51 protein-coding genes and 4 pseudogenes (1 of these 55 running past the window's edge) are annotated in these 55961 nt (G+C 70.9%); 32 read left to right on the top strand and 23 right to left on the bottom strand.

The window, feature by feature from the left end; all coding sequences use genetic code 11:
- Both ACZ5VQ_RS31080 and ACZ5VQ_RS31075 read left to right on the top strand, forming a co-directional pair.
- Positions 1 to 1275, top strand: the 3' portion of a protein-coding gene (locus tag ACZ5VQ_RS31080) for a PucR family transcriptional regulator (protein ID WP_469107797.1). Its footprint begins 327 nt before the window's first position; 1275 of the gene's 1602 nt are visible here — the last part of the coding sequence; its start codon lies beyond the left edge, outside the window; the stop codon is at positions 1273 to 1275.
- A gap of 29 nt (positions 1276 to 1304) precedes the next feature.
- Positions 1305 to 1475 carry a hypothetical protein gene (locus ACZ5VQ_RS31075; RefSeq protein ID WP_362069390.1) on the top strand — a complete coding sequence of 57 codons (171 nt, stop codon included), beginning with the start codon at positions 1305 to 1307 and terminating at the stop codon, positions 1473 to 1475.
- Here ACZ5VQ_RS31075 and ACZ5VQ_RS31070 read toward each other — a convergent pair.
- Positions 1443 to 2309 (bottom strand): UbiA family prenyltransferase, encoded by an 867-nt coding sequence (locus ACZ5VQ_RS31070; protein WP_469107796.1) that lies wholly within the window; start codon positions 2307 to 2309, stop codon positions 1443 to 1445. The genes ACZ5VQ_RS31075 and ACZ5VQ_RS31070 overlap by 33 nt on opposite strands.
- A gap of 171 nt (positions 2310 to 2480) precedes the next feature.
- On the opposite strand from ACZ5VQ_RS31070, the gene ACZ5VQ_RS31065 reads away from it, so the two are divergent.
- The 3 genes from ACZ5VQ_RS31065 to ACZ5VQ_RS31055 are packed head-to-tail and all read left to right on the top strand — an operon-like array spanning position 2481 to position 5170.
- Positions 2481 to 3566: a type III polyketide synthase gene (locus ACZ5VQ_RS31065; RefSeq protein WP_469107795.1), complete on the top strand. Its 1086-nt coding sequence runs from the start codon at positions 2481 to 2483 to the stop codon at positions 3564 to 3566.
- Between the two features lie 54 nt (positions 3567 to 3620).
- Entirely contained in the window at positions 3621 to 4160 is a 540-nt protein-coding gene (locus ACZ5VQ_RS31060; RefSeq protein ID WP_469107794.1) for an isoprenylcysteine carboxyl methyltransferase family protein, read from the top strand.
- On the top strand, positions 4157 to 5170 hold the full coding sequence (locus tag ACZ5VQ_RS31055) for an NAD(P)/FAD-dependent oxidoreductase (protein ID WP_469107793.1): 1014 nt from the start codon (positions 4157 to 4159) through the stop codon (positions 5168 to 5170). Before ACZ5VQ_RS31060 ends, ACZ5VQ_RS31055 begins: the two co-directional genes overlap by 4 nt.
- 24 nt (positions 5171 to 5194) lie before the next feature.
- On the opposite strand, the gene ACZ5VQ_RS31050 is transcribed toward ACZ5VQ_RS31055, so the two are convergent.
- The 3 genes from ACZ5VQ_RS31050 to ACZ5VQ_RS31040 are packed head-to-tail and all read right to left on the bottom strand — an operon-like array spanning position 5195 to position 8292.
- The gene (locus tag ACZ5VQ_RS31050) at positions 5195 to 6409 is read right to left on the bottom strand and encodes an MFS transporter (RefSeq protein WP_469107792.1); all 1215 of its coding nucleotides are present in this window, start codon (positions 6407 to 6409) and stop codon (positions 5195 to 5197) included.
- 7 nt (positions 6410 to 6416) lie between these two features.
- Positions 6417 to 6884, bottom strand: coding sequence for an ArsI/CadI family heavy metal resistance metalloenzyme (locus ACZ5VQ_RS31045; RefSeq protein WP_469107791.1), 468 nt, complete (start codon positions 6882 to 6884; stop codon positions 6417 to 6419).
- Positions 6885 to 6921: 37 nt separating this feature from the next.
- Positions 6922 to 8292 carry an NAD(P)-binding domain-containing protein gene (locus ACZ5VQ_RS31040; protein WP_469107790.1) on the bottom strand — a complete coding sequence of 457 codons (1371 nt, stop codon included), beginning with the start codon at positions 8290 to 8292 and terminating at the stop codon, positions 6922 to 6924.
- A 222-nt stretch (positions 8293 to 8514) separates the two neighbouring features.
- Between ACZ5VQ_RS31040 and ACZ5VQ_RS31035 the strand changes: the two genes are divergently transcribed.
- Both ACZ5VQ_RS31035 and ACZ5VQ_RS31030 read left to right on the top strand, forming a co-directional pair.
- A complete protein-coding gene (locus ACZ5VQ_RS31035) occupies positions 8515 to 9498 on the top strand; it encodes a BtrH N-terminal domain-containing protein (RefSeq protein WP_469107789.1) in 984 nt (327 codons plus the stop codon).
- A gap of 163 nt (positions 9499 to 9661) precedes the next feature.
- The gene (locus ACZ5VQ_RS31030; RefSeq protein ID WP_469107788.1) at positions 9662 to 10030 is read left to right on the top strand and encodes an ArsR/SmtB family transcription factor; all 369 of its coding nucleotides are present in this window, start codon (positions 9662 to 9664) and stop codon (positions 10028 to 10030) included.
- A 54-nt stretch (positions 10031 to 10084) separates the two neighbouring features.
- On the opposite strand, the gene ACZ5VQ_RS31025 is transcribed toward ACZ5VQ_RS31030, so the two are convergent.
- The 3 genes from ACZ5VQ_RS31025 to ACZ5VQ_RS31015 all read right to left on the bottom strand — a co-directional run bounded on the left by ACZ5VQ_RS31025 (position 10085) and on the right by ACZ5VQ_RS31015 (position 12813).
- Positions 10085 to 11404, bottom strand: coding sequence for a phytase (locus ACZ5VQ_RS31025; RefSeq protein ID WP_469107787.1), 1320 nt, complete (start codon positions 11402 to 11404; stop codon positions 10085 to 10087).
- A gap of 279 nt (positions 11405 to 11683) precedes the next feature.
- The gene (locus tag ACZ5VQ_RS31020; RefSeq protein ID WP_469108014.1) at positions 11684 to 12430 is read right to left on the bottom strand and encodes an aquaporin; all 747 of its coding nucleotides are present in this window, start codon (positions 12428 to 12430) and stop codon (positions 11684 to 11686) included.
- A 74-nt stretch (positions 12431 to 12504) separates the two neighbouring features.
- Positions 12505 to 12813 carry an ArsR/SmtB family transcription factor gene (locus tag ACZ5VQ_RS31015; protein ID WP_362069358.1) on the bottom strand — a complete coding sequence of 103 codons (309 nt, stop codon included), beginning with the start codon at positions 12811 to 12813 and terminating at the stop codon, positions 12505 to 12507.
- Positions 12814 to 12967: 154 nt separating this feature from the next.
- Between ACZ5VQ_RS31015 and ACZ5VQ_RS31010 the strand changes: the two genes are divergently transcribed.
- The 3 genes and pseudogenes from ACZ5VQ_RS31010 to ACZ5VQ_RS31000 all read left to right on the top strand — a co-directional run bounded on the left by ACZ5VQ_RS31010 (position 12968) and on the right by ACZ5VQ_RS31000 (position 15629).
- Complete coding sequence (locus ACZ5VQ_RS31010; protein WP_469107786.1) at positions 12968 to 13387, top strand: arsenate reductase ArsC; 420 nt, start codon at positions 12968 to 12970, stop codon at positions 13385 to 13387.
- Positions 13384 to 13719: pseudogene (locus ACZ5VQ_RS31005) on the top strand (thioredoxin-disulfide reductase); the annotation flags it as partial. The gene ACZ5VQ_RS31010 and the pseudogene ACZ5VQ_RS31005, both read left to right, overlap by 4 nt.
- Positions 13720 to 13865: 146 nt before the next feature.
- Positions 13866 to 15629, top strand: a complete 1764-nt coding sequence (locus tag ACZ5VQ_RS31000; RefSeq protein ID WP_469107785.1) for a hydroxysqualene dehydroxylase — start codon at positions 13866 to 13868, stop codon at positions 15627 to 15629.
- Positions 15630 to 15687: 58 nt separating this feature from the next.
- On the opposite strand, the pseudogene ACZ5VQ_RS30995 reads toward ACZ5VQ_RS31000, so the two are convergent.
- A pseudogene (locus ACZ5VQ_RS30995) lies at positions 15688 to 16479 on the bottom strand (LacI family DNA-binding transcriptional regulator); the annotation flags it as partial.
- Here ACZ5VQ_RS30995 and ACZ5VQ_RS30990 point away from each other — a divergent pair.
- A pseudogene (locus tag ACZ5VQ_RS30990) lies at positions 16476 to 17162 on the top strand (Gfo/Idh/MocA family protein); the annotation flags it as partial. The pseudogenes ACZ5VQ_RS30995 and ACZ5VQ_RS30990 sit on opposite strands and share 4 nt — an antisense overlap.
- A pseudogene (locus ACZ5VQ_RS30985) lies at positions 17159 to 17780 on the top strand (TIM barrel protein). The pseudogenes ACZ5VQ_RS30990 and ACZ5VQ_RS30985, both read left to right, overlap by 4 nt.
- 167 nt (positions 17781 to 17947) lie before the next feature.
- Here the strand turns inward: ACZ5VQ_RS30985 and ACZ5VQ_RS30980 are convergent.
- Entirely contained in the window at positions 17948 to 18730 is a 783-nt protein-coding gene (locus tag ACZ5VQ_RS30980) for a pectate lyase (protein WP_469107784.1), read from the bottom strand.
- A gap of 75 nt (positions 18731 to 18805) precedes the next feature.
- A complete protein-coding gene (locus ACZ5VQ_RS30975; protein ID WP_469107783.1) occupies positions 18806 to 19795 on the bottom strand; it encodes a pectate lyase family protein in 990 nt (329 codons plus the stop codon).
- Between the two features lie 414 nt (positions 19796 to 20209).
- Here ACZ5VQ_RS30975 and ACZ5VQ_RS30970 point away from each other — a divergent pair, with 414 nt between their 5' ends.
- Positions 20210 to 20725 carry a DUF6174 domain-containing protein gene (locus ACZ5VQ_RS30970; protein ID WP_469107782.1) on the top strand — a complete coding sequence of 172 codons (516 nt, stop codon included), beginning with the start codon at positions 20210 to 20212 and terminating at the stop codon, positions 20723 to 20725.
- Here the strand turns inward: ACZ5VQ_RS30970 and ACZ5VQ_RS30965 are convergent.
- The 5 genes from ACZ5VQ_RS30965 to ACZ5VQ_RS30945 all read right to left on the bottom strand — a co-directional run bounded on the left by ACZ5VQ_RS30965 (position 20697) and on the right by ACZ5VQ_RS30945 (position 24537).
- Positions 20697 to 21074 (bottom strand): hypothetical protein, encoded by a 378-nt coding sequence (locus ACZ5VQ_RS30965; protein ID WP_469107781.1) that lies wholly within the window; start codon positions 21072 to 21074, stop codon positions 20697 to 20699. The genes ACZ5VQ_RS30970 and ACZ5VQ_RS30965 overlap by 29 nt on opposite strands.
- 53 nt (positions 21075 to 21127) lie before the next feature.
- Positions 21128 to 21658, bottom strand: a complete 531-nt coding sequence (locus tag ACZ5VQ_RS30960) for a hypothetical protein (RefSeq protein ID WP_469107780.1) — start codon at positions 21656 to 21658, stop codon at positions 21128 to 21130.
- Between the two features lie 218 nt (positions 21659 to 21876).
- Complete coding sequence (locus ACZ5VQ_RS30955; RefSeq protein ID WP_469107779.1) at positions 21877 to 22518, bottom strand: DUF305 domain-containing protein; 642 nt, start codon at positions 22516 to 22518, stop codon at positions 21877 to 21879.
- A gap of 85 nt (positions 22519 to 22603) precedes the next feature.
- Positions 22604 to 23032 (bottom strand): DUF6153 family protein, encoded by a 429-nt coding sequence (locus ACZ5VQ_RS30950; RefSeq protein ID WP_469107778.1) that lies wholly within the window; start codon positions 23030 to 23032, stop codon positions 22604 to 22606.
- 260 nt (positions 23033 to 23292) lie between these two features.
- Positions 23293 to 24537: a DUF418 domain-containing protein gene (locus tag ACZ5VQ_RS30945; protein ID WP_469107777.1), complete on the bottom strand. Its 1245-nt coding sequence runs from the start codon at positions 24535 to 24537 to the stop codon at positions 23293 to 23295.
- Positions 24538 to 24711: 174 nt separating this feature from the next.
- Between ACZ5VQ_RS30945 and ACZ5VQ_RS30940 the strand changes: the two genes are divergently transcribed.
- Together ACZ5VQ_RS30940 and ACZ5VQ_RS30935 are read left to right on the top strand one after the other, a co-directional pair.
- On the top strand, positions 24712 to 25377 hold the full coding sequence (locus ACZ5VQ_RS30940) for a response regulator (RefSeq protein ID WP_469107776.1): 666 nt from the start codon (positions 24712 to 24714) through the stop codon (positions 25375 to 25377).
- 71 nt (positions 25378 to 25448) lie between these two features.
- Positions 25449 to 26567, top strand: coding sequence for a sensor histidine kinase (locus ACZ5VQ_RS30935; protein ID WP_469107775.1), 1119 nt, complete (start codon positions 25449 to 25451; stop codon positions 26565 to 26567).
- Between the two features lie 42 nt (positions 26568 to 26609).
- On the opposite strand, the gene ACZ5VQ_RS30930 is transcribed toward ACZ5VQ_RS30935, so the two are convergent.
- Together ACZ5VQ_RS30930 and ACZ5VQ_RS30925 are read right to left on the bottom strand one after the other, a co-directional pair.
- Complete coding sequence (locus ACZ5VQ_RS30930) at positions 26610 to 27329, bottom strand: DUF5134 domain-containing protein (protein ID WP_469107774.1); 720 nt, start codon at positions 27327 to 27329, stop codon at positions 26610 to 26612.
- A gap of 113 nt (positions 27330 to 27442) precedes the next feature.
- Positions 27443 to 28441 (bottom strand): hypothetical protein, encoded by a 999-nt coding sequence (locus ACZ5VQ_RS30925; protein ID WP_469107773.1) that lies wholly within the window; start codon positions 28439 to 28441, stop codon positions 27443 to 27445.
- Between the two features lie 191 nt (positions 28442 to 28632).
- Here ACZ5VQ_RS30925 and ACZ5VQ_RS30920 point away from each other — a divergent pair, with 191 nt between their 5' ends.
- From ACZ5VQ_RS30920 to ACZ5VQ_RS30875, 10 genes are all read left to right on the top strand, one after another.
- Positions 28633 to 28929, top strand: coding sequence for a heavy-metal-associated domain-containing protein (locus tag ACZ5VQ_RS30920; protein WP_469107772.1), 297 nt, complete (start codon positions 28633 to 28635; stop codon positions 28927 to 28929).
- Between the two features lie 75 nt (positions 28930 to 29004).
- Positions 29005 to 31263 (top strand): heavy metal translocating P-type ATPase, encoded by a 2259-nt coding sequence (locus tag ACZ5VQ_RS30915; RefSeq protein WP_469107771.1) that lies wholly within the window; start codon positions 29005 to 29007, stop codon positions 31261 to 31263.
- Between the two features lie 96 nt (positions 31264 to 31359).
- Positions 31360 to 31716: an NADH-quinone oxidoreductase subunit A gene (locus ACZ5VQ_RS30910; RefSeq protein WP_055612491.1), complete on the top strand. Its 357-nt coding sequence runs from the start codon at positions 31360 to 31362 to the stop codon at positions 31714 to 31716.
- Positions 31707 to 33020: a hypothetical protein gene (locus tag ACZ5VQ_RS30905; RefSeq protein WP_469107770.1), complete on the top strand. Its 1314-nt coding sequence runs from the start codon at positions 31707 to 31709 to the stop codon at positions 33018 to 33020. Before ACZ5VQ_RS30910 ends, ACZ5VQ_RS30905 begins: the two co-directional genes overlap by 10 nt.
- Positions 33013 to 33957 (top strand): NADH-quinone oxidoreductase subunit H, encoded by a 945-nt coding sequence (locus tag ACZ5VQ_RS30900; protein WP_469107769.1) that lies wholly within the window; start codon positions 33013 to 33015, stop codon positions 33955 to 33957. The genes ACZ5VQ_RS30905 and ACZ5VQ_RS30900 overlap by 8 nt, the downstream gene beginning before the upstream one ends.
- 32 nt (positions 33958 to 33989) lie before the next feature.
- Positions 33990 to 34550, top strand: coding sequence for an NADH-quinone oxidoreductase subunit J (locus tag ACZ5VQ_RS30895; protein WP_469107768.1), 561 nt, complete (start codon positions 33990 to 33992; stop codon positions 34548 to 34550).
- Positions 34547 to 34852 carry an NADH-quinone oxidoreductase subunit K gene (locus ACZ5VQ_RS30890; protein WP_469107767.1) on the top strand — a complete coding sequence of 102 codons (306 nt, stop codon included), beginning with the start codon at positions 34547 to 34549 and terminating at the stop codon, positions 34850 to 34852. The genes ACZ5VQ_RS30895 and ACZ5VQ_RS30890 overlap by 4 nt, the downstream gene beginning before the upstream one ends.
- Positions 34849 to 36726 (top strand): proton-conducting transporter transmembrane domain-containing protein, encoded by a 1878-nt coding sequence (locus ACZ5VQ_RS30885; RefSeq protein WP_469107766.1) that lies wholly within the window; start codon positions 34849 to 34851, stop codon positions 36724 to 36726. The genes ACZ5VQ_RS30890 and ACZ5VQ_RS30885 overlap by 4 nt, the downstream gene beginning before the upstream one ends.
- A gap of 5 nt (positions 36727 to 36731) precedes the next feature.
- Complete coding sequence (locus ACZ5VQ_RS30880) at positions 36732 to 38237, top strand: complex I subunit 4 family protein (RefSeq protein WP_469107765.1); 1506 nt, start codon at positions 36732 to 36734, stop codon at positions 38235 to 38237.
- A complete protein-coding gene (locus ACZ5VQ_RS30875) occupies positions 38234 to 39652 on the top strand; it encodes an NADH-quinone oxidoreductase subunit N (RefSeq protein ID WP_469107764.1) in 1419 nt (472 codons plus the stop codon). The genes ACZ5VQ_RS30880 and ACZ5VQ_RS30875 overlap by 4 nt, the downstream gene beginning before the upstream one ends.
- 211 nt (positions 39653 to 39863) lie before the next feature.
- On the opposite strand, the gene ACZ5VQ_RS30870 is transcribed toward ACZ5VQ_RS30875, so the two are convergent.
- From ACZ5VQ_RS30870 to ACZ5VQ_RS30860, 3 genes are all read right to left on the bottom strand, one after another.
- Complete coding sequence (locus ACZ5VQ_RS30870; protein WP_469107763.1) at positions 39864 to 43097, bottom strand: glycosyl hydrolase family 95 catalytic domain-containing protein; 3234 nt, start codon at positions 43095 to 43097, stop codon at positions 39864 to 39866.
- Between the two features lie 190 nt (positions 43098 to 43287).
- Positions 43288 to 44184, bottom strand: a complete 897-nt coding sequence (locus ACZ5VQ_RS30865) for a S1 family peptidase (protein WP_469107762.1) — start codon at positions 44182 to 44184, stop codon at positions 43288 to 43290.
- Between the two features lie 772 nt (positions 44185 to 44956).
- The gene (locus tag ACZ5VQ_RS30860) at positions 44957 to 45856 is read right to left on the bottom strand and encodes a LysR substrate-binding domain-containing protein (protein WP_469107761.1); all 900 of its coding nucleotides are present in this window, start codon (positions 45854 to 45856) and stop codon (positions 44957 to 44959) included.
- Between the two features lie 153 nt (positions 45857 to 46009).
- Between ACZ5VQ_RS30860 and ACZ5VQ_RS30855 the strand changes: the two genes are divergently transcribed.
- Together ACZ5VQ_RS30855 and ACZ5VQ_RS30850 are read left to right on the top strand one after the other, a co-directional pair.
- Positions 46010 to 47023, top strand: a complete 1014-nt coding sequence (locus ACZ5VQ_RS30855; protein ID WP_469107760.1) for an aldo/keto reductase — start codon at positions 46010 to 46012, stop codon at positions 47021 to 47023.
- A gap of 91 nt (positions 47024 to 47114) precedes the next feature.
- Positions 47115 to 47546: an SRPBCC family protein gene (locus ACZ5VQ_RS30850; protein ID WP_469107759.1), complete on the top strand. Its 432-nt coding sequence runs from the start codon at positions 47115 to 47117 to the stop codon at positions 47544 to 47546.
- 41 nt (positions 47547 to 47587) lie between these two features.
- On the opposite strand, the gene ACZ5VQ_RS30845 is transcribed toward ACZ5VQ_RS30850, so the two are convergent.
- Positions 47588 to 48124 carry a P-loop NTPase family protein gene (locus ACZ5VQ_RS30845; RefSeq protein ID WP_469107758.1) on the bottom strand — a complete coding sequence of 179 codons (537 nt, stop codon included), beginning with the start codon at positions 48122 to 48124 and terminating at the stop codon, positions 47588 to 47590.
- Between the two features lie 237 nt (positions 48125 to 48361).
- Positions 48362 to 49894, bottom strand: a complete 1533-nt coding sequence (locus ACZ5VQ_RS30840; RefSeq protein ID WP_469108013.1) for an MFS transporter — start codon at positions 49892 to 49894, stop codon at positions 48362 to 48364.
- A 367-nt stretch (positions 49895 to 50261) separates the two neighbouring features.
- On the opposite strand from ACZ5VQ_RS30840, the gene ACZ5VQ_RS30835 reads away from it, so the two are divergent.
- From ACZ5VQ_RS30835 to ACZ5VQ_RS30815, 5 genes are all read left to right on the top strand, one after another.
- On the top strand, positions 50262 to 50633 hold the full coding sequence (locus ACZ5VQ_RS30835) for a hypothetical protein (protein WP_469107757.1): 372 nt from the start codon (positions 50262 to 50264) through the stop codon (positions 50631 to 50633).
- A gap of 95 nt (positions 50634 to 50728) precedes the next feature.
- Complete coding sequence (locus tag ACZ5VQ_RS30830; RefSeq protein WP_469107756.1) at positions 50729 to 52699, top strand: potassium transporter Kup; 1971 nt, start codon at positions 50729 to 50731, stop codon at positions 52697 to 52699.
- 162 nt (positions 52700 to 52861) lie between these two features.
- Complete coding sequence (gene dhaK / locus ACZ5VQ_RS30825) at positions 52862 to 53854, top strand: dihydroxyacetone kinase subunit DhaK (RefSeq protein WP_469107755.1); 993 nt, start codon at positions 52862 to 52864, stop codon at positions 53852 to 53854.
- A gap of 81 nt (positions 53855 to 53935) precedes the next feature.
- Positions 53936 to 54535: a dihydroxyacetone kinase subunit DhaL gene (gene dhaL / locus ACZ5VQ_RS30820; RefSeq protein WP_469107754.1), complete on the top strand. Its 600-nt coding sequence runs from the start codon at positions 53936 to 53938 to the stop codon at positions 54533 to 54535.
- A 1-nt stretch (position 54536) separates the two neighbouring features.
- Positions 54537 to 54962: a PTS-dependent dihydroxyacetone kinase phosphotransferase subunit DhaM gene (locus ACZ5VQ_RS30815; RefSeq protein ID WP_469108012.1), complete on the top strand. Its 426-nt coding sequence runs from the start codon at positions 54537 to 54539 to the stop codon at positions 54960 to 54962.
- Between the two features lie 11 nt (positions 54963 to 54973).
- Here ACZ5VQ_RS30815 and ACZ5VQ_RS30810 read toward each other — a convergent pair whose 3' ends face one another.
- Positions 54974 to 55708 (bottom strand): glycoside hydrolase family 75 protein, encoded by a 735-nt coding sequence (locus ACZ5VQ_RS30810; protein WP_469107753.1) that lies wholly within the window; start codon positions 55706 to 55708, stop codon positions 54974 to 54976.
- Positions 55709 to 55961: the final 253 nt, after the last annotated feature.

Here is a 55961-nt window from a genome sequence, read left to right as displayed (position 1 = left end):
CTCCCGCTCCTGCGACTGCCGCCGGCCACCCCGTTCGTGGCCGTCGGGCAGGCCGCGTACGCAGCGATCGCCGAGGCCCGCAACCGTGAGCTGCGCGAGATCTCGCGAGCGCAGTCGGCGCTGGCCACGGCCGCCGCCCGGCCGGATGCGCTCCGGGCCGTGCTTGCCCAGCTCAGCGCGCACACGGGCGCCTGGGCGGTGCTCCACGACGCCCAGGGCACCGAACTGTTCGGCGCCGGCACCCGACCCGCGTCCCCCACGCCGGGACGCGTACGTGACCTCGCCGTGCGTACCATCGCCCGCGTCCGCACCCGTACAGGCCCAGCCGGACGCTCCGCACCGGCCGCGGCAGCCGATCACCGGGGCGGAGCCCACCTGACCGTCCACACGCTGCCCGGAGCCGACGGCACCACCACGACGCTCGCCCTCGGCCAGGCCGCCACCACGGCCCCGACCCTGGTCCACCGCCAGGTCACCAGCACGGCGACCGTGCTGCTGGCCCTGCTCACCAGCCCCCGGCACGCCCTGGGCACCGACACCCACAGCGCGGGCGCACTGGTACGCCTCATGCTCGGAGCCACCCCGGCGGAGGTCGCACCCGCCCTCGCGCCCGCCGACGCGACGGGAACCGAACAGTCCTGGGTCGTGGTCCGCGGCCGCCACACGCCGCCACGCTCCACGCAGGCACCGCACCCGGGTGACGACCCGGCGCACCTGGCCGCCTTGGCCACCGCCCTGAGAACCCCCTACCTGCACGTCGACGGCGCCGAACTGAAAGCACTGGTCCCCAGTGCACCGGACACCCGCCCCGAGGCTCCCGCGCAAGCGGCCGGCCTGGGCTGGGTGCTCGGTTTCAGCACACCCGCGTCGGCATCGGACCTGCCGCATGCCGATCGTCGGGCCGAACGCGCCCTCCAACGCGCGATCGCCGCCGAAGTGCCCGCCGCCGTCCACACCGAGGACCCGCTCACCGTGCACGGGCTCGTCCCCGCTGCCGACGCCCGGGATCTGGCCCGCACCCGCTTCACCCCGCTCGACCGGGCCGGCACACCGGGCAGCTCGGTCCTCCTCGGCACCCTGCGAACTTGGCTGAGCCTGCACGGCAGTTGGGACCGCACCGCCGCGACCCTCCACGTCCACCGCAACACCGTGCGCCACCGCCTGACACGGGTCGGCGAACTCCTCGACGTCGACCTTCAGGACCCGGGCGTACGCATGGAACTCTGGTTCGCCCTGCACTGGTTGCCCGACGAGGCGGCCGAGGCCGACGAGTGAGGCGCCCGGCGCCGACCAGGGTGCGGCCCATGCTCGATGACGGAGTCCTTCGTCAGGTCACGGCCGCCCTGCTCGCCACGCCGCGAGCTCTCGACGCCGCGACCACCGCGCTGCCCAGGACCGCGGGCTTGTACGCCTGGTGGGAGCCTGTCGGCGAGGCCGCGCTGTCAGGCGATTCCGGTGCCGCGCAGCAGCAGTAGCGCCACGTCCACCACCGCCACGGCGACCGCTGCCGCGAACGCCGCCCGCTCCCAATGGCGTCCCAGTACCGTCCCCGCCACCGCGACCAGGACGGCCACCGCCAGCGCCGCCACCCCCCACCGGCCGGGTGGTCCGGCGGGCCCCAGCGCCAGCACCGCGGACGCGGCCACCAGCGGCACCGGCAGCAGCAGCCGCGCGCCGTCCGGGCCCAGCCGGTGCGGCCATCCCCGTACGCCCGTCGCCAGATCCCCGCGGATGTCCGGCAGTACGTCTCCGAGGTGGGCGCCGACCCCCAGTAGGGCCCCGGCGGTGACGACCCACCAGGCCGGCCACGGCTGCCCCGGCAGGCCCAGCGCCACGAACGCCGGGAGCGCCGCGAAGCCCACCGCGTACGGCGCCCAGGACCATGCTGTCGCCTTGAGCCGCAGGTCGTACGCCCACGCCGCCGCCACCCCGGTCAGGTGAACGGCGCCCGCCCACAGGCCACAGGCGAGCGAGAGCGGCACGCACAGCGCCAGCGCGGCATACGCGGCCACCCACACCTCCGTCACACCGACCGTGCCGTCGGCGACGGGCTTGCCACGGCGTCCTGCCGCGATGTCCCGGCGGGCGTCGAACGCGTCGTTGCACCAGCCGACGGACAGCTGCCCGGTCAGCACGGCAGTGGCGGTCAGGACGCAACTCGCGGCACTCTGGCCGGCAGTGACGGCCAGAGCGGCCATCAGGGCGGTGACCGCCACGACAGGCCCGGGGTGGCACGATCCGGCCAGGCCGCCCACCCGGCCCGCCCAACTCGCGGCCGGACCGCCCGTCGACTGCTCGGCAGTGCCCACCCGGCCGATCGTAGGCGCCCGGGCCTCACCCCGGCCGGAGCACACGCCCCCCGGGAGGAACGGCCGGACGGGCGATTCATGGTGTCGACGTCCCGGGCCGGGGAACACGTGGGGAGCAACTCACCAGAGTGGATGGCAACTCACCAGAGCCGGGAACCGGACGGGAGCCATATGACGCGGATCGCCGCCGTTCACGGTGCCCTCGCACCGCACCGTCGCACCCAGTCCGAGATCACCGACATGGTGGCCCGCACCTGCCTGCCCGAGGGCACCGACCGCCGGGTCCTGGACCGGCTGCACCACAGTGCGAAGGTCCGTTCGCGCCACATGACGCTGCCGCTCGAACGCTACGGGGAACTGGACGGATTCGGCGCCGCCAACGACGTCTTCATCACCGCCGCCACCGACCTGGGCGCCAGGGCCGTCCGGGACGCACTGGACCTGGCCGGTCTGTCCGCAGCCGACGTGGACCTGCTGATCTTCACGTCCGTCACCGGCATCGCGACCCCCTCGATCGACGCACGGCTGGCCGGCCGCCTCGGACTGCGGCCGGACGTCAAACGGCTGCCCCTGTTCGGCCTGGGCTGTGCCGGCGGCGCCGCCGGCCTGGCCCGTATGCACGACTACCTGCTCGGCCGGCCCGACCACGTCGCGGTGCTGCTGTCGGTCGAGCTGTGCTCGCTCACCTTCCAGCGCAACGACGCCTCCATGGCCAACCTGGTCGCCACCGGGCTGTTCGGCGACGGCGCCGCCGCGGTCGTCGCCTGCGGCGCGAACCGCCGGGGCATCCCGGTCCGTCAGGGCCATCGGGACGAGCGCGCCGGCCCGACGATCGTGGACACCCGCAGCCACCTGTATCCGGACACCGGGCGCGTCATGGGCTGGGACATCAAGGACTCCGGCTTCCGGGTCGTCCTCGACCCGCAGGTCCCAGATGTGGTGCGCCGCTACCTCGCCGATGACGTCGAGGGGTTCCTCGGCGACCACGGGATCAAACGGAAGGACGTGACCGCCTGGGTGTGCCACCCGGGAGGCCCCAAGGTCCTTGAGGCCGTCACCGAGGCCCTCGACCTGCCGGAGGAGGCGCTCGATGTGACGTGGCGTCACCTGGCCGACGTGGGCAACCTGTCCTCGTCGTCGGTGCTCCACGTACTGCGCGACACCCTGGCCGAACGCCGCCCGCCGCCGGGCACGCCGGGTGTACTGCTGGCGATGGGGCCCGGCTTCGCCAGTGAACTCGTCCTGCTGCGCTGGTAGTTCGCCCCGGAGAAAGACACGAAGTACGCGAAGGACACGAAGGACGGTGGACACATGATCTGGTACGGACTGCTCGTGGCGGCCGTCGCCGGCGAGCGCGTCGCCGAACTCGTCGTCGCCCGCCGCAACGAGCGGTGGAGCACCGCCCGCGGCGCGACCGTGACCGGGCAGGGCCACTACCCCGCGATGGTCGCCCTCCACACCGGCCTGCTGATCGCCTGCCCGGCCGAGGTGTGGCTGGCCGACCGCCCCTTCGTACCCGCCCTGGCCTGGCCGATGCTGGCCGTGCTGGCGGCCTCCCAGGCGCTGCGGTGGTGGTGCATCCACACCCTGGGACCCCGCTGGAACACCCGGGTGATCGTCGTACCCGGCCTGCCACTGGTGACCGGCGGCCCCTACCGCCGGCGGTGGCTGCGACACCCGAACTACGTGGCCGTCGTCGCCGAGGGCCTGGCCCTGCCACTCGTCCACACCGCGTGGGTCACCGCAGCCGCGTTCACGGTGCTCAACGCCGCTCTGCTCACCGTGCGCATCCGCTGCGAGAACCGGGCGCTCGCCGCCGCGACCACCTCGACCACGCCCGCTCCGGCGTGATCGACGTACTGGTGGCCGGCGGCGGACCGGCCGGTCTGGCCGCCGCCATCCACGCCGCGCTCGCCGGCCTGGAGGCCGTCGTCGTCGAACCCCGGACCTCGCCCGTGGACAAGGCCTGCGGAGAAGGTGTCATGCCAGGCGGAGTCGCCGCGCTGCGAGCGCTGGGCGTCGAAGCCAGTGGGCGCGAACTGCGCGGCATCCGCTACGTGGACGGCACCGCCCGCGCCGAAGCTCCCTTCCGCGGCCGCGGCGGGCTGGGCATCCGCCGTACGACGCTGCACTCCGCACTGCACCAGCGCGCCCTCGACCTCGGCGTGCGCATGGTGCCGGGCAAGGTCGGCGCGGTACACCAGAGCACGGACACGGTCACCGCCGCCGGGACCACGGCCCGTTGGCTGATCGCAGCCGACGGCCTGCACTCCCCGGTGCGCCGCGGCCTGGGGCTGGACCTGCCGAACCGCCCCCACGGCCGCTACGGACTGCGCCGGCACTACCGCGTCGAACCGTGGACGGACTTCGTGGAGGTCCACTGGTCCCGGCACGGTGAGGCCTATGTGACACCGGTCGGCGACGACCTGGTGGGCGTCGCGGTCCTCAGCCGCAGCCGTCGCGGGTACGACGAGCATCTGGCCGCCTTCCCCGCCCTCGCCGCGTCGCTGCGCGGAACGACCGCGACGGAGGTACGCGGCGCCGGACCGCTGCGGCAGCGGGTGCGGCGCAGAAGAGCCGGCCGGGTCCTGCTCGTCGGCGACGCCGCGGGCTACCTGGACGCCCTCACCGGCGAGGGCATCGCCCTCGCGCTGGCGACGGCCGGGGCCGCCGTCCGCTGCCTGGCCGCCGGGCGACCGGATGCGTACGAGCGCGCCTGGACCCGGCTGACCCGGCGTCACCGACTGCTGACCGGAGCCTTGCTGGCCGCGAGCGGCCGACCCGGCACCGCCCGCCTCATCGTCCCCGCAGCTTCCCGGATGCCTCCGGTGTTCTCGGCCGCGGTCCACGCATTGCAGTAACGGCAGGCCGGGAACGAGGTGGGATCAGCGACGCGATCGCGTGCCGAGCGCAAGGAGGGCAGCGGTTCCCGACACGGCGGCGAGCAGGGCGAACAGGTGGGGGTATCCGCCGAGGGGCCCGGCGAGGGCGGCTCCGGCGAACGGGGCGAGCGCGCCCGCGATGGTGGCCGGGGCCGCGAGCAGTGCGGAAAGGGTGCCGTAGTGCGTCACGCCCCAGCGGTCGGTGACGGCGGTGGCCTGGAGCAGGGTGAGGTTGCCGCGGACCATTCCCGCGAGGAGGGACAGCAGCACCAGTAGGGAGAAGGGGCCGGGAACTGCGGCGAGGGCCGCGGTGGTGGCCCCGCCCGCGGCGATCAGCGTGACCGTCCGCGTGGTGACGCCCGTACGGCGGGCGAGCGTCGCGTAGAGGGTTCGGCCGAGCGTCTGGCCCGCGCCGCCGAGGCCGAGGGCCCAGGCGGCCGCGGTCGGGCCGGCGCCGCGCTCGGTCAGCAGTGGGACCAGGGCGATGACGACGGCGTACATCGCGAAACCGTTGAGAGTGAATGCGGCGGCGAGCATCAGGAAGGGGCGGCTGCGGGTAACCGACCTGTTGCCGTCCATCTGTTGGGTGGGATGCGGAGGTGCCGGCGGTGGCCATGGGGCGCGCAACGCGAACGCGTGGGCCGGGAGTGTGACGGCCGCGAGGATCAGGGCAAGGACTGCGTATGTGCTGCGCCAGCTGAGGTGTTCGGCCAGGACGGCTGTCAGCGGGGCGAATGCGGTGGAGGCCAGGCCGCCCGCGAGTGTGACGATCGTGAGAGCGCGGACTCTGTCCTCTCCCCACCAGCGGGTGAGTGCGGCGAAGGCGGGTTGGTAGAAGGTTGCCGCCATCGCGACTCCTGCGGCCAGCCAAGCGGTGCTGAAGAGCGCGAGGTTGGGTGCGTATGCGATGGCCAGTATCGCGGCGACACCGAGCAGCGAGCCGGCGGTCATCACGGCGCGCGGCCCTCGGCGGTCGAGGATGCGGCCGAGGGGTATGCCGGCGAGTGCGGAGACGACCAGGGCGCCCGAGAAGGCCCCGGTCGTGGCGGTGGTGGACCAGCCTGTGTCGGCGGTGATGCGGGCGTTGAGCACCGGGAAGGCGTAGTAGATGATGCCCCAGCTGGTGATCTGCGTGGCGCACAGGGCCGGCAGGGCCGCGCGAGGCCGCGACCGGTCCCCCGTTCCGGTCGCGGCCCGGCTGGTGTGAAGGTCGCTCATCGGGCTGTCAGCAACAGCCGCCGCCCGCGGTGACGGGCTCCGGCCCGCCGGTGTCGGCGGCCGCCGGGTCGGTGCAGCAGGTGCTGCCCTGCCGCTTGGCGAGGGTGTCGGCGTCGGACTTGACGACGTACACCTCCCAGGGTTCCCGGCCGGGGCCGTGGACCCACACCTTGTCCTGCAGGGCGTAGCAGCAGGTGGTGTCGTTCTCCACGTCGGTGTGCAGGCCTTCGTCCCTCAGCCGGGTGGTGGCGGCGTGGACGGCGTCGGTGGTCCCGACCTCGACGCCCAGGTGGTCAAGGCGGGTTGCCTCGTCCGGGGTGCCTTCGACGAGCACGAGTTTGAGCGGCGGCTCGGCGATGGCGAAGTTGGCGTAACCGTCGCGGAGTTTGGCCGGTTCGGTGCCGAAGAGCTTGCTGTAGAAGGCGATGGACGCGGTGAGGTCGGGGACGCGGAGGGCGAGCTGTACGCGGGACATGGCGAGCCTCCTGATGGGTGAGCGGTGGGGTGGCCGGTCAGCAGCCTCCGCCGGTCGGGGCCGGGGCGCCGGTCCCGATCTGAAGGGCCGTGGGGGCCGCGCAGCATCCGCCGCCTTCGCCGCTCTGCGCGGCGTCGGGGTCGTCGAACAGGCCCGCACCACCGCAGACTCCGGTCTCGGGCAGGGTCAGCTCGACGCGCTCGGCGGCTTCCTGGTCACCGGCGAGTGAGGCGGCGATGGAGCGGACCTGCTCGTAGCCGGTCATCGCGAGGAAGGTCGGGGCGCGGCCGTAGGACTTCATGCCCACCAGGTAGATGTCCTTCTCCGGGTGGGAGAGCTCGTTCACACCGTGCGGGTAGACGGTGCCGCAGGAGTGGACGTTCGGGTCGATGAGCGGGGCAAGCGCGGTCGGGGCCTGGAGGCGTTCGTCGAGGCCGAGGCGGATCTCGGAGAGGAAGGACAGGTCGGGGCGGAAGCCGGTGAGGACGATGATCTCGTCGACCGGGTCCAGGCGGCGGCCGTCTTCGGCGACGAGCACCGGGCGTCCGTCGGCGCTGCGCTCGACAGCCTCGGTACGGAAGCCGGTCGCGGCGGTTGCGTGGCCGGCCTCGACGGCGGCCTTGGCGCGCAGGCCCAGGGCCCCGCGGGCGGGAAGCTCGTCGGCCTCGCCGCCCCCGTACGTGCCGGCACCGATGCCGCGGCGCAGGATCCACACCGCGTGCGTGCCGTCCTCGTCCTTCGCCAGGTCGGCGAGCAGGGCGAGGGCGGTGAAGGCGGAGGCTCCGGAGCCGATCACCGCGGTGCGCCGGCCCGCGTAGCGGGCGCGGACCACCGGGTCCGTCAGGTCGGGCACCCGGTAGGAGACGCGCTCGGCGGCGGTCCTCTCGCCGAGGGCGGGCAGACCGTCCGCGCCGATGGGGCCGGGTACGGACCAGGTGCCGGAGGCGTCGATGACGGCCCGGGCGGTGATCCGCTCCTCGCGGCCGTCGGCGTGCGTGAGGTGCAGGGTGAAGGGCTGCTCGTCGCGGCCGGAGTCGACGATCCGGTCACGGCCCGCGCGGGCCACTCCGGTCACGGTCGCGCCGAATCGGACCCTGGTGCCGAGGACATCGGCCAGCGGCTGGAGGTACTGCCCGGCCCAGTCACCGCCCGTGGGGTACGTGGTTCCGTCGGGGCGGACCCAGCCCGTGGGGGCCAGCAGCTTCTCGGCAGCGGGGTCGACGAGCTCGGCCCAGGTGGAGAACAGGCGCACATGTGACCAGTCGCGCACGGCGGTGGCCGCGGACGGGCCGGCTTCCAGGACCAGCGGTTCGATGCCGCGCTCGACGAGGTGGGCGGCGGCGGCCAAGCCGATGGGGCCTGCTCCGATCACCACGACGGGCAACTGGTCGGCGGTGGGCGCGTTCACGGGATTCCCCTTTGATTCGACATCCGTCGATCTCTTGCACGGCCAGCATGGCACCTGTTTCGACAAGCGTCAACATAGACGCTTGTCGAATCTGGAGGGTTCTGAATGAGGAACACATCGATGCAGCGGCGATCGGAACGAGGAGTCCGGGCGGACGACGGGGGCTCCACTCGCACCCTGGAGGGTGGCGGCCGGCTGCCGACGCCTTGGAGGATGAGCGGCATGACCATGGTGAAGGACATCGACGTCCGCGGCATGCAGCATTGCGAGACGACGACGCTGGGCGTGCTGCTGCGGCATGAGGGACTCGACCTGTCCGAACCCATGCTGTTCGGGCTCGGCTCCGGGCTGTCCTTCATCTACTGGGACAGCAAAGACATGGGCTTTCCCTTCCTGGGAGGCCGGGTCAAGCCGTTCGAGCTCACCAGGAACCTGGCCGCCGCACTCGGGCTTGAGCTGATGGTCGGGGAGACCACCTCCCCGCGCAAGGCATGGCACAACGTGACGGCACCCATCGACGCCGGTCGGCCGGTCGGCCTTCAACTCGACAGCTACCACCTGGACTACTTCAGCACCAAGGTGCACTTCGGCGGGCATGTCGTGGCCATGTACGGCTACGACGAACAGGACGCCTACCTGGTGGACACCGCGCCGCAGGGCGGAGCCGTCTCGACCAGCCTCGCGGGCCTGGCCAGGGCCAGGGCCGAGCGCGGCCCCATGACCGCCAGGCACCGCTCCTTCACCCTCACTGTGCCCAGCAGTCCGACGTCACCGCGGGACCGGATCATCCCCGCGATAAGGACCTGCGCCGACGCCTTCCTGCACCCGCCCATCGCGAACCTGGGCCACCGGGGCATCGAGAAGACCGCCAAGCAGGTGCCGAAGTGGCTGCAGCGCAGCGCCAATCCGCGGGAGGACCTGCCACGGGCCGCCGTCCTCATGGAGCGGGCCGGTACCGGCGGTGCCCTGTTCCGTAATCTCTACCGGGACTTCCTCGCGGAGTGCGCCCAGCTGATCGACAGCAGCCACCTGCGCACCGGCCACAGCCTGTACACCGAGGCCGCCACGCTCTGGACGCAGGTGGCCACGCTCGTCGCGACAGCGGGCGAATCCGGCGACGCGAGGACCCTCACGCAGGCCGGCTCCATCCTCTACGACCTCTCACGCGTCGAACGCGATGCGATGCAGGCGCTCAGCATGGTCTAGGGGCCTGTCCGGCGGGTCATGTGCGGAGCCGGAGCCGGACCGAGGCAACGGTGACGGCGCCATGAAAGACGCGGGCCGACCGCCCCTACCGCCGCGGGCGTGCCGGTTGGCCCGCTGATTCTTCCTCCTGGCTCACTAGTTCGACATGTGTCAACATAGACGTATGTCGAATGTCGAGGTGCTGCAGCTGCTGGAACCCGAGGGTGCCGACGCCGTGGCGCCCTGCTGCCCGCCGCTGGCCGAACGTCCCTTCACCGCCGAAGAGGCGGAAAGGACGGCGCGGATGTTCAAGGCGCTCGGCGATCCGGTTCGTCTGCGCCTCTTCTCCCTGGTCGCCTCGCACGAGGGCGGAGAGGCATGTGTGTGCGACATCTCCGACGTGGGTGTCTCGCAGCCGACCGTCTCCCACCACTTGAAGAAGCTCAGGGAGGCCGGGCTGCTCACCTCCGAGCGGCGCGGCACGTGGGTCTACTACCGCGTCGAGCCGTCGGTCGTGGCCGCACTCGGCGGGCTCCTCAGCCCCAAGAACTGAGCCGCCCGCACGGCCGCCGAAGAGTCATGCCCCGGCGGCCGTACGCGCGGGCGATCACATGTCGGCCGCGTCCACCACAGCGCCGAGGTTGACGAACTTGAAGCCGGTCGCCGTGCGCGTGCCGCCCTCACCGTCCGGCACCGCCGGCGTCTCCTGGCCGTCCTGGACGACGAGCAGACCGCGCGGATAGCGGGCTCCCAGCGGGGCGTTGAGCACGGCGGCTCCGTCGCACTCCTCGACACCGTCGAGCGTCGACGTGGCGGCCTGGATCCGGAAGCCGCCCTCGTACTCGTTGTCCTCGCTCACCTCGCGGTCGTACAGGGCGAAGGTGTTGTCGCCCTGGCTGGAGGCGAGCAGGTAGCCGTCGCCGTCCTTCTCCTGGAACATGGTCAGACCCTCGACGTCGGCCGACAGCCGCTTGCCGCCGTAGCCGGGGTCGGCGCCCGGTGTGCACTCCTCGGTGCCCTCGTCGTAGGTGCCGGGGACGCCGTACTCCTTCACCTTGTCCACCAGGACCGGCTTGCCGGTGAGGTCGGCGCGCAGCCGCCAGATGCCGATGTCCTCCTGTCCGGCATAGAGCGTGCCGGTCGCCGGGTCGACGACCATGCCCTCGACCTGCGGAAGTTCGCCGGGCTCCGCGCAGGGACTCCACGTCGTGCCGTCCGGCAGACGGAACGAGGACGGCAGGTCGAGGGTGCGCACCTTGCGGTAGCCGACGGTGCCACCCGCGCCCGGCAGAAGTTCGAGAAGGGCGAGGCGGGTCCGCTCTCGCCGGCTCACGAGGGCGTACGTACGGCCGGTGCCTTTGTCCGTCCAGGTGGCCAGGCCGTATGCGGTCCGCTGGTCGTTGATCTCGGCCTGGTCGGCGGAGAACACCGGGGTGGCGGCCGGGTCGGTGATGTCGGTCAGCGGGCCGCCCGGCTTCGACGGGTCGATGCGGTAGATCCGCAGCCGGTCGTTGCCCCGGTCGCTCACCACCGCCACGTCGGCCCGGCCGGCCGAGGTGCGCAGGCCGGTGACGAGGTCGACGTTGTTGTAGCGGCCCGGGGCGTCGTCCGGCCCCGGCGGGAGCGGAGCGGGCAGCGACTGCACCAGGCGCGCGTCCAGGTCGTAGACCCGCAGACCGCCCTCCTTGGCGGTGGCGACGACGAGACTCCGCGCGGGGTCGGCGGCGTTGCGCCAGATCGCCGGGTCGTCGGCGTCGGAGTTGCCGCCCGCCTCGTCGTCAAAGAGCGCGGTGGTCTCACTGGTGGCGGTCACGACAGGCAGACCGGGCGCGCCTGCCCCTGCGGGGGCTGCTCCGAGCAGAGTGACGAGTGCGATGCCCGAGGCGAGGGCTGCGGCTCTTCGCTTGGTGCGGTGCGTCGTTGTCACAGGTGCTTCCTCAGCTGTCGGCGGTGGTTGGTGCAGTCATGGCCATGCTCATGGTCCGAGTAACAGCTTGCGTACAGAGATCCGTGAACTGTCCATGCCATCACGGGAATTACCCCGACAGGTCGGTTGGAGTTCGCCCGAGAGTCACCCGGCCGACCGAAGCCACGATGGCCGACACCTTGGCCGTACTGAAGTCGTTTGCCGTCGCCGCCCAGGTGAGTGACGCCATCGGCACTCCGTCCTGGCGGACCGGGAGGCAGGGCAGGCGGGGCGCCCGTGTCAGTCGGCGGGCTGTTCGGCGGCGGCTCGGCCGGGCATGAAGATCAGCGCGACCAGTGCCAGACCGATCGCGGCGCCGACGAGTTGCATCCCGATGAAGGCCGCGAGCGAGCCGGGGGCGATTCCCGCGAAGGAGTCGGTGAAGGCACGGCCGATGGTCACCGCCGGGTTGGCGAAGGAGGTGGAGGAGGTGAACCAGTAGGCGGCGCCGATGTAGGAGGCGACCGCGGCGGGGGCGAAGCGCAGCCGGTCGGTGCGGGCGAGGCCGAAGATCAGCAGGATCAGACCGGCGGTGGCGACGACCTCGCCGAGCAGCAGGTGACCGGCCGAGCGGTCGTGCGTGGACCACGTCACCGGCGGCTCGTCGAACATCGCGTTGGCGAGTACGGCTCCCGCGACCGCGCCGACGATCTGGGCGGGGACGTACACGGCGACCTCCCGGGCGGTGACGCCCGCGCCGCCCCGCCGGGCGGTCCACCACTCGGCCAGCGTCACCGCCGGGTTGAAGTGCGCACCCGACACCGGTCCGAGCAGCACGATCAGCACCCCGAGCCCGAAGACCGTGGCCAGCGAGTTGGCCAGCAGCTGCACGCCCACGTCACGGGTCAGCTCGGTGGCCTGGATGCCGGAGCCCACCACGACCGCCACCAGGGCGGCAGTGCCGACCAGTTCGGCGGCCGCCTTGGCGGTCAGCGGCGTACGGGGCGGGGTGGCACCCGGTACGGGCCGCGGTTCGCCGACGGCCATGACGGACTCAGCGGCGGACTCGTGGGTGGCGGTCAACAGTCACTCCTTGGAACGGCCGCGGCGAGCGACGGGGATCAGGGGCAGGACCGCTTGTTGTCGGCGGCGGTACGGGCGGACTCGGCGAGGTCGGCGAACTGGCCGGCGAGCCGGGCGATGACGTCGGGGCAGAGCTTGTAGTAGGTGAACCGTCCGCACGGCTCCGTCTCCACCACCCCGGCCTCTCGCAGCACTCTCAGGTGGTTGGAGAGGTTGGTCTGCTTCGCGCCGGTCTCCTCGATCAGGTGGGTGGTGCAGAGCGTCTCCCGGGCGAGCAGGGTGACGATCCGGAGGCGGAGCGGGTCGGCCAGAACCCGCATCAGATCAGTGTCGACCGACGTCAGCATGGACTGATACTCTCACATCAGTCGAGGCTGATACCAGCCCGGACTGATTCCTGGGACCCGCATCTCCAGAACCTGTGGAGGCCCACACCCCGAAGGGGATTGCTGCGACCGCCTCCCCACCGCCCGCCCTGCCCGACCGACGAAGGAAGAACCGATGTCCTCGACTCCGCTCGCCTCCGTGCTGTTCGTCTGCGTCCACAACGCGGGGCGATCGCAGATGGCCGCCGGATTCCTCACCCACCTCGCGGGCGACCGGATCGAGGTCCGTTCCGCCGGCTCGATCCCGGGCGACCAGGTCAACCCGGCCGCGGTCGAGGCCATGAAGGAGGTCGGCGTCGACATCTCCGGCCAGCAGCCGAAGATCCTCACCACCGAGGCCGTCCGGGCGTCCGACTACGTCATCACCATGGGCTGCGGCGACGCCTGCCCGGTCTTCCCCGGCAAGCACTATCTCGACTGGGCCCTGGAGGACCCGGCGGGCAAGGGAGTCGAGTCCGTGCGGCCCATCCGGGACGAGATCCGGACCCGTATCGAGGCCCTGATCGCCGAGGTCGACGCGAAGCGCGAGGCGTGAACACGGCGACCGCGACAGACGGCATACGCGAGGTCCTCGTCATCGGCTGCGGCCCCGCCGGATACACCGCGGCCTCCGCACCGCCCGCGCCGAACCCAAGCCGCTCGTCCTCGTCGGCGCCGTCCTCGTCGGCGGCGCACTGACCACGACCACCGAGGTCGAGAACTGCCCCGGTTTTCCCGAGGGTGTCGACGGCCCGGTCCTCATGGAGAACATGCGAGCCAAGGCCGTGATCGTGGCCACCGGGTCGGGCCACCAGGTCGGGCCACCGCAAGCTCAATCCGCCCAAGGAGGACGAACTGTCCGGCCGGGGCGCGTCCTGGCACGCGACGAGGAATGCCGTCGCCGCACACCCTCGGCGCCGCCGACCTGATGCGGCATCAAGCCAAAGTGGCCCAGGCTTCGTCGGTCGCCTTCCGGGATCGGTGCGTCGCTCGTATCCTCGTGCGCCAGCGGTTACCGATGGTAAGGGGGAGCGATGGGCGGCACCACGCGCAGAGGGTTCCTGGGCACGGCAGCGGCCGCGGGCGGCGGGGTCGCTCTGGCGGCTCCCCAGCGGGCCGCGGCCCAGAACGAGGCCGCCCCGCAGACCGTGGCCGTACTGGGCGGGGGCGTCGCCGGGCTCACGGCCGCACACGAACTCGCCGAACGCGGCTTCCGGGTGACGGTCTACGAGCGCAAGGCGCTGGGCGGCAAGGCCCGCAGCATGGACGTACCGGACAGCGCCACGGGCGGCCGCGAACCCCTGCCCGGGGAGCACGGCTTCCGCTTCATCCCCGGCATCTACCACAACCTGCCCGACACCATGCGACGCATCCCCTTCCCCGGCAACCCGAACGGCGTCCACGACAACCTCGTCGCCCCCAAGGAGATGCTGTTCGCCCGCTCGGGCGGTCGCGAGGACATCCGGATCCCACTCCCCTGGCCCGGCAACACCCCCGCCGAACTCACCCCGGACGAGATCCGCCGCGCCCTCACCTCGATCCTGGACACCGCCTTCAACCTCCCCCTCCACGAGGCCCTCTACTTCGCCAACCGCTTCCTCGTCTTCCTCACCAGCTGCGACGAACGCCGAGACGACGTCTGGGAGCAGATGCCGTGGTGGGAGTTCGTACGGGCCGGCCGGATGTCGTACGACTACCAGCGGATCCTCGCCATCGGCATCACCCGCAACATCGTGGCCACCAAGGCGGAGGAGGCGAGTACCCGTACGGTCGCCACCCTGCTGGAGGCCTTCGCCTTCAACATCCTCGGGCGCGGCGCGGACGGACCGCTGGACCGGATCCTCAACGCGCCCACCAACGAGGCCTGGATCGACCCCTGGGTGACGTATCTGAAGTCGCTCGGGGTCGAGTTCCACGTCGGCTGGACCGTACGGGACCTGACCCTGGACGCGGGCCGGATCGCCGGGGCCGTCATGGAGGATCCGGGCGGTGCCCGCCGGACCGTCACCGCCGACCACTACATCTCGGCCATGCCGGTCGAGCACGCCCGGCGCACCTGGAACTCCGCCGTACGCGCCGCCGATCCCCAACTCGCCGAATGCGACCGGCTGGAGACGGACTGGATGACCGGTATCCAGTTCTATCTGACCGAACGTACGCCGATCCTGCACGGCCATCTCGACCTCATCGACTCCCCCTGGTCGCTCACCGCGATCGCCCAGGCCCAGCACTGGCCGGGCCATGACTTCCCCAAGGACTTCGGCGACGGCACGGTCGCGGACTGTCTGTCCGTGGACGTCTCCGAGTGGGACCGGCCGGGCATCCTGTACGGCAAGACCGCCAAGCAGTGCACCCGCGCCGAAGTCGCCCGCGAGGTGTGGGCGCAGTTGAAGGCGTCGCTCAACGACACCGGCCGTACGGTCCTCAAGGACTCCGTGCTGCACTCCTGGTTCCTCGACCCGGCCGTGGACGGACTCGGCACCCCGAACCCGGTCAACGAGGAGCAGTTGCTCATCCATCCGACGGGGACCTTCCACCACCGTCCGCAGTCGGCCACGAAGATCCCCAACCTCTTCCTGTCAGGCGACTACGTGGCCGTGCCCATCGATCTGGCCACCATGGAAGGCGCCAACACCTCGGCCCGGCAGGCCGTCAACGCCCTGCTGGACAGGGTCGGTTCGGCCGCCGAACGATGCACCGTCACCCCGCTGTACCGGGCACCGGAACTGGAGGCACTCAAACGCCACGACCGCACCCGCCACCTCCTGCGACTGCCGAACCTCTTCGACGTCGGCTGACGGCACGTGCCGTACCCGGCCGTCCGACGGCCGGACACCGCGTCCACACGTGCGCAGGTCACCCGTCCGGCGACGGCCCTCCGGTCGTCGCCCTCTCCGGTCGAGGTCCGCTGGTCCCCCGGACCACGAGCTTCGGGTCCAACACCGCCTCCCGCGGCTCCAGTTCAGGGTTCTCCAGTCGTTCCACGGCGAACCGGACCGCGTGTTCCGCCATGAGCAGCGCGTCCTGGCGCATGGTGGTCAGGCCGATGGGCATCAGATGGGAGAGGTTGCTGTCGTCGTATCCGACGACGGACAGGTCGTGGGGAACGTCGGTGCCGGCCCGTGTCAGGGACATCAACAGGCCCATCGCACTACGGTCGTTGCCCGCGAGAACGGCCGTGGGCAGGCGCAGTCCCCGGTCGCGCTCCGCAAGGAGCAGGCGGCCGGTGTCGATGCCCGACCGCTCCGTGTGGTCGCCGGGGATCACCCGCACCTCGGACTCCAGCCCATGGCGGCGCATCGCGGCCCGGTAGGCGCGTCGGCGTTCGACCGAACCGGGGCCACGGCCTCCGTCGATGTGCACGATCCTGCGGTGACCAAGTTCGAGGAGGTGGTCCATGGCCTGCCGTACGCCCTTGGCCTCGGCCGAGTGCACGAAGTCCACGCGGGCGCGAGGGACGCGCCGGCCGACCGAGACGGTCACCGCGCGCTGTCCGAGTGCGTCGAGGTAGGCGGCCTCCGCGTCGGAGGCCAGCAGGATCAGCGCCTCGCAGCGGTGGCTGAGCAGGGCCTCGACCGCCTTCGCCTCGCTGCGGCCCTGCGCGGCCGCGGAGAGCAGGACGTCGTAACCCAGACGTTCGGCCTCGGGCCCACGGTCGGCGCCTGGTCCAGGTCGGCTTCATGCGCCGCTTCGACGCGGGCTACCGCCAGATGAAGGAGGTGATCACCGCCGGCGGCATAGGCACCCCGCTGATCGTGCACTGCGCCCACCGCAACCCGGCCGTCCCGGAGGCGTACACCTCCCACATGGCCGCGCAGGACACCGCAGTGCACGAGATCGACGTACTGCGCTGGCTCCTCGACGACGAGATCGTCTCGGCCCAGGTGATCACCCCGCGCGCCACGAGCAAGCGGTTCGCGCACCTCAGGGATCCGCAGATCATGTACTTCGAGACCGCCGGCGGCGTCCGCGTCGACCTGGAGGTCTTCGTCAACTGCCAGTACGGCTACGACATCCAGTGCGAGACCGTCGGCGAGGAGGGCCTCGTACGGTTGCCCGATCCGGCCGCTGTCGGGGTCCGTGCCGCCGGGCGCCACGGCACCGCCGTCCAGCAGGACTGGAAGGGCCGCTTCGTGGACGCCTTCGACACCGAGTTCCGCGAGTGGATCGCCTCCGTCGAGGCGGCCGTCGAGCCCGCCGGCCCGTCCGCATGGGACGGCTATGCCGCCACCGTCATCACCGACGCCGCCGTGCGGTCCCTGGACTCGGGCGGCGCGGTCGTCACCGTCGACATGAAGCCCCGCCCGGCCCTTTACGGAGGCACCGCATGAAGATCGCACTCGACCCGTACATGCTGCGCGCCCTGCCCATGGACGACATGGTGCGAACGGTCGCCGAACTCGGCTACGAGCACATCGAGTTGTCGCCCCGCGACGACTTCATGCCCTTCTTCCTTCACCCGCGGGCGGACGACGAGCGCATCGCCGAGCTGAAGAACTCCCTGCGCGCACACGGCGTCCTGCTGTCCTCCGTGCTGCCGCTGTACAAGTGGTCGACCTCGTACGGGCGATCAACAAGCCCTGGGTGAACTACCTCTACTGCGCCCCGCACTCCTTCCACCTCTCCGGGGCCGCCGAAGTCGGGGCGGACATCGCGAAGATGATGCGCTACGCCGGGGACAAGCTGCAGCACGTGCACATCGCCGACTCCTTCAACCACAAGGGCTCCTCCGGCCTGCGCTACATCCTCAACCCGCCCGGCACCACCGCCGCATCCACCAGCACCTCGACATCGACCAGGGCGAGGTCGACTGGGACGCCTTCTTCGGCACACTCCGCGACCTCAACTTCGACGGCGTCGCCACCGCCTGCGTCTTCGCCTGGGAGGAACGGGCCCACGAGTCCTCGGCGTTCATGCTGGACCGCATAACGAAGGAGCTCGCGGCGTAGCCGCAGTCGGCCGCCGCGGCCCGCCGCCTGTCGATGACGCGCACGCGCCCGGCGACCGAGCGAACCTCCGTGGGGGGGAAGGGAAGTTCGTCCGGCCGCCGGGGCTTCGGTCCACACGTCACGGCTCACCCGCGACGGTTCACACGGGACGGTTCACCTGGCTCGGCTCACCTGTAGGTGATGTCCGAAGCGGCGTACAGGCAGTTGGTGCTGTCGGGACCCGTACCGACCGCGGTGTTGTTGTTGTACTTCTGGCAGGGGATGACCTTTCGGCTGGAGTCGTTCAGGATCGTGATGCCGCGGAGTGTCGCCACGTCGTTGCGGTTGACGTTGATGCCGACGAGCCGGGCGGTGGACCCCGTGCCGGTGACCTCGATGTTGCTGAGGTTCACCTTGCGCGTGTACTGCGTGGAGCAGTCGCCGCAGGACCGGTACAGCGTCTTGAACTCGCTGACAGCGAAGTTGGTGATGTTCAGGGTGCCAGGGCCGTTGTGCTGGAACACCTTGTCGGCCGCCTTCTTGGCGCCGCCGCCCGTCACGGTGTACGTCGAGCCGCCGCGGAAGGTGGCGGCGTCCTCGCCGACGTCCTCCCACCACACGTTCTGCAGGGTGCAGTTGCCCTCGCAGTGGATGCCGTCGGCGCCGGGCGCGCCGATGATGACGTTCTTCAGGGTCGCGCCGGCCGCGAGCTTGAAGATCGGGTCCTGGCCCTCCTCCTGGCCGTCACCGGCCAGGGCGCCGCTGCCGTAGTACCGCACCATGCCGCCGTCCCTGACACCCGAGACGGAGATGGTCGAACTCACGGGCTGGCTGCCGGCGGGCGTCGGCCAGGTGGCGGCGCTTGCCGGCGGCGCTCCGATTGTTGTGATCATGACAGATGAAAGACCGAGTGCGGTCAGGGTGCCGGTCAGCGCGCGTCGGCGGGCGCGCGGGGTCGCTGGAGAAGTCATGTCCCTGTGCCTTCTTCCGGTTGTGGGGGTCGGTCTGTGGGAGTCGGTTCGTGGGGGTCGGTTCGTGGGGGTCGGTCAGAGCTTTCCGGCGCCCGCGCCGCTCGTCACCGAGGAGACGACGGAGGAGGCGGGCTCGGCGGTGTAGCCGTACGGCGGGCTGGTGAAGGTGCCGGTGCGGGAGATCTCGGTGGCGGCTCCCCCGAGGTCGTTGCCGCGCAGGTTGGCGTAGCCGTCCACGTCGCTGCTCCGGTTCGTCGTGACCGCGATCTTCGTCGTACGGAAGACGTTGTTCTCGACGAGCATCTGGGCGCCCATGCGTGAGTGCACGGCGGTGTCGGCACCCTCGACGTAGTTGTCGTAGAAGTGACCGGTGCCGAAGCGGAGACTGGGGATGCGCGAGTAGACGTTGCTGAAGTGGTTGTGGTGGTACGTGACCTTCAGGTGACCGGTGTCCTCGCTCGCGTTGTTGTCACTGTGACCGGCGAGCGAGCCCTTGAAGTGGTCCTTGAAGGTGTTCCAGGACACGGTGACGTTGTCGGAGCCGTGATTGATGTCGAGCAGACCGTCGTAGTAGTCCTTGTCGTGGTCGCGGTCCGCCGAGAAGGAGTTGTGGTCGATCCAGACCTTCGTGGACTTCTGCACGGTGACGCCGTCGGAGGGCGCGAGCGGCTTGCTGATGTTGAGGTTGCGGATGACGACGTTCGTCACTTCCTTCAGCCGCAGCCCGCCGCCGGTGAAGCCGGACGACGAACCGACGCCCAGAACCGTGGTGTTGGACCCGATGTCGACCTGACCGGTGAGCGCAATCAGCCCGCTGACCCGGACGACCTTGGCGGTGCTGCCCGTGACGGCCGTCTTGAAGGCGGCGAGCGTGGAGACGGTGACGGCGCTCGCGCCGCCGCCGCCCGTGGTGCCGGCGCCGAAGCCGATGGGGGAGGTTTCCGCGGCACCCGCGGACTGCGGCAGAGCGACGACGGTGGTGACGGCGAGAGCGGCTGCCGCGACCGTGGAGACGACGAGTCCCCTCGGACGGAAGCGTGGGGGGAGAGGGGGGAGAGTACGCATGCGGGTGCGTCCCTTCGAGAGCGTCCATTTTCAGGTATGTGAACGATGTTCACCATGTGGATCGTCTTGCGAACGTCGCGCCTCCACGCGAGGCTCGCGGCGACATCCTGGAGAGTGCACGTCCCCAGGCCATAACGCCTCCGGCATCTGACATCTCATATACGAGATGCCAGTGGCGGGTCACGCTGCTGAACGGGAAACGTAAGGGGCAAGCGCTTTCTAGTCAACGCTTCGCGCAGAACGCATCCGGCCAACTCCCGTATCGGGCAGGGGCGAGGGCCACTGCGTGCCTCAACCGGTGCCTGGCTGGACGAGTTTGAAGAGGAGGCGGGCGACGGCACGTGATGGGCACTGCCTCCGAACGTTCCGGGGCCGGTCCGCGTCATAGCGGTAGCCGTCCCCGAGGGAGCCACCATGACCGTCGTCCGCCTGAACACCGTTCACTCCAGCCTTCGTTCCGTGTCCGTCGCCGGACTGGTCGGAGGGTTGCTGTGGGCGACCGTCGCCTGCGGCACTGAGTCGTCCTCGGGATCCGGGTCCGCCCAGGTGGCCGGACCCGAGACCGCCACATCCCCGGCCGGGACCACCTGGCGGGAGCCCGACTCGTACGTCTACACACTCAAGTCGAGTGAAGGGGAACGGGGTCTGATCGGCACCTTCCGGGTGACCGTCCGCGACGGCAAGGTGGCGGAGGCGGTCGGTCTCGACGCGGACAGCCGACGGGTGGTGAAGCAGTTGCCCGGTGAAGTACCCACCATCGGCAAGCTGTTGGACGAGCTGGAGCAGGCCCGGCTCGACGACGCCGACACGGCGGAGGCGGAGTACGCGCCCGCCGGCCACCCGGAGCGGATCTCGCTGGACTGGGACAAGAACGCGATCGACGACGAAGCCCTGTACGTCATCAGCGCCTACGCGCCAGCCGTCGACTAGCGCGCGGATCCCTTCGTGGGTGACTCCGTGTCAGCGGGTCTCTCTGCATCCCCGTGACCGGCGTCGGTCGCGTTCGGCCGAGCGCGGCGTACAGCAGGCCCACCACACCCGGTCCGCCGCCGAACTGCTCGTCGGCCAGGACCGGATAGAGCGCCTGCAGCATCGTGAAGACCATCGCCGCGGCATCGATGAGAAGCAGCCCCACGATGAGGCGGTGGCCGCGCACGAAGCGGACGCCGTCCGCGACCGCCGTGAACGCCTGCCGGACTCCTTTGCCGCCCGGGCCGTCGCGGGAGGAAGCGGCCGCACGAAGAACAGGGCCGCCGAGTCCGGCGAGCAGGCCGGTCATGGCGGTGGCCGTGAGGGGGCGTTCGGTGACGGGAGACGGGAGCGGGGCTGCCGCTAGGACGAGCTCGGCGCCGGCCCGTACTTCGACGAACTCTTGGACGAACTCGGGGAGGGCTGCGCGTGCATGGCCTCCAGGTCCTGGATGGTGCCGCCGACCTTCTTGCGCAGCGGTCCGAGCATGTTCGGCTTCGCGCTGATGGCCCAGCGCGGGCCGACGAGGTACTTGCCCCCGTAGATGGCGGCGCTGTCCAGCCAGGTCAACTTGTACTTCTCCGCGGGAAAGGTCGTGATGAGGTAGTCGCCCTCGGGCGTGTGGCAGACACCTTCGCGGAGTTCGTCCGCGTCGGTTCGGATCTTGACCTTGCAGCCGGTGAGGTTGGCGATCACCTCGACCTTCGCCGGCGCCACGACCGCGGCCATGGCAGCGGTCGACGGCTTGCTGTCCCTCGCGGCCTTGTCATCGCTCCCGCCGCTGCAGGCCGTGACCAGGGGAAGAAGGGCAAGGCTGCCGATCAGGGCGGCGCGGCGCACCCCGTGGGCGGTGAAAGTGCCGCCGGTCCGTCCTCGCTGTGGCTGCTGTGACACGTACCTCTCCGAATCCGGGCTGTTCCCGTCCGCGCGAGCGGCCAGGCGTACGACAAGGGGTACGGGTGAACGCAGGCGGCCGTTCACCCGTACACCACCGAAGGTTGTGTTCCGAACGGCGAGATCACCGAAGGAGTGGGCGGAGCGCGGGAGCGCCTGCCGCCCGAGTGGGCCGACGAGGCTCTCGCCCCGTCGGCCCACCGCATCCTGACGAGACGTCAGCTCTTGCCGAGCATCTTGTTCATCTGCTTGATCTCGGCGGTCTGGGCCGTCACGACGTCGCCCGCGAGCTTCGTCGCGGGACCGTACTTGCCGTCGGCCTTCTCGGTCTCGGCCATCTCGACGGCGCCCTCGTGATGCTCGACCATCATCGTGAGGAACATGGTGTCGAACTCGGCGCCGGACGCCTTCTCCAGCTCGTCCATGTCCTTGCCGCTCATCATGCCGGGCATGGCGGACGACATGTCGTGGTCCATGGCGCCGGACATCTCCTCGGGCACGTCCTCGCCCCACGAGGTGAGCCAGCCGGACATGGTCTTGATCTCCGGGTCCTGTGCCCCCTTGACCTTCGTTGCCAGGTCCTTGACCTCCTGCGAGGAGGCGCGGCCGACGGCCAGTTCGGCCATGTCGACGGCCTGGCGGTGGTGCTGGATCATCTCCTTGGAGAAGGAGATGTCCGCGTCGTTGTGGTCGCCAGCTTTGGCCGAGGCGGTCGCGGTGGGGCCGGAGTCGGACTCCATGGACCCCATGTCGTGTCCTCCGCTGCCGCTGTCACTGCCGCAGGCGGCGAGGACGAGTGCGGCGGCTCCCGCGGTGACGGACAGGGCGGTACGGCGGACGAGTGCGCGGTGCGCTGTCATGGTGGAACTCCTGGGACGGTAGGGATGAAGGGCGTGCCTGAGCGCGGCGCCGCGCCATGTGGCGCGCGACGCCCCGCGGGCCGCTCTAGATCCGCAGGAGTTGGAGTTCGGAGAGTGAGGGCGGTGCCCGGCCGCCGTCGGGACCGCTGCCGGTCGAGGCGGCACCGGCCCGTGGCACTCCGGCGCAGGCCGCCACGTCGGACAGCAGCACCGGCACCATCGTGGGCGAACCGGCGACCGACGCGGACGCGCATGTCGGATCCGCGTGCTGGGCGTGGCCCGTGCAGCCGCCGTCGCCGTGATCGCACGCGTCCGGCATCGACGCCACCACGCTCATCGGCGCGGCCACCGGCATCGGGTCGTGACCGGCGCCCGCGGGAACCGGTCCGAGGCCGTGCATGCCGACCAGGCCGAGGAGCAGCGCGCACACGAGCAGCCCGACGAACCGCGACGTCGATCGCGGTCGAGCGAGCCGTCCGAGGCGGTTCACCGCCCCGTCGCAGACACTGGCCATGGATCCCTTGCGTCTCGGGTGCCACCGGAGTGGATACGAGGGGATGATACCTACCCGGGGTATCACGCCATGCCGAGGGGTCCGATGTCCGGCCAACTCACCGGGAGCACCGGGTATCGGACGAGGAGGTCTCCGCCCTCCGCAGGGCCCCGAGCACCCGTGCCCATGCCGCCCGGTCTGGCCGGGCGGCACGGGGGCACGGGGGCACGGGGGCACGGGGGGGGCACGGGGGGGCACGGGCATCCGCGCCGATCCGGACGTCACTTGATGTGGCGGGTGACCCGTGTTGTGGCGTGGAGCAGGTACTCCAGAGGGCCGCGGCGGAACCGTCGGGTCCAGGCGGTCGCCAGCAGCATGGCGGTCGCGATGAAGGCGAGCAGTGCGACCAGGGCCGGGACGGTCTCGTCCTCCATGCCGACCACGTGGATGGCGAGGATGTGCAGGACGTAGGCGGTCAGGGAGATCATGCCGACCGCGGCGACGGGCGTGGCCAGGCGCGTGACGCGGGGCATCCGGGCCGTGACGGCGACGCAGGCGGCCACCACGAGGAGCGCTGCGCCCGTGTTGCCGAGGATGGAGAAGGTCGTCTGGCTGTGCGGCGCGGCCACCAACAGCCAGGCGGCCGGGGTGCCGTCCGTGAGGTAGCCGACGGTGTCGGACCACCAGGCCGAGGCCGCCGAGTCTCCGTCCGTGGCCGCGGCGACGGTTGCCTGCGCGTCCGGGACCAGGCGCAGGGCGAGCCAGGAGCCGCCGTAACCGAGGACGGCCAACCCGCCGCCTGCCAGGGCGAGTCGGGTACGGATCTTGGCCCGGCCGAGGTCGAGCCGGGCGACCACCATGCCGACGATCATGAACGGCATCCAGGTGAGCACCGGGTACTCGCCGGTGAACAGCAGCTCGACCAGACCGTCCGTGTCGCTGATCCGTGCCAGCGGGTCCCAGCGGACGACGGTGTCGGCCCAGTCCCCGTTGTCGATCGACTGGCGGATCACGTACAGCACTTGGGGCATGACCAGCGCGCCAGCGGCGCCGATGACCGCGAGCGTCCGGACCCGCAGCCGGTACAGCGGGAGCACGGCGAGGAAGGTCAGTCCGTAGAACGCGAGGATCACGTCGACGTCGGTGTCCAGTGCGGTCAGGGCGAAGCCCAGCACGACCAGGACCACAGAGCGGATGAGGATCCTGGCGACGGCCTGCCGTCCGGCCCGACCGGTGCGGGGGTGCGGGCGGCCGGTGATGAGGACGAGCGAGAAACCGGCGAGCAGGGCGAAGAGTGCGGAGGAACGCCCGCGCGCCAGTTCCAGGGCGAAGCCCAGTGGCCCGCCGAGCGACGGGTCCGGGCCGACATGGGCCGCGTACATGCCGAAGACCGCGAGTCCGCGGGCCAGATCGATGCCTGTCAGCCGCCCCGTCGACGGCGCGGGAGCGGTGGTGGGAGGGCTGCCTTGTTCCGAGGCGGGCGCCGGGGACAGAGCCGTTGAGACCGATGGCGCGTCGTGTGTCATGTGCTTCAGGATCGGGCGTGTGCGGGCTCCGACCCATCCGGCAGGTGGCCGGAGTTGCCCCGCCGACCGGCCGGAGCCGCCCCCGTCGCCCGGCGAGCGCCGCCGCGAAGGAACCGGAGGAGGCTCCTGGGCGTCGTAGGAGTCCAGCGGCGGCCCCGGGGCGAGGGAGCGCAGGTGATCCGGGTACTGGTGGTCGACGACGAGGCTCTGATCCGTACGGGCTTCAGGCACATCCTCGACTCCGCGGACGGGATCGAGGTCGTGGCGGCGGTCCCCGGCGGCCAGGCGGTCGACTCGGCGCGGGAGTTGCGTCCCGACGTCGTGCTGCTCGACATCCGGATGCCGGACGTGGACGGGCTCACGGTCCTGGCCGACCTGCGCCGGTTGCCGCAGCCGCCCACGGTGGCCATGCTCACGACGTTCGACATGGACGAGTACGTGGCGACGGCACTGCGTTCGGGGGCGGCCGGGTTCCTGCTCAAGGACACCGATCCCGTGCAACTGCCGCTGCTGGTACGCAGTTTGGCCGACGGCGGTGTCGTCCTGTCGTCCCGGGTCACCCGGGCCGTGGTCGACGGGTATCTGGACAACGGCCCCCACGAGGCGGCCGCCCGTTGCGTGGCCCGGCTGACCGAACGCGAGCGAGCCGTTCTCGTCCTCATCGCCGAGGGACTGTCCAACACCGGCATCGGCGCACGGATGCATCTGAGCATCGGCACGGTCAAGGACCATGTGAGCGCCGTCCTCGCCAAGTTGGAGGTGGGCAGCCGCGTCCAGGCAGCCCTGCTCGCCGAACGCGCGGGTCTGCTCAGGCCACCGCGGGACCCGGAGGACGGGTGAAGCCCCGCGCGGGACTCGCGAGACCGGAAGCGGGACCGGAAGCGGGACCGGAAGCGGGACCGGAAGCACGGATGAGGCACCGCCGCGTGCCCGCCCCACTCATGGACGCCATGCTCGTCGCGGTCTCCCTGCTGGACGTCTGGATCCACTTCGACAGCGAAGAGCGGCTGCGCATGGCCTGTGCGCTGCTCGCCGCGTTCTCTCTCGTACTCCGTCGCCGTCTGCCGCTGGCGACGTTCCTGCTCGCCCTGCCCGCGGCCCTGGTCGGCGACGCGGTACTCGCCACCCTGATCGCGCTGTACACCCTCGCCTCCCTCAGCCGTCGTCGCGTGCTCCTGGCCCTGTGCGCGCTGGCGTTCGCGGCATGCGACATCACCTGGTGGTCGTGGCCGTCACCGGAGTTCGCCGATCTGTCGGACTCCTCCGACCTGCTCACGGTCACCTACAGCCTGGCCACGGCGGTCGCTCCCGTCTTCCTCGGACAGCTCGTCCAGACCGGACGCGAACTGTCCCTGCGGCTGTCCGAGATATCCGAGGCGCGGGAACACGAACGCAGGCTGCTGGCCCAGAGCGTGCTGGCGAAGGAACGCGCGCAGCTCGCCCGGGAGATGCACGACGTGGTCTCCCATCAGGTCAGCCTGATCGCCGTACGGGCCGGAGTGCTTCAGGTAGGCACCCGGGACCCGGAGGCGAGGGAGGCGGCGGCCACGATCCGGCGGCTCAGCGTGCAGACACTGGACGAACTGCGGCACATGGTCGGCGTCCTGCGCGCCTCCGGAAGCCGTCCCACGGAACTGACTCCGCAGCCGTCCCTGGCGGACCTCCAGCGGCTGGTCGACACCAGCGGCATCGAGGCGGCGCTGCGCACAGATCTGCCCGACGACCTGCCCGCGACCGTCCAGCGCGCCGTCTACCGCACGGTCCAGGAAGCGCTGACCAACGTACGCAAGCACGCTCCCGGGGCCACCGCCACCATCCACGTCCATCACGCGGACGACACCGTCCACGCCACCGTCACCAACGCCTCCCCCACCCGTCCCGCGCTGCCGCTGCCCGGCGCGCACCACGGCCTCGTCGGTCTGCGCCAGCGGGCCGAACTCCTCGGCGGCACCGTCACGTCCGGCCCGACGGCGGACGGCGGATACGAACTCCGGTTGCGCCTCCCGGTCCAGGACCAGGACACGCCATGACGTCAGGGCCGTCTTCAGGCGGCCGTCTTCACGCAGCCGACTTCACGCGGCCATCATCAGAAGCATCGTCGCCATCGAGCCGCCCATTCCGACATGACCGGCCAGGCGCGCGTTCGGCACGGTGAGCAGCGAGGGATTCCGCCGGGCGTGTCGGTGGCGGGCCCGCGTGCCGTCGGCCACGGCGGGCAGCGACCCGCCCCTGCCGCGCAGGCGGGCGCGTACGGCCAGAGCCATGAAGATCACGAAGTACGCGGCCAACGCCCAGAAGGCCACCCGCCAGGCGAGCGCGCCTCCCGCGGAGCCCGCCGCCTCGGCCACACCTCCGTGACCGTGGGCGCCCACGCTCTCCATACCGGCCATGCCCGCCATCCCCCCGTGCCCGGAGGAACCGGCCAGCGCGAGAGCCGGTGAGGAGGTGGTTCCGGACATGGCCAGTGTCATGAGCACCATGGCGGCGCTGCCGATCACGACGTGTCCGCCGTGGCGCAGATACCGCAGACCACCCCGGGCCGCATGCCGCACGGACAGTGCCACGCCGCCGAGACAGAAGGCGCCGAACACCGCGGCCCACCAGGTGCTGTGCGTGCCGTAGTGGCCCGCGGTCGGGGGCGCGGCCATCACCGCCATGCCCGCGCCCATCACGGCCTCGGCCGCCGCTTCGAACCGGGCCCAGCCTCTGACGAGAGCCATGCGAAGCAGGTTGCCGCCGGCCACACCGACGCCCAGCACCACCAACGTCCAGCCCAGAAGCGGTCCCGTCATGACGCCACCCTTCGGGGGAGCCGGGCCCGTTCTCCGGCTCACCGATCGCCGACCCCTACGTACCCGCTTAGTACGTGGCGTTCGACGATCCGACTCAGAACGGACGGTCCCCTTCAGTGCCCGTGGCCGTCCGAAGTCTCTTCGGTGGTCTCTTCAGCGGCCTCGCTGTGATCGCCCTTGCCGCCCGACTCCTCACCCGCGTGAACGGTGAACGCGGCGGTCCTGACCACGCCTTGGTGCTTGAAGTCGAGGAAGAGGCGGTACGCGCCCGGGCTGGGCGCGGTGGCCGTGAACGAGATGCCGGGGCCTGGCTCGGTCTTTCCGTCGCCGGGTTCGCCGTTGGGGTGGACGTGGAGGTACGCGAGGTCGCCGGAGCGCAGGGCGACCAGGTGGCCGTACGCACCGAGATAGGGCTGGAGGTCGGTGACGGGCTTGCCTTCGCGGGAGACGTTCAGCTCCAGCTCTCCGGACGCGCCCGGTCGCAGACCGCCCGCCAGCTTGACCTCGTATCCGTCGACCTTGGCCGTCGTGCTCGCCGCCGGCAGCCCCTTCGGCTCGTACGGGCCCGAGGCCGCGAGGTCGGCGCCGAGGGTGAGGTTCTCGGCCCCTTTCTTCGCCGGGGTGAAGTCGGCGAAGACCCGGTAGCCGCCCGCCCGGGGCAGTTCGACGGGGATGCTCCAGGTGCCGTCGGCGGCGCGGGTGGGGTGCAGATGGCGATAGGTGACCAGGTCGCGCGAGGCCACGATCAGGTGGAGTTCCTTCTCGTGTTCGCGCTTGTACGAGGTCACCGCGCGACCCTTCTCGTCCTGGATGGTGAAGCTCAGGTCGGCGCGCTGCCGGGCTTCGATCCGGGGGGTCCTGAGGTCGAGGGTGTAGCCGTTCTCGGAGATCTGCAGTCCGCCGGCCGGCGGCGACTGGCCCTCCTGCGTGGACTCGTGCTCCGCGTGGTCACCGCCTCCTTCCGGCTCCAGTGACGATTCGGCGTGGGTGTCGTGGCTCGCGGGCTCGCGGTCCGCGACGACGGGGTCGACACCCTGGCCCACGCCGTAGGCGGTGCCGAAGGTCGCGGCGAGTGCGGCGGCGAACGCGGTGATCTTCACTCCGGTATGCATGGCCAGCTCCTGAGGGACGGGGGCCGATGACTGGAGGTGAGGCCCTCCATGCACTTCAACATACCCCTAGGGGGTATAAAGTCAAGGCGGCTGCACGGCTTGCGTCAGATACCCTACAGGGGTATACAGGTTCTCGACACCGATACCCCCGCCCCGTATCCGAGACGGACTGTACTCACCAGGAGGAACCCATGTCCTCGTCCTGCTGCTCCACCGACGGCTCCTGCTCGACCACCACCGCCGACCGCGCGACGGCCACCGAGGTCGTCACCGCCACCGTCACCACGACCTACGCCGTGTCCGGCATGACGTGCGGCCACTGCAAGGCCACGCTCACCCAGGTCATCGGCGAGCTGGACGGCGTGACCGGTGTCGACGTCGACCTCGACACCGGTCGGGTCACGGTCGTCGCCACCGCCGAGCCGGACGACACGCTGATCGCCGAGGTCGTCGACGACGCCGGCTACGAGCTGACCGGCCGGGCCTGACCCCGGGCACTCCCCCGCACCGGCCGGGGCCCACATCACCGGGTCCCGGCCACCCACCCCGTACGAGGAGCAGCCATGACCACCACGACGACCGGCGCCGAGGTAGAGCTCGCCATCGGCGGCATGACCTGCGCCTCGTGCGCGGCACGGATCGAGAAGAAGCTCAACCGTATGGACGGGGTCACCGCCACCGTCAACTACGCCACGGAGAAGGCCAAGGTCGCCTTCGAAGGTGACGTCTCCGTCCAGGACCTGATAGCCACCGTCGAGAAGACCGGGTACACCGCGCACGAGCCGGCGCCCGTACGCGGCGAGCCCGAGGGTGACGACGAACCGGCGGGCGCGCACGACGAACTGCGGCCGCTGCGCGAGCGGTTGGTCACCGCGGTGGTGCTGGCCGTTCCCGTCGTCGCGATGGCCATGGTCCCGGCCCTGCAGTTCGAGTACTGGCAGTGGCTGTCCCTGACACTGGCGGCGCCGGTCGTGACGTACGCCGCCTGGCCGTTCCACAAGGCCGCGTTCACCAACGCGCGGCACGGCGCGGCCACCATGGACACGCTGATCTCCGTGGGCACCTCGGCCGCGTTCCTGTGGTCGCTGTGGGCCCTGTTCTTCGGCACCGCGGGCACGCCCGGCATGACGCACCCCTTCGAGCTGACGATCGCCCGGGGCGACGGCGCCGGGAACATCTATCTGGAGGCCGCCGCGGGCGTGACCGCCTTCATCCTGGCGGGCCGGTACTTCGAGGCCCGCTCCAAGCGGAAGGCGGGCGCGGCGCTCAAGGCGCTGCTGGAGCTGGGTGCGAAGGACGTCACCGTGCTGCGCCCCGACGGCCGCGAACAGACGGTCCCGACCGCCGAGTTGAAGGTCGGCGACCGTTTCCTCGTGCGCCCGGGCGAGAAGATCGCCACGGACGGGACGGTCGTCGAGGGCTCCTCGGCGGTGGACGCCTCGATGCTCACCGGTGAGTCCGTGCCGGTGGAGGTCTCCACAGGCGACCCGGTCACCGGCGCCACGATCAACGCGGGGGGCCGGCTGGTCGTCGAGGCCACCCGGGTCGGCGCCGACACCCAACTCGCCCGGATGGCAAGGCTGGTGGAGGACGCGCAGAACGGGAAGGCCGCCGCGCAGCGCCTCGCGGACCGCATCTCCGCCGTGTTCGTACCCGTCGTGATCGCGCTCGCGCTGGGCACCCTCGGTTTCTGGCTGGGCAACGGGTCCGGGCTGACGGCCGCCTTCACCGCCGCGGTCGCCGTACTGATCATCGCTTGCCCGTGCGCCCTCGGCCTGGCCACCCCGACCGCGCTCATGGTCGGCACGGGCCGCGGCGCCCAGCTCGGCATTCTGATCAAGGGTCCGGAGGTCCTGGAGTCCACCCGAAAGGTCGACACCATCGTCCTCGACAAGACCGGCACCGTGACCACCGGCCGTATGACCCTGCTGGCCGTACACACCGCCGACACGACCGACGAGGCCGAAGTCCTGCGTCTGGCAGGCGCGTTGGAGCACTCCTCCGAGCACCCGATCGCCCGCGCCGTCGCCGACGGGGCACTTGAGAAGCTGGGTTCGCTGCCCACCCCCGAGGACTTCGCGAACGTACCCGGTCTCGGTGTGCAGGGCATCGTCGACGGTCACGCGGTTCTCGTGGGCCGTGAGCGGCTGCTCGCGGAGTGGGCCATGGAACTGCCCGAGGAACTGACACGCGCCGAGGCCGAGGCCGAGGCGGCCGGACGCACCGCCATCGCGGTCGCCTGGGACGGCGAGGCGCGCGCGGTCCTCGAAATCGCCGACGCCGTGAAGGAGACCAGCGCGGAAGCGATCACGCGGCTCCGCGCGCTCGGCCTGACGCCCATCCTGCTGACGGGCGACAACCGGGCCGTGGCCGAGTCGGTCGCCCGCGAGGTCGGCATCGCGCCCGAGGACGTCATCGCCGAGGTGCTGCCGCAGGACAAGGTCGACGTCGTCAAGCGGCTCCAGGACGAGGGCCGTTCGGTCGCCATGGTCGGCGACGGCGTCAACGACGCGGCCGCGCTCGCCCAGGCCGACCTGGGCCTGGCCATGGGCACCGGCACCGACGCCGCGATCGAGGCCGGCGACCTGACGCTCGTACGGGGAGATCTGCGCGCCGCCGCCGACGCCATCCGGCTCGCCCGGCGCACCCTCGGCACCATCCGGTCCAACCTCTTCTGGGCCTTCGCCTACAACGTGGCAGCCCTGCCGCTCGCCGCGGCCGGTCTGCTCAACCCGATGATCGCCGGAGCGGCCATGGCCTTCTCCTCGGTGTTCGTCGTCGGCAACTCCCTGCGGCTGCGCTCGTTCCGCGCGGCGAACTGACCGGAGGCAGGTGTCGTGCGTTCCTTACACCCCTGGCTGCTGACATGCTGCCTGCCGTGGTGACCGTCCGAGAGCGACCGTCGGGAAGGGGCCCTTGTGGCGACATCGGACTGGCAACCGGTACTCGTACTCCTCGTGCTGATCGTCGCGGCCGTCGTACTCCTCCATGCCCTGTCCGTCGCACTGCGGGCGGTCCGCGAGCCCGTGCACACCGGCCCGTTCAGCGGGGGCCTCGAACCTCAGGAGCACCCGCTCTCCCGGTTCCACGTGCGCTGGTACCCCGTCACGATGGTCTTCCTCGCCTTCGACATGGAGATGCTCTTCATGTACCCGTGGACGAAGGTCGTCTCGGCCGTCGGCACCAGCGCGGTCGTCGAGATGTTCCTCTTCCTGGGAATCCTGCTCGCGGGTGTCGCGTACGCCTGGCGCGAGGGGGCGTTCCGGTGGAGCTGAGGCGCGCACTCGTGCGGGCGGCCGTGTCCCGGCCCGGCGTCCTCCTCGCGGTTTCCCCCGGTGCCACGCGGCAACGGCTCGCCGTGGAGGCGGAGTTGGCGCGTCGCGGCTGGCCGTGTGTGAGCGGGCCGTCGGAGACCGATCTGCTGGTCGTCGTCGGCGATCGTGAGGACGAAGGCGAAGGCGAAGGCGAGGAGAGCGACTGGGTCTCGGGTCTGTGGCACGGCATTCCGGCGCCCAGGGCCCGGGTGTGGGTCACCAATCCCGAGCGGGTCGTCGACGCTCTGGAGAGGGGGCTCGCGGACCTTGCGCGCGGAGAATACAAGGAGCACCACGAGCACCACGAGCACCACGAGCACCACGAGCACCACGAGCACCACGAGCACCACGAGCACCACGAGCACCACGAGCACCAGCAGGACGGTGACACCGCTCCGCACTCGGACCATAGTGGTCACGACATGCACGGCGGGCATCACGGTCACGCGGGGCACGACATGGGCCTCGTCGAGGGACTGCCCATGGCGGACCGGGCCGATGACCGGGACGGTCTGCGGCTCGACGTGCTGCACGTGCCACTCGGGCCCGTACTCGCCGACTGGCCCGCGGGACTGATCCTCCGCCTGACTCTCCAGGGCGACGTGGTTCAGGAGGCCGCCCTCGAACCGGTTACCACTCCCCCGTCCCCACGTCCGCCCTTCTGGGACGAACCGTGGCTGCGCGCCACCGCCGGCGAGCACGTTTCGCGGGGCGACGCGGCGCGACGGCTGTGCGCGGCCCACCTGGACAGCCTGGGCAGGTTCTTCGCCGTGACGGGTTGGGACGACATGGCCGCACGGATGCGGTACGTACGGGATCGTGCCCTTGCCGGAGCCGCTGCCGCCGAACTCACCTCCCTCGTACGCCCGTTGATCCGTCGGGCCCAGCGCTCGCGGACGCTGCGGTGGCTGACGACGGGGCTCGGAACACTGCCCGCCGAGCAGTCGCGTCACCGTGGGGTGACCGGACCGGCTCTGGTCGCGGACGGGGACGCGTACAGCCGCATGCTCGTGTGGCTCGACGCGGTGGGCAGGAGCGCGGCGGCCTGCGACGTCACCGAAGCGCTGGACGCCGCCGAGGCCGTAGGGCCTCGCGGGAGACTGGACACCCCGGTGCCTCCGTCGAGGGCGCTGCTGGACAGCCTGCCGCGACTGCTCGAAGGAACGGAGTTCGCCTGCGCGCGGATCATCGTCGCGAGCCTCGATCCGGACCTCGACGAGCTGACTCATGCACAGGCGCCCGGGACGGTCCACAGCCATGGGTGAGCGCACTTCGCTGTGGGCGGTCCTCGTGCTGCCCGTTCTGCTGGTCGGGGCGGCCCTGGTGACGGCCGGGTTCGATGCCGTGCTCGCGGCCGGGGCCCGGCGCGGGCGGCCCGGATCGCTGCGCGAGACGGTGGTCCGCGCGGCGGAACCCGGCCGCCAGGTCCTCCGGCATCTTGTCCAGCAGCCTCGTCGTACCCGGGCGTCGGACCTGTCCCTGGCCCGGATCGGCGCCGGTCTCCTTCCCGTCGCCGCCGTCCTGGCGGCGGTCGTACTGCCGCTCGGCTTCCGGTCGGTGAGCGATCTGCCGGACGGGATCGTCTGGTTCAACGCGATGGAGGCGCTGGCGTGGGCGGCGGTCTGGCTTGCGGGCTGGGGGCCGAACTCGACGCTCTCGCTCATCGGCGGCTACCGCTTCCTCGCGCAGGGGCTGGCGTACGAGCTGCCGCACATGCTCGCCATCACGACGGCCGCGCTGGGCGCGGAGTCGCTGCGGGTCGGTGAAGTCGTGGGCGCCCAGGCCGGGTTGTGGTTCGTGGTGTGGATGCCGGTGGCTTTCGGGATCTATCTGCTGAGTGCCATGGCGATGGCGTTCTGGGGGCCGTTCGACCAGCCTGCCGGACGTGACGTGACGGGCGGCGCGGGTGCCGAGCTGTCGGGCGCGGACCGGGTGCTCTTCCTCGGCGGCCGGTGGCTGCTGCTGGTCGTGGCGGCGGCGTTCAGTGTGCCGCTCTTCCTGGGCGGCGGGCACGGGCCGCTGCTGCCCGGCTGGGCCTGGACCGTACTCAAGACGGCCGCCGTCCTGGCCTTCCTGGTGGGGGTCCGACGCAGGATTCCGACCGTGCGCATGGAGCGCTATCTGGAGCTGGCCTGGGTCGTGTTGACCCCGCTGGCGATCGTGCAGGCGCTGGTCGTGGCCGTGGTGGTGCTGAACCGGTGAGTTCCCTGACGGAAGCGAGGTGACGTAAGCCGATGGATGTCGCGGTCTTCTGGGTGCTGGCCGTCCTTGCGGTGGCCGGCGGAGTGATGGTGTTCCGCTTCGACTCGATGGCGCGGGCGACGTTCTCCCTGCTGGCCTCGCTGCTGTGCGTGGGCGGGCTGGTCGTCCTGCTGGGGCTGGACTACCTGGGCATCGTCATCGTGCTGATGATGACGATCGAGATGGCCATCATGGCGGTCTTCATGGTGATGTACATGATGAACCCGGCCGGGCTCATGCCGATGACGATGATCCACAACAAGAAGGGCGCGGCCGTCGTCTGCGGCCTGGTCTTCGCGCTGCTGGCCGCCGGGATCCTGCTCGCGCCCTGGTCGGCGCGCCGGGGGAAGGCACCCGCCGATCCGACCATGGAACTCGGCATGTCGCTCATGGGCCCGCAGATGCTGACCATGATGACCCTGGGCATGGCCCTGTTCGCGACGATCGTCGCCACCGTGGTCCTGGCCACCCGCCGAGGACGGTACGACCGGTTCGGCGACGATCTGCGGGCGCGGCACGCGGACGATCCCGTACGGGGTGGTGTCGGCCGGTGAGTCTGGAACTGTTTCTGCTGTTGGCCGCCGCGCTGTTCAGCGTCGGTCTGTTCGGTGCCCTCACCCAGCAGTCCATCGTGATGCTGATGATGGGCCTTGAGCTGATGCTCGGCGGGGTCATCCTGGCCGCCGCGGCCGCGTGGCACTACATCGCTCCGGCGGCGGCCGAGGGGCATGTACTGATCGTGGTGGCGGTCACGGCGATGGCCCTGGAGATGGCGATCGGGTTCGCCGTCGTCACCGCTCTGTTCCGGTCACGGGAGATCGACATGACCGACATGGCAGCGGAGTTGAAGGAGTGAGCGCTCTGCTGTGGGCGCTGGTCGCCCTGCCCCTCGGCGCCGGTGTGCTGCTCCTGGTGGTGGGGCGGCGGGCCGATCGTGCGGCGCCCGGAGTGGCACTCGCGGTCGCGGCCGCCGCGCTGGGGCTCGCTGTCGCCGCGGCGTTCCGGCATCCGAGCGCGCGGGCACCGTTCCTCGACGGTCTGCCGATGCGACTCGCGGTGGACGGTCTGTCGGGGCTGCTGGCGGTGACGGTCACCGCGGTCGCCCTCGTCGTACTCCTCTTCAGCGCGGCGGAGTTCGGCGCGGCGGAGGCCGGCGGGGGCGAGGCGCGGGCGCGGTTCTTCGGGCTGATGCTGCTGTTCGCCGGGAGCATGCTCGTCACGGTCACCGCCGCCACTCTCCCGGTCCTGCTGATGGGCTGGGAGGTGATGGGCGCCACCTCGTGGGCGCTGATCGGCTACTGGTGGCGGGATCCGGAGCGTACGCGGGCGGCCGACACAGCTTTCCTCACGACCCGTACCGCGGACCTCGGCCTCTATCTGGCGGCGGGCGCGGCACTCGCGAGCGGCAGCGGCAGCGGCAGCCGGAACTCGTCGCTCTCGCTCGATGGCCTCGCACAGGCCGAGGAGCCGTGGCTGTCCTTCATCACCGCGGGCGTGGTCGTCGCCGCCCTCGGCAAGTCGGCCCAACTGCCCTTCAGTTTCTGGCTGTCGAAGGCGATGCGGGGCCCGAGTCCGGTCTCGGCCCTGCTGCACTCGGCGACCATGGTCGTCGCGGGCGCGTACCTGCTGCTGCGGACCGGACCGCTGCTGGACGCCTCCGGCTGGGGCGACGACGTGGTCGCCTGGACGGGTGCGGCCACGGCGATCCTCCTCGGGCTCGTCGCGGTCGCGCAGACAGACCTCAAACAGCTGCTGGCCGCGTCGAGTTGTGCGCAGATCGGCTTCATGGTCCTGGCGGCCGGGGCGGGCGCCACGACGGGCGGCACGCTTCAACTCATCGCGCACGCGGCGGCGAAGAGCCTGCTGTTTCTCGCGGCGGGCGCCTGGCTGACCGCGCTCGGCACCCAGCAGTTGCCCGCACTGCCGGGCGCGGCGCGTCATCACCGTACGGTCGGCATCGCCTTCACCGTGGCCGCGCTCTCCCTGGCGGGGCTTCCGCCGCTCTCCCTCTGGGCCGCCAAGGACGTACTGCTGGCCGGTGCCTTGGAGCGCAGTCCGTGGCTGTACGCGGCCGGGCTCGCCGCCGCCCTCCTGTCCGCGGTCTACAGCGCGAAGGCGTTGTGGTTCGTGTGGCGTCCGGCGGTGGCGCGCCCGGACGCCCGGCGCATCCCGGCGGGTGCCGTGTGGCCCCTGGCCCTGCTCGCCTTCGCATGCTTGGCGCTGGTGGCGCTTGCATTCCCCCCGGTACGCGACAGCACGAGTCGTGTCCTCGCTGTCTCTGGTCAACCCGCCCCACATGCCTGGGAGTTCGTACTCTCCGCCGGTCTGGCTCTCCTGGCCGCCGCGGCCGCCTGGGGCTGGGGTGCGCGCCCGCTGCCCTTGCCGGCGCGGGTCACGTCGGGGTTCGCCGACTGGCTGGGCCTCGAACGCGCGGCTCATGTCCTGCTGGTCGCGCCCACGATGCGGCTGGCGCGCGCCGCCGCGGTGTTCGACGACCGGGTGCTGGACCGTACAGTCGACGGTTCGGCCTCCACCACCCTCCGGTTCGCGCGCTGGACGAACGACGTCGTGGAACGAGCCGTCGACGGGACGGTAGGCGCGGTCGCCGCCGGAACCCGTGCCCTCGGCCGCTGGGCCCGCCGCCCGCAGTCGGGACAGCTGCACCAGTACCTCGCCCAGGCGGTCGCCGCCTTCACCGTCCTCGCCGTCGTCCTCGTCCTCGTGAGGTGATCCGCTTGCTGACCGCCCTCGTCTTCGCGCCCACGGCCGTCGCGCTGCTGCTGTTCGCACTGCCCCGCCGTACGGCACCGACCGTCTTCCGTGCGGTCTGGGTGACGGCATCGGCCGTCGAACTGGCCCTGGTCATCGCGGTGTGGGCCGGCTACGAGCCGGGCGCGGGGATGCAGTTCGAGGAGCGTGCCCACTGGATTCCGGGCGCGGGGGTCAGTTACCACGTCGGCGTCGACGGGCTGTCGCTTCCGCTGCTCGCCCTGACCTGTCTGCTGTTCCTCGCCTGCGCCCTCTACTCGCTGCGCGAGAACCGCCGGATCCGCGAGTTCGCGGCGCTGTTCCTCTTCCTCCAGACGACCTGTCTCGGGCTCTTCGTCGCCCTCGACCTGATCCTCTTCTTCGTCTTCTTCGACCTGTCCATCGTGGCGATGTACTTCGTCATCGCCGGATGGGGCCACCGGCAGGCCGCCCGCGCCGCGTTGAAATTCTTCCTCTACACCTTCATCGGGTCGCTCGCCCTGCTGCTCGGCTTCATCGGCCTGTACCTTGCCGCGTCGCCGCACACCTTCGACATGGTCGAGCTGACCGAGCAGAACCCGCTCGCCGGGCGGTCTGTGTACGGGGCTCTGGTGCTGCTGGCAGTCGTGGTCGGTCTGGCGGTGAAGACCCCGACGGTGCCCTTCCACACGTGGCTGCCGCCGGCCCATGTCGAGGCGCCCGCGGCCGGTTCGGCGATCCTGGCCGGGGTGCTGCTGAAGATGGGCACCTACGGATTCGTACGCATCGCGATGCCGATCCTCCCCGAGGCCTGGCGCCGGTACGCCCTCGTGCTGGTCGTCATCGGCGTGGTCTCGGTCCTCCACGGGGCGCTGGTGGCGCTCGCGCAGACAGACTTCAAGCGGATGGTCGCGTACACCTCCGTGAATCACATGGGATACATCGTGCTGGCTCTCGGCGCGGCCGCCGCGACGGCGGACAGCTCCGAGCAGGCGCGTTCCCTCGCCGTCACGGGTGCCGTGACCCAGATGGTGAGCCACGGGCTGCTGACCGGTGCGCTGTTCCTCCTCGCGGGGGTGCTTCACGAACGCGGTCGTACCTACGACATGGGGGCCTACTCCGGACTCGCCGCCGTGGCACCGGCGTTCGCCGCCATGACGGGTGTCGCGGCCTTCGCCTCGCTCGGGCTTCCGGGCTTCTCCGGTTTCATCGCCGAGTTCCAGATCTTCACGGGAAGTCTCGGGCCTCAGCCGCTGGCCACGGCACTCTCGGTGCTCGGCATCCTCCTCACGGCCGGGCTGTTCCTGCGGGCGCTGCGCCAGGTGTTCACGGGGCCGTTGCGGCTGCCCGACGCGCCCGGTACGCCACGGGCGTTCCCCGACATGCGGGTGCACGAGAGCGTCTCCGTGGTTCCGCTGCTCGCGCTGGCCGTCATCCTCGGGGTGGCTCCGCGCTTCCTGCTGGATGTCGTCGAGCCGGCCTCCCGCTCGGTCCTGGAGTTGCTCGCCCGATGACCGAGATGAACGAGAACCCGCTCGATCTGCTGCCCGAGGTGCTGCTGGCGGCCTCGGCCGTACTCGGGCTGCTGCTCGGCTCCTGGCTGCCGCGCGCCCGGCAGTGGACCGTCGGACTGCTGGCGGTCCTCGCCTGCGTGGCGGGGATCGTCGCTGCGGCGGTGGCAGCCGCCGAGCCCGCGACGACGGCCTTCGGGGAAGCCTTCACCGTCGATACCGTGACCGCCGCGTCCCGGATCGTCGTGCTCGGCGGCACGCTCCTCGTCCTCGGTGTCTCCTTCCGCCCTCTGCGAGGCGATCCCCGGGAGAGCGAGTTCTACGTCTTGGTGCAACTGGCGGCCCTGGGCGCGCTGATGATGGCCGGCACCCAGGACCTGCTGCTGTTCGCCGCCGCGTATCTCCTGGCCAGCATTCCCGCGTACACGCTCGCCGGATTCCGCAAGGACGGTCCGGGCACCGAGGCCGCCCTCAAGTACTACGTGGTCGGCGCCCTGCTCGGCGTACTCCTGCTGGCCGGTGTCACCGTCCTGTACGCGGCCGGGCGCGCGACCTTGTACCCGATGCTGGGTGACGCGCTGCGCGACACCCCGGAGCCGCTGATCGCCGTCGGTGCGATCGGGCTGCTGGCGGGTGTGCTGTTCAAGGCGGGCGGCGTACCGGCGCACTTCTGGGTGCCGGACGCCGTGCAGGGCAGCAGTGCGCCGGTGGCCGCGCTGCTCACCACCCTCCCCAAGATCGGAGCGCTCGCCGCGCTCTTCCGGGTCGGTGACGCCGTCTTCGCGGGCAGCCCGCTGCCCTGGCCGGCGCTGATCGCCGTGCTCGCCGCCGCGTCGATGACGCTGGGCAACCTCGGCGCGTTCTTCCAGCAGGACGTGAAGCGTCTGCTCGCCTACTCGACGATCAGTCAGGTCGGATACCTGCTCCTGCCGGTGGCGGTGGTGGACCGCTCGGATCTCGCTCAGCAGGCGTTCCTGTACTACCTCGCGGCCTACACGGTCACCAACCTCGGGGCGTTCGCCGTCGTCTGCGCCGTCCCGCATGCCCACACCCTGGACGACTACCGAGGGCTCGCGAAGGACCGCCCGCTGCTCACGGCGAGCCTGGTCGTCTGTCTGCTGGGCCTCGTCGGCACCCCGCCCACCGCGGTCTTCCTCGGCAAACTCCAGGCGTTCAGCGCCGTGTTCGACGGTGGCTACGCGTGGCTCGCCGTCCTCGCCGCCGTCAACACCGTGGCGTCCCTCTTCTATTACCTGCGCTGGATCGTGCCCGCGGTCTCCCGCGGCGATTCGCCGGGCCCCGCCGAGGGGGACCGCACGGCACGCGTTGTCGCGTATGCGGCCACGGTCATCTCCGTCGGCCTCGGTCTGGCGGGAGGACCGGTCCTCGACGCGCTGGCCGGGCCGATGAGTCCGTGAACCGGCGGCGCGCGCAGCGCGGTGTACGCCGTCGGGCGCTCTCTGGCGGGCGAAGGCTCTCCGGCGGGGGGCTGATTCTGCGGTAGCCGAGCAGCCACGACATCGGGCCTTCGGAGAGCGGCCAGGCCGACGACCCGTGCCGCGCCGGTCCCGGCGGCGGGCGGCAGGCAGTCGTCGGCCCGGCTGCTGCGGCAGCGATCCGGTGCCGCCGTCAGGACCTGGCCGGCTTCACCTTCTTCTCGACGCCGTTCACCCGCACGGTGACGTTCCCCCGGTCCCGCGCGCGGTCGGCGACGATTCGATAGGACGTGACCTTCCCGTTCCGCCACTCGCAGTCGACCTCGTAGCCGCCACGGGCGCGGAGCCCGGTGAAGGATCCCTCGGCCTTCCAGCCGTCCGGCAGGGCGGGCAGCAGGTGGATCACACCGTCGTGGCTCTGCAGGAGCATCTCCGCCACGGCGCCCGTGATGCCGAAGTTGCCGTCCATCTGGAAGGGCGGGTGGTTGCCGAACATGTTGGGCAGCGTGTTGTACGTCAGCAGTCCGCGCAGCATGATCTGGGCGCGGTGCCCGTCACCGAGACGCGCGAAGAGGGCCGCCCGCCAGGGCCAGGTCCACGAGCGGCGGCTGTCGCCGGACACCGTCCCGGCCGTGAACGGGACGCCTTCCTTCTCGCCGCACCGCGCCTTGAGCGAGACGAGGGCGGCGGCCGCGAAGTCCGGTGTCTTCGGGGTGATCTGGCGGCCCGGGTAGACCGCGAAGAGGTGCGAGGTGTGGCGGTGGATGTCGGTGGGGTCGTCCAAGTCCTCCTGCCACTCCTGGAGTTGACCCCACTTGCCGATCTTGTTCGGCGCGAGGCGTGCCTGCATGTCCGTGACCTTGGCCCGGTAGGCGGGGTCCGTCCTGAGCGCCGCCTCGCAGTCCAGGTAGTTCTGGAACAGGTCCCAGATGATCTGCTGGTCGTACATGACGCCGTCCTCGCGCGGCCCGTGCTCGGGGGACCAGCCGTTCGGTGCGACGAGGAGTCCGTCCTCACGCTCCTTGAGATGGTCCTCCCAGAACTCGCAGATCTCCTTGATCATCGGGTAGGCGATGGTGCGGAGGTAGCCCAGGTCCTGGGTGAACGCCCAGTGCTCGTACAGGTGTTGGGCGTACCAGGCGCTCGCGACGGTGTTCCACTCCCAGGAGTTGCCGCCGAAGATGCTCTGGCTGGTGCGGGCGGTCCAGCCACGGGTGTCCTTGCCGAAGGCGTTGCGGGTCGCCACGCGGCTGGGCACCGCCACCTGCTCGATGAACCGGACGAGCGCCTCATGGCTCTCCGGCAGGTTCGTCGTCTCGGCTCCCCAGTAGTTCATCTGGATGTTGATGTTGGTGTGGTAGTCCGAGGCCCATGCCGGCTGGTTGCTGTCGTTCCAGAGGCCCTGGAGGTTGGCGGGCAGGCCGTTCGGGCGGGAGGAGCTGATCAGCAGGTACCGGCCGTAGTCGAACATGGTCTGTTCGAGTGTTGGGTCCTCGCCGCCCGCCGCGTAACGCGCGAGTCGGGCGTCGGTCGGCAGCGCGACGACGGCGGCGTCGGAGGTACCCCAGGCGACCGAGACACGGTTCATGAGGGCGCGTATCTCGGCGGTGTGCTCGTCACGCAGCTTGTTGTAGGACCTGGCGGTCGCCTTGGCCAGCGTCCTGGCGACGATCGGTGCCGGATCGGGGCCGCGCCACCCTGCGGCGGCGTCGAGCTTGTAGTCGGTGCGGGCATCGAGGAACAGGGTCAGGGTCGTACAGCCGCTGAACCGGAGCACCGACCCGTCGGCGCGGAGGTCGCCGTCGGTGTGCACGGCCCGCACGGTGCACGTGTGCTTGAGCCCGTTGCCCATGACACCGCTGAAGGCGATCCGCCCCGCGCCGGCGTCGACGGTCGTCGGGGCCTCGTCCTGTCCGGACGTCAGCGAGATCGCTCCGGAGAGTCCCCGGGCGGCGTCCGACGTGTACCGGAAGACCATGACGTCCGCGGACCGGCTGGCGAAGGCCTCGCGCACGACGCGCTGTCCGGGCGCGCCGAAGCGGGTGACGTGGACGCCCTTCACGAAGTCGAGGCTGCGCTGGTAGTCGACGACCGACCGCTGCGTACGCGTGTCGAAGCCCCCGCCTTCCAGCGCGATCTCCGCGATCTGGAAGCCCTTGGAGGACGCGCCGGGCGTCAGGGTGAGCCGGTAGACGCGGTAGGCCGTGCTGTTGGTGATCCGGAAGGTACGGGTCTTTCCGCGATCGGCGAAGGGCGCTCCGGGGTTCTGCGTGTCGAGGGTCGTCCAGGCACGCCCGTCCTGCGACGCCTCCAGCACCCATCGCCGGGGGTCGTCCCGCGGCCGGTCCGGGCCAGCCGTCAGCGCGTACGAGGTGACGGCGACCGGGCGGGGCAGCTCGGCCTGCCAGACGACCTTCGACTCGGCGTCGTCGACCCGCCAGACCGTGGCCGGATCACCGTCCACCGATCTGGAGATGTCCGTACCACGGGACTTGGCACCGGAACCGGACCCCGAACCCTTGGAGTGCCCGCTCGGTGAGGACAGATAGATCGAACCGCCCCCGTCGAGGTCGACGCCGGACAGGCCGATCTCGCTCACCTGGAAGTGGCTGACGCCCGCCTTGGGGACGAAGTCGAACCGGTAGAAGCGGTAGGCCGCGGACTCGGTGCCGGTGCCTGTGTCGGCGCAGGTGAACTCCTTCGTCTGGAAACGGCTCTCGAAGGGCGCCTCCAGCGTGCGGCTGTCCAGCGTGGTCCAGGAGGTGCCGTCGGCCGAACCGGAGAACTTCCACTCCTGCGGGTCGCGCTCCGGCACGTCGTTGGCACTCGTCAGACGGTAGGACGCGACCTCGACGGGTTCGGGAAGCTCGACCTGCCACTGCACCTTCGAACCCGGCCCCTCGATGCACCACTTGGTGCTCGATTCACCGTCGTACGTCTTGTCGACGCCCTCCGACGAGGAGCTGCTGTACGGTCCGCCCGGGGCCGTGATCCTCGGTCTCGCACGGGGAGCGAAGGTGACGACGACGTCGCCGAAGTTCCGGTACGAGCCGAAGCCGGTCATGCCGGTGTCGAAGTCGCTGTCCGGCTTGCCGGCGAGAGCGTTGTCGTAGTTGTTGAGGCCGCCCCACAGGCTCTGTTCGTTGAACTGGATGCGCTCCTCGTAGGGATCGGCGAAGAGCATGGCGCCGAGTCGGCCGTTGCCGATCGGCAGGGCCTGCGACTGCCAGTCCAAGGCGGGCACGGAGTACTTCAGCGCCTTGCGCGACAGGGTCGGCCACTGGACGCCCGCCGGCGCGCCGGCCCCCGCGGCGACGGCCTGTCCCACGGGGATTCCGCCGGTCAGCTGAGTGATCAGGGGCGCAACGGCGAAGGCACCGCCGAACTTGAGGATGCTTCGTCGCTGCGGTTGGGATTCATTGATCACGGTGAGGTCTCCCGGCCCATTCATCGGCTCTATCGCAGAGGAGGTCGCAGCCACATCGACACCTGTCGAGGGCGCGATCATCGTCGCCGTGGAATAGATCGGATGTCTAGAGGTGTGCAGCAGTTGACGAAGCGGGTCGCGAAGAAGCGGCCCCGGGCTGGGCCTCCGCCCGCCCGAGGCCGGCGACTCGTCAGTAGACGGACAGGCCGTAGGCGCTCAGCACTTCCTGGATCGGCTGGTAGTAGGTGGTCCCTCCCGAGGTGCAGTTCCCGGAGCCGCCGGAGAGGATGCCGATGACCTTGTCGCCCGCGTAGAGCGGACCGCCGCTGTCACCCGGTTCGGCGCAGATGTTGGTCTGGATCAGCCCGTAGACGATGTCTCCGCCCCCGTAGTTGACGGTCGCGTTGAGCGCGGTGACCCTGCCGCAGTGGACACCGGTGGTCGCTCCGCGACGGCAGACGCTCTGGCCGACGTAGGCGGTCGCGGTCCCGGTGACGTCGACGGTTCCGATGGTGCCGGGGTGCGGCACGGCCGGGTTGGAGTACCGGACGACGCCGAAGTCGTTGCCGGGGAAGCTGGTGCCGGTGGTGGGGCCGACCGTCGTGGTCAGGCCGGCACTGGTGTACCAGGTGGGCAGGCCGTCGGTGCAGTGGCCCGCGGTGACGAAGTAGTAGGTGGAGCCGCTCACCACGTTGACCCCCACCGAGCAGCGCCAGCTGGAGGTGTATATGGCGTCGCCGCCCGACAGGAGGGTGCGCAGCCGGCCGTCGACCCGTTCCACGGTCATGGCACCGGCGAAGCCGCCGGTGGCCCGACGGACTGCGGCCAGGTCCGCTTCCCCGACCGTGGAGTCGGCGAGCACCCGCAGCTTCCCGGTCCGTTCGTCCACGGCCCAGCTCGTCCCGGCGATCCCCAGGGATTCGACGGCCGAGGCCGCGCCGGCCACCGAGGCGGCGGACGGTGCGGCGCCGGCCGTGGGCGCCGCGGTCGCGTTGGTGCCGGAAACCGCCAGGGCGGCCACGACGAGCAGGCTCAACGCCGAGGCGACGAGCCGGGAACGTCTGATGGTGGTACCGCGTGCTCTCATCACCCGAATCTCCCCGAAGACGGTCGGTCAGGTTCAAGCGCGCCCGACCGGTCGCCGGGCGTGCCGTGCTTCCGTGCCGTGATGCCGGTGCGTGCGCGGTTACGAAGGGCGCGTCCGTGCCCCCGACATCCCATCGGGGACACGTGATGGCTCGCGGCTGCGGCGGGACACGGCCACGGCGTGACCGACGAGGCCCGGTGGAGCCGGCCAACGCTTCATTGTCCCCGTCCGCGCCCGGCGGTGGTAGGCCGTCTCCGGCCGTAAAGCCCGAGCGCAATCGCACGCGGACTTGCCACCGGTCGGTGGGAGCACTGGTTCGCCAACTGACCAACCTGGTATGTGATTTGACCCAAGTCCTCGATCTCCGACGCCTGTTCCCGGGTCTGCGGTACCCGTCGGCACCACAGACCCGGGAGCGTGGATCAGAAGTTCAGCTTCCAGCTGTCGACGTAGCCGGTGTCGATCGGGTAGCGGTCCTGGACCCCTTCCGGCCGCTCGATGGCGGCCGTGTGGGAAGACCGGACGGTGGTGTCGGCCCTCCGGGGAGAACGTGCGATGAGTGCCGCGCGGCGGGAAGATCTTCACACTGAAAGGTCGCCAGTGTCATGGCCTGAACAAACAGTTGTCCGGAACGAGGTCTTGCCGTTCACGTCCGAACGGGCATGGGGCGAGGGCGACATGCACTTTTGCACGACGTAAACGATTGCCCCACAGGTGCCTCCTCGGCCACATCAGTTGCAGGTTGCACGAAGCAGGGGCGAATCGTCCTCGCTCAGGCGGCGCCCCGGCCCGCGAGGACCGTTTCGCGGAACGAGGCCACCACGGGGCGGAGGTCGACCCGGTGCCAGGCCGCCCACAGCTGAACGGACCCTCCGTGCCAAGGCAGTTCGCGTACCGCGACACCGTCGGTCGTGCCGCGCATCATGCTCTTCTGGATGAGTGCGAGGCCGAGTCCGGAGGCGACCAGGCCCAGTGCGGTGAGTGGATCGGCCGCGTCGAGACGGATGTCCGGGGTGAACCCGGAGGCCACGCACGAGGCGACGAACGTGTCGCGCCAGGCCGGGTCCTGGGAGTCGCCCACCGCGATCCAGGGCTGCCCGTCGAGGGCTTCGGGGGTCAACTCCCCCTGCTCCACGAGGGGATGCTCCGCGGGCAGCGCCAGCAGCAACGGATCCTGCAGCAACGGGGCCGTGTTCAGGTCCGGGTCGCCCTCGGGCGGCGGTGTGCGCACCAGCGCGATGTCCAGGCTGCGCTGACGCAGTCCCTCGAACTGCTCGGCCGACTCCTGGTCGTACAGCGCGACGTGAATGCCCGGACGCTGATCGCGCAGTGTGCGCAGGGCGGTGGGCAGGATGCCCGTGTGCATGGCGTCGGCCACGTAGCCGATACACAGGCCGCCCTCCTCGCCACGGCCGAGCCGCCGGCCGAGGTTCTCCAGCCGGTCCGCGTGGCGCAGCAGGGCATGCGCCTCGGTCAGGAAGACCCGGCCGTCGGAGGTCAGCCGGATGCGCTGCTGGCTGCGCTCGAAAAGGGTCAGGCCCAGGTTCTTCTCCAGCTGGGCGATCTGCCTGCTGAGGGGCGACTGGGAGATGTGCAGCCGCTCGGCGGCACGGCCGACGTGTTCGGCCTCGGCGACGGCGACGAAGTAGCGGAGTTGGCGCAGGTCAAGCATGTAGGACCTCGGAGGACTCAAGTATGTCCAAGCAAGTCTTGGACAGTCTCATCCATGGATCCTAACCTCGAACACGCAAGGCCGACGGATCGCACATTCAGTGATGAATCCTCTGCAATCGGTATCACCCTCGCTATCGCAAGGATCCCCCCCATGAGCATCAAGCCCATCCTGCCCGGCGCCCTCGGCTTCGGCACCGCACCGCTCGGCAACATGTTCCGCGCCATCCCGGACGAGGAGGCCGCGGCCACCGTCCAAGCCGCCTGGGACCAGGGCATCCGCTACTTCGACACCGCGCCCTTCTACGGCGCCGGCCTCTCCGAGATCCGGCTCGGCGACGTACTGGCACAGCACCCCCGCGACGAGTTCGTCCTCAGCACGAAGGTCGGCCGCGTCATCTTCGACGAGATCGAGGACCCGGCCGTACGCGACCTCGGCGAGAAGGGCGGCCTCTTCGAACACGGTCGCCCGAACAAGATGGTCAACGACTACACCGCCGACGCCACCCTCCGCTCCATCGAGGACAGCCTCAAGCGCCTGCGGACGGACCGCCTCGACATCGTGTGGGTGCACGACGTCGCCCAGGACTTCTACGGGGACGAGTGGCTGGCCGCGTACGAGAGCGCCCGCACCGGCGCGTTCCGCGTACTGCAGAAGCTGCGCGAGGAGGGCGTCATCAAGGGCTGGGGCCTGGGCGTCAACCGCGTGGAGCCCCTGGAGCTCACCCTCGACCTGGACGAGCCGAAGCCCGACGCCTTCCTCCTCGCGGGCCGCTACACCCTCCTCGACCATGACCGGGCCTTGCAGCGTCTGCTGCCGGCCGCTGCCGCCCAGGACGTCGACATCGTGGTCGGCGGCCCCTACAGCTCGGGCATCCTCGCCGGAGGAACGCACTTCGAGTACCAGCAGGCGCCCGCGCACATCATCGACAAGGTGGAGCGGATCAAGGCGCTCGCCGAGCGGCACGGGGTCGGTATCAAGTCCGCCGCGCTGCAGTTCTCCCTCGCCCACCCGGCGACGGCAGCCGTGATCCCCGGCGCCACCAAGCCCAGTCGCATCGCTGAGGACGTCGCCGCTCTCGGCGAGACGATCCCGGCCGCGTTCTGGACGGACCTGCGCGAGGAGCGGCTGATAGCTCAGGACGCTCCGGTGCCCGTTGCTGCCTGACCCGGTCGCCTGCACACCTCGTACACCCCAGGCACTCCGTACACCCGCACACCCGCACACCCGCACACCCGCACACATCCAGGAGGATCCCGTGGCCACGACCGCCGCAACCCTCGACATCCCCGCCTCCGCCGACCGCGTCTGGCAGCTCATCGGCGGCTTCGACTCACTGCCCGACTGGCTCCCCTACATCCCCGCCAGCGAACTCAGCGACGGCGGGCGTGTCCGCAGTCTCCGCAACGAGGACGGCGGAGTGATCGTCGAGCGACTCGAAGCCTTCGACGACAAGGCCCGCACCTACAGCTACTCCATCCTCCAGGCGCCCTTCCCCGTCACCGGCTACCTCTCCACCCTCACGGTGCACGAGATCCCCGGGCAGGACACGGCCCGCGTGGAGTGGTCCGGCACCTTCACACCGGACGGCGTCAGCGACGACGAAGCCATCGCCTTGTTCCACGGCATCTACGCGGACGGCCTCGCCGCGCTGAACCAAACGCTCGCTGCTCACAGCCATCGCGCATAGCGAGGCGGCATGCGGGCCCGGCCTGCCCGCCCTGTCCGAGGTCAGCCCGCGGCGGGGTGGGGCCGGCCGCCCAGCCACGCGGTCGCCTCGCGCGGGGAACCCAAGTGGACGACCTTCAGGGGCGCGAAGCGTGGGTCGGTCGTGCGGCGGTTGATCTCGGCGCGGCGGGCCGCGTGCTGGGTCCAGGACGACCACGCGGGGTGGTCGCCGCTGAACCAGGAGGACAGCGCCTCCACGTTGCCGCCGAAGACCCGCTCGCGCAGCAGGGTCCGTCGCAGGGATCTGCGCAGTACGCGCGGCATGACGACGGCTCTGGGGTAGTCGAGCCAGATCACGGTGTCGGCGCTGGTCCACAACAGGTCGCGGACCTCGGGGTGGCCGAAGGAGTCGAAGATCCAGGCGGGGGCGGCGGCGATCTTCGCGACCTGTTGGCGGAAGTCGGGGTCGACCGCCCAGTCGGGACCGGTGAACACGAGCGAGTCCATCTCGTGGAACGGCAACTGGAGCCGGGCGGAAAGGGCTTGCGCCATGGTGGTCTTCCCGGCTCCGGTGATGCCGACGACGAGGATGCGTTGCACGCACGGATGCTACGGGCATCGGTCAGCCCTCGGCGAAGCCGTTTTCGTCGGCTTCCCCGACCTGCAGATCACCATCGAGGACATGTTCGGCCGCCGAGGAGTGGGTCGCCCCGGACATGACCAGCCTCATGCAGCAGATCTCACCCACCCCGGCCCGCCACTGACACCAGGCCGTTCACCGAGTACGGCGTCAAAGCGGCCGGGCCGGGCGGAAGTTGTGCTCAACGGAAGGTGTACTCAATGGCGTACGGGTGCCTGCGTGGGCGTCTCCTGCGCCGTGGCCGCCGCCTGGCCGCCCGGGTGGCGCAGGGCACAGAGGAAGCCGATGCCGAGGGCGACGGCCATGCCGTAGAACACCCACTGGTTGGCCTCTGCGAAGTCCATGCGGATCGAGGACATCGCATCGCGCATGGTCGTCGCGACCGGACCGTCGCCGGTGGGGGTACGGGCGTCCGCCTGGCCTGTGATCGACTGCGTCACGTCGCCGGCCACGGAGTCGACCTGGTCCGCCGGTACCCCGCGAGTCCGGAGGGTGCTCTCCACGTTGTCCGTCATGGTGTGCGTCAGCATGGTGCCGAAGACGGCAAGTCCGATGCTGGCCGCGTAGTTGCGGACGGTCTGGGTGATGCCGGTGACTTCGCCGTAGGAGGCGTCGATCGCCCGGTTGACGGCGTCCGTCGAGGCCGGGGCGAGGATGAATCCGATGCCCGCGCCGGCGAGCGCGACGTACGGCCACTGGTCGTGCATGGACAGTTCGGTCAGTTTGCCGGCCCAGAGGGCGAACCCGACGGCGCCGACCACGCAGCCGATCTTCAACGCGGGGCGGGCTCCCCGCTTGTCGAGGATCCGGCCGCCCCACTGGGAGGCGATGGCGAACCCCACGAAGAAGTACAGCAGGTACAGGGCGGCCTGGTTGGCCGAGGCACTGAGGGAGACCTGGGCGTAGACCGAGGCGAAGAAGAACACGGGAACGAACGCCAGCATGGCGAAGAAGAGCACCAGCGAGTCCACCGTGAAGGCCCGGTCGCGGAAGACAGACAGGTTGATCAGGGGGTGGCGGGTGCGCAGTTCGTAGCGGCAGAAGACGTACAGCACCGCGAGGCCGCCGACGATGCAGGCCCACGTCGCCACGCTGTCCCAGCCCCAGGCCGACGCCTGCTGGAAGCCGAGCACGCTCGTGCCCATCCCGACGGCGATCAGCAGGGCGCCCTTCACGTCCAGCGGTTCGTCGCGTCGCCGGTCGGAGACGTGGGCGAGCGCGGTGAGGATCAGCGCCACGACGGCGACGGGGACGTTGACCCAGAAGATCGCCCGCCAGGTCCAGGTGGTCAGCCAGCCGCCGAGCAGCGGTCCCACGGCGGTGAGGGCACCGGTGAGGCCGAAGAACAGGGCCAGGGCACGCCCCCGCCGCTCGATCGGGAACACCGCCACGACGACCGCGAGCGCGGCGGGAAAAAGCAGCGCCGCTCCGAGTCCCTGAGTCGCCCGGAAGGCGACGAGCCACGTCAGTGCGTAGTCCCCGTCGGGTACGCAGCCGCACATCGCGGAGGAGATGACGAAGATCAGGGTGCCTGCCACGACGACACGACGTGGCCCCAACAGGTCGGCGAGGCGCCCGCCGACGGCGAAGAACGCGGCCAGGGACAGCAGATAGGCGTTGACCACCCACTGCATTCCCGAGGCGGAGAGGCCGAGTTCGGAGACGATGTCGGGCGCCGCGATCGACACGATCGTCTGGTCGATGAACGTCATAGCCACCGCGAACATCATCGCCGCGAGCGCCAGCGGCTGGGAGGCCGCGCGTCCGGCACCGGATGCGCTCTCGTTGCGTTGCGCGTGCGTACGGCTCACCTGGTCAGTCTGCGTCGGAACCGTTGACGCCGCACCCGGAGCACATCCCCAACGGCTACAAGCACAGGGGGCGCTGGGCAAGCGCCGGCAGCGGACAACGACGCCCCGTACGCGGGCCTGTATGCGGCTGCCGAGGGCATCGGCCGGCCCGCCGACGTCCCGTCCTCCGGCCCCTGTCGCCACACTGCGGCTCGGGCTCACGCGTCGGGCGGGCTTCGTCCACCTTATGGGCGAATTCGGGGGCTTCGGGTCGGTGGGCTTCGGTGGGAGCAGCAGTATGAGGCAGGTGACCGCGTCCTCATCCGGTTCCTCCTCGGCCGACGTCCCGCAGCAGGTCGGCCTCCGAGGCGACGCACGCTTCGAGGGCATCGCTCATGCCTCCTGGTGGCAGATGGCCGCCCGGCTGCCCCGCACGCTCGCCGCCGCGGCCCGCCTGGGCTGGGCCGCCGACCGGCCCGCGATGCTCATGCTGGACGAGCCCACCTCCGCGATGGACCCCCGCGCCGAGTACCTGGTGATCCGCCGCTTCAAGGAACTCGCCGCCGGGAAGACCGCAGTCTTCGTCACCCAGGGCCTGGAGACGCCCGGATCGCCGTGCGCGCCCGGAGCCGAGAACGAAGCACGCGGCTCCGCCGGTGAGTTCGAACCGCCCGTGTGACCGGCGCCCCTGCCGACGGTCGCGCCAGGGGATCGGTATCGTCCGCCCAGATGCCCCGGTCTGCGGCTCAGGGGACGGCACGGAGGAGGAGCACCATGGCCGATCGCCGGCAGGAAACCGCGTCGGATGACGGATCCGCGTCACGGGTGGAGGAGGCCCGTCGGGCACGCACTCGCGACACGGTGCGGCTCGCGGTGGTGATCGGTGCTCTCAGCGTGGTCTTCGGCGACATCGGGACCAGCCCGATCTACACCCTCCAGACGGTGTTCAACCCCGAAGACCCGCACCCCGTCCCGGTCACCACGGACAATGTGTACGGGGTGGTGTCGCTGGTGTTCTGGTCGGTGATGATCATCGTCACGGTCACCTACGTGCTGCTGGCGATGCGCGCCGACAACGACGGTGAGGGCGGCATCATGGCGCTGATCACCCTGCTGCGGCGGTGGAGTTCACAGCGCGGGCGCCGGGCCACCGTCGTACTGGCCGCGCTCGGCATCTTCGGTGCGTCGCTGTTCTTCGGTGACAGCATGATCACCCCGGCGATCTCGGTGCTGTCCGCGGTCGAGGGACTCAAGGTCGTCGAGCCGTCGCTGGACGGCGCGGTCGTGCCGATCACCGCGGTGATCATCGTGCTGCTGTTCCTGGTGCAGCGCCGGGGAACCGCGGCGGTGGGCCGGGTGTTCGGCCCGGTCATGATCGTCTGGTTCGTGGCCATCGGCACGTGCGGCGTCGCCGGTGTCGCCGACCACCCGGGCATTCTCCGGGCACTGTCGCCGACGTACGCCCTTGGCTTCCTGTTCGGCCATTGGGGCACGGCCTTCTTCGCCCTGGCCGCGATCGTGCTCGCGGTCACCGGCGCCGAGGCGCTCTACGCCGACATGGGGCACTTCGGCCGCCGGGCGATCACCCGGGGCTGGCTGTTCCTCGTACTGCCCGCCTGTGTCCTGAGCTACCTGGGCCAGGGCGCGCTGATCCTCGACGATCCGGACAACATCAGCAGCCCGTTCTTCCTGCTCGTGCCCGACTGGGGACGCTGGCCCATGGTCATCCTTGCGACGGCGGCGACCGTGATCGCCTCCCAGGCGGTGATCACCGGCGCGTACTCGGTCGCCTCCCAGGCTGCCCAGCTGGGCTACCTGCCGAGGCTGCGCATCGCGCACACCTCCGAGTCCACCATCGGTCAGATCTACGTCCCGTGGATCAACTGGCTCCTGATGGTCTCGGTCCTCACTCTGGTCTTCGCCTTCCAGAGCTCCGCGGCGCTGGCCTACGCGTTCGGCATGGCGGTCACCGGCACCATCACCATCACCACCCTGCTCTTCTTCTACATCGCCCGTGGCAAGTGGGGTACGCCGCCCTGGCTGCTCGCCATCGGCGCGGGCGTGCTCCTCCTCGTGGACCTGCTGTTCGTGGCGGCCAACATGACCAAGCTCGTCCACGGGGCGTGGCTGCCGCTGCTGATCGGCCTCACCGCGTTCACGGTCATGACGACCTGGCAGCGCGGCCGCCAACTGGTCACCGAGGAACGCGCACGCCAGGAAGGGCCGTTGCCCGAGTTCATCGACGACCTCCGCACAGGGCAGGAGCCGACGATCCGGGCGCCGGGCACGGCCGTCTTCCTGAACCGGGACAAGGAGACCGCGCCCCTGGCCATGCGGGCCAACGTCGAGCACAACCACGTGCGGCACGAGCAGGTCGTGATCCTGTCCATCGGGACCGAGCCCGTGCCCCGCGTCCCGGCCGACCGGCGAATCGTCGTCGACGACCTCGGGTACGCGGACGACGGGATCATCCATGTCACCGCCCAGTTCGGCTACATGGAGACGCCGGACGTACCCGGCGCACTGGCCATGCTCGACCCGGCCGACACCGAAGGACCGCTGCAACTCGACCAGGCGTCCTACTTCCTGTCGAAAATCGAGCTCCGTCGCGGGAAGGCCCCGACGATGGCACCCTGGCGCAAACGGCTGTTCATCGCCACCTCGTACATCACGGCCGACGCCGCCGAGTACTTCAGCCTGCCCCGCGACCGCACGGTCATCATGGGGTCGCAGATCGAGGTGTAGACCCGGACCCGCGAGGTGCACCGCGGTGGGAAGCCACGGCGCAGGCGCAGGTGACCTTCGCTGCCACAAGGTTGATACTGCCCAGAGCAGTACTCCAGCCGCCGCATGTCCGACCAAGAACGCAGGACGAGGCCCGCCTGCCGGGCTCACCAGGAGGTACCCATGAAGATGCTCATCAACGTCGCGGAAACCGTTGTCGCGGACGCGCTGCGGGGCATGGCGGCCGCGCATCCCGAGCTGACCGTGGATGTCGAGAACCGGGTGATCGTACGGCGGGACGCTCCGGTGCCCGGGAAGGTGGGCCTTGTTTCGGGTGGCGGCTCGGGGCACGAGCCGCTGCACGGCGGGTTCGTGGGCCCCGGGATGCTGTCGGCAGCCTGTCCCGGCGAGGTGTTCACGAGCCCGGTGCCGGACCAGATGGTGCGGGCGGCGGCTGCCGTGGACAGCGGCGCCGGTGTGCTGTTCATCGTGAAGAACTACACGGGTGACGTGCTCAACTTCGACATGGCGGCGGAGCTGGCCGAGGACGAGGGCATCCAGATCGCCAAGGTCCTCGTCAACGACGACGTGGCCGTGACCGACAGCCTCTACACGGCCGGCCGCCGCGGCACGGGCGCGACGCTGTTCGTGGAGAAGATCGCGGGCGCAGCGGCCGAGGAGGGTCAGCCACTGGAGCGGGTGGAGGCGCTCGCCCGCCAGGTCAACGAGAACTCGCGCAGTTTCGGCGTCGCGCTCAGCGCCTGTACGACTCCGGCCAAGGGCAGCCCCACCTTCGATCTGCCGCCCGGGGAGCTCGAGTTGGGCGTCGGCATCCACGGCGAGCCCGGCCGGGAGCGGCGGGCCATGATGACCTCGCGGGAGATCGCCGACTTCTCGGTGAACGCGATCCTGGAGGACATGAGCCCCCGCAATCCCGTCCTGGTCCTGGTGAACGGCATGGGCGCCACGCCGCTTCTGGAGCTGTACGGCTTCAACGCGGAGGTGCAGCGGGTGCTGATCGAGCGCGGCGTCCCGGTGGCGCGCACGCTCGTCGGCAACTATGTCACTTCGCTCGACATGGCCGGCGCCTCGGTGACCCTGTGCCAGGTCGACGAGGACCTGCTGCGGCTGTGGGACGCGCCGGTGCGTACGGCGGGCCTGCGCTGGGGCGTGTGACGCTCCCCCGGCCCGTGCCGGTGCGATCCCCGGCCCGTGCCGGTGCGACCGGTCAACACCTTTACCACGCAAGGAGATCCAGTGCTCGACGCCGACTTCTTCCGCCGTTGGATGACGGCGACCGCCGCATCCGTGGACCGAGACGCGGAACGGCTGACCGCCCTCGACTCGCCGATCGGCGACGCCGACCACGGCAGCAACCTGCAGCGCGGCTTCAGGGCCGTGGCGGCCACGTTGGAGAAGGAGGCGCCACAGACGCCCGGCGCCGTCCTGATGCTCGCCGGACGGCAGCTGATCTCGACGGTGGGCGGCGCGTCCGGGCCGCTGTACGGGACGCTGCTGCGCCGCACGGGCAAGGCGCTCGGTGACGCGGCCGAGGTCGACGAGCAGGGGCTCGCCGATGCGCTGCGCACCGGTGTGGACGCGGTGATGCAGCTCGGCGGCGCCGCGCCCGGCGACAAGACCATGATCGACGCGCTGGTGCCCGCGGTCGACGCGCTCGGTGAGTCCTTCGCCGCGGGACGGGCGGCCGCCGAGGAGGGCGCCCTGGCGACCACGCCGTTGCAGGCCCGCAAGGGCCGGGCGAGCTACCTGGGTGAGCGCAGCATCGGACACCAGGACCCCGGTGCCACCTCCTCGGCCCTGCTGATCGCGGCGCTCGCGGAGGCGGCCGGTGAGTGACATGGCGAGCGCGACGGGAGGCGACGAGAAGCTGGTGGGCATCGTGCTCGTGTCGCACAGCGCGGCGGTGGCCGCCTCGGTCGCCGAACTGGCGAAGGGGCTCTCCGGCGGCGGTACGACCGCTCCGGTGGCACCCGCGGGCGGCACCGAGGACGGCGGCTTCGGCACCAGCGCCGAGCTGATCTCCGCCGCGGCCGCGGCCGTGGACCGGGGCGCCGGTGTCGCCGTCCTCACCGACCTCGGCAGCGCGGTCCTCACCGTGAAGGCGCTGCTGGCCGAGGGTGACGAACTCCCGGCGGGCACCCGTCTGGTGGACGCGCCCTTCGTCGAGGGCGCGGTGGCGGCGGTCGTCACGGCGTCCACGGGAGCCGACCTGGCGGCGGTGGAGGCGGCCGCCGCGGACGCGTACAGCTACCGGAAGGTGTGAGAGGGGCGCCCTCAGCGGGCCACGTTCCGGCGGACGAACTCCCGGGCCAGTCGCTCGCCCTCGGCGACGGCCGCCCGGGGGTTCTCGATGGGAGACACGCCGGAGCCCTCGAAGAAGATGTACGTGACCCCGGAGGCGGCCCCGCCGCCCTGCGGGTCGGGGCGGATGCCGAGGCCCCGGGCCGTGGCGTACGACGCCTCGCCGATGAGGTCCTCGGGGCCGAGGTCGCCGACGACCGCGTACTGCACACGGTCGCCGTGGATCACGGCGGCGACCGTGCCGCTGCGGACGCCGTGTTCCTCGTGGTCCCAGATGTGGCTCGCGGCGGGCACGACGACGTACGGAAGGGTCGCGGCGTCGAGCTGGTTGCCGTCGGACTGCTGGAAGGCGGTGGCGTCGGCGAAGAGCGGGTCGGTGCTCTCGTTGCAGTACGGGCCGCGGCGGCCGTCACAGTCGATGTCCAGGTCGGCCTTCCAGAAGACCGCGCCGCGCTTTCCGCAGACGGGGATGTCCGCGGGCGCCCCGTTGTCGGTTCGGTAGAGGCCGCGGGAGACGGGCACGCAGTCGCGCACCGCGGCCAGCAGGTCGGCGGCCCGGACACCCCCTGCGGATCCGGCGTTCCCCGGGGGGCCCGCGTTTCCCGCGCGCTCGTGCACGGCGTCGGGCAGGGGGGCGACGTCGGAGATCGTGGTGGGGGCTAGCAGGGCAGCGCCGGCCGCGGCCAGCGTCAGCGACTGGGCACGCACGATAAGAGACCCTCTCCTGGGCGGGCACTGACGAACACTCAGCCCAATCTGGTGGGGGTTCGATCATGCGGCCACCGTTGGGGGGCCGTACGGAGCACGCCCGGTGACGTCTCGTCGGGGGCCGGGGGGGGGGGGGGGGGGGGGGGGGGGGGAGGGGGGAGAGGGGGGGAGGGGGGGGGGGGGGGGGGAGAGAGGAGCAGCATCGATCAGAGGAAGAACTTGAACCAGTCGGGGTTCCACTCGGCGAACACGA

The sequence above is a fragment of the Streptomyces sp. NPDC033178 genome (genome assembly GCF_055577685.1).
Note: the sequence above shows the minus strand (reverse complement) of the source record. Positions and strands in the feature narration are given on the sequence as shown.

Coding starts and splice junctions, on each gene's coding strand:
- ACZ5VQ_RS31045 (WP_469107791.1), bottom strand. CDS start 6,884: ATGTCCCGCGTACAGCTCGCCCTCCGCGTCCCCGACCTCACCGCGTCC.
- ACZ5VQ_RS31020 (WP_469108014.1), bottom strand. CDS start 12,430: ATGGCCGTCGGCGAACCGCGGCCCGTACCGGGTGCCACCCCGCCCCGT.
- ACZ5VQ_RS30875 (WP_469107764.1), top strand. CDS start 38,234: ATGACCGAGATGAACGAGAACCCGCTCGATCTGCTGCCCGAGGTGCTG.
- ACZ5VQ_RS30840 (WP_469108013.1), bottom strand. CDS start 49,894: ATGATGTTCGCGGTGGCTATGACGTTCATCGACCAGACGATCGTGTCG.
- ACZ5VQ_RS31060 (WP_469107794.1), top strand. CDS start 3,621: ATGATCTGGTACGGACTGCTCGTGGCGGCCGTCGCCGGCGAGCGCGTC.
- ACZ5VQ_RS30965 (WP_469107781.1), bottom strand. CDS start 21,074: ATGACCGGCCTGCTCGCCGGACTCGGCGGCCCTGTTCTTCGTGCGGCC.
- ACZ5VQ_RS30945 (WP_469107777.1), bottom strand. CDS start 24,537: ATGACACACGACGCGCCATCGGTCTCAACGGCTCTGTCCCCGGCGCCC.
- ACZ5VQ_RS30895 (WP_469107768.1), top strand. CDS start 33,990: ATGGATGTCGCGGTCTTCTGGGTGCTGGCCGTCCTTGCGGTGGCCGGC.
- ACZ5VQ_RS30980 (WP_469107784.1), bottom strand. CDS start 18,730: ATGACTTCTCCAGCGACCCCGCGCGCCCGCCGACGCGCGCTGACCGGC.
- ACZ5VQ_RS30915 (WP_469107771.1), top strand. CDS start 29,005: ATGACCACCACGACGACCGGCGCCGAGGTAGAGCTCGCCATCGGCGGC.
- ACZ5VQ_RS30930 (WP_469107774.1), bottom strand. CDS start 27,329: ATGACGGGACCGCTTCTGGGCTGGACGTTGGTGGTGCTGGGCGTCGGT.
- ACZ5VQ_RS30950 (WP_469107778.1), bottom strand. CDS start 23,032: ATGGCCAGTGTCTGCGACGGGGCGGTGAACCGCCTCGGACGGCTCGCT.
- ACZ5VQ_RS30975 (WP_469107783.1), bottom strand. CDS start 19,795: ATGCGTACTCTCCCCCCTCTCCCCCCACGCTTCCGTCCGAGGGGACTC.
- ACZ5VQ_RS30920 (WP_469107772.1), top strand. CDS start 28,633: ATGTCCTCGTCCTGCTGCTCCACCGACGGCTCCTGCTCGACCACCACC.
- dhaK (WP_469107755.1), top strand. CDS start 52,862: ATGAAGATGCTCATCAACGTCGCGGAAACCGTTGTCGCGGACGCGCTG.
- ACZ5VQ_RS30815 (WP_469108012.1), top strand. CDS start 54,537: ATGGCGAGCGCGACGGGAGGCGACGAGAAGCTGGTGGGCATCGTGCTC.
- ACZ5VQ_RS31050 (WP_469107792.1), bottom strand. CDS start 6,409: ATGAGCGACCTTCACACCAGCCGGGCCGCGACCGGAACGGGGGACCGG.
- ACZ5VQ_RS30955 (WP_469107779.1), bottom strand. CDS start 22,518: ATGACAGCGCACCGCGCACTCGTCCGCCGTACCGCCCTGTCCGTCACC.
- ACZ5VQ_RS30865 (WP_469107762.1), bottom strand. CDS start 44,184: ATGAGAGCACGCGGTACCACCATCAGACGTTCCCGGCTCGTCGCCTCG.
- ACZ5VQ_RS30830 (WP_469107756.1), top strand. CDS start 50,729: ATGGCCGATCGCCGGCAGGAAACCGCGTCGGATGACGGATCCGCGTCA.
- ACZ5VQ_RS31075 (WP_362069390.1), top strand. CDS start 1,305: ATGCTCGATGACGGAGTCCTTCGTCAGGTCACGGCCGCCCTGCTCGCC.
- ACZ5VQ_RS31030 (WP_469107788.1), top strand. CDS start 9,662: ATGTCGAATGTCGAGGTGCTGCAGCTGCTGGAACCCGAGGGTGCCGAC.
- ACZ5VQ_RS30860 (WP_469107761.1), bottom strand. CDS start 45,856: ATGCTTGACCTGCGCCAACTCCGCTACTTCGTCGCCGTCGCCGAGGCC.
- ACZ5VQ_RS30855 (WP_469107760.1), top strand. CDS start 46,010: ATGAGCATCAAGCCCATCCTGCCCGGCGCCCTCGGCTTCGGCACCGCA.
- ACZ5VQ_RS31010 (WP_469107786.1), top strand. CDS start 12,968: ATGTCCTCGACTCCGCTCGCCTCCGTGCTGTTCGTCTGCGTCCACAAC.
- ACZ5VQ_RS31000 (WP_469107785.1), top strand. CDS start 13,866: ATGGGCGGCACCACGCGCAGAGGGTTCCTGGGCACGGCAGCGGCCGCG.
- ACZ5VQ_RS31035 (WP_469107789.1), top strand. CDS start 8,515: ATGACCATGGTGAAGGACATCGACGTCCGCGGCATGCAGCATTGCGAG.
- ACZ5VQ_RS31015 (WP_362069358.1), bottom strand. CDS start 12,813: ATGCTGACGTCGGTCGACACTGATCTGATGCGGGTTCTGGCCGACCCG.
- ACZ5VQ_RS30925 (WP_469107773.1), bottom strand. CDS start 28,441: ATGCATACCGGAGTGAAGATCACCGCGTTCGCCGCCGCACTCGCCGCG.
- ACZ5VQ_RS30900 (WP_469107769.1), top strand. CDS start 33,013: ATGGGTGAGCGCACTTCGCTGTGGGCGGTCCTCGTGCTGCCCGTTCTG.
- ACZ5VQ_RS30935 (WP_469107775.1), top strand. CDS start 25,449: ATGAGGCACCGCCGCGTGCCCGCCCCACTCATGGACGCCATGCTCGTC.
- ACZ5VQ_RS31065 (WP_469107795.1), top strand. CDS start 2,481: ATGACGCGGATCGCCGCCGTTCACGGTGCCCTCGCACCGCACCGTCGC.
- ACZ5VQ_RS30970 (WP_469107782.1), top strand. CDS start 20,210: ATGACCGTCGTCCGCCTGAACACCGTTCACTCCAGCCTTCGTTCCGTG.